Here is a 53,776-nt window from a genome sequence, read left to right on the forward strand (position 1 = left end):
CCTTCGCCATCCCCCTCATCCGCCTGCCGGCACCTTCTCCCCGCGGGGGAGAAGGGGATGGGGCGACGGTTTCCTTCTATCGGAAGGGAAATCCCGGCAGGCAGCGGACGACTCACCCCGACAAGGCCGCCTCGGCGAAGAAGGCCTCGGGTCCGTCCACCTCGATGAGCCGCCGCTTCTCGATCACCCAGAAGCGGTTGGCCACCGCCCGCACGAAGGCGCGGTCGTGCGAGACGATGAGGCAGCTCGCCTCGTTTGCCGTCAGCTCCCGCTCCAGCGCCTCCTGGCCCTCGATATCGAGATGGTTGGTCGGCTCGTCGAGCAGGTAGACGTTCGGGTTGGTCAGCCGCAGCACCAGCATGCCGAGCCGCGCCTTCTGCCCGCCGGAGAGCTGCCCCACCGGCCGCCCCTGCATCTCGATGGAAAGCCCGGCGCCGGCGAGCAGGCTGCGCGCCCGCTGGTCGCCGATGTCGAAGCGGCGGATGATCGTGCCGTGCGGCGTCTCGGCGTCCGAAAGGTCCGACAGCGCCTGGTCGCCATAGCCGAGCACCAGCGAGGGCGTCGCCTTGATACCCTCATGGCCGGCGCCCGCGATCGCGTTGCGGAGCAGCCGGACGAGGCGCGTCTTGCCGGCTCCGTTGCGGCCGAGCAGCACGATGCGGTCGCCCTGGCAGATGAATTTCCGGCCGGTGCGGAAGAGGAGGGTGCCGTCGGGCGTCCCGACGGCGGCATCCTCCAGCGTCACCAGCACCCTGGCATGGGTGCCGCGGTTGGCGAGGCGGATGGTGCCGGCCGGGCGCTCCTGATGGGCGGGCCGCGCGGCGTCCTCGATCCGCTCGGCCCGTTCCTTGAGCTGCTTGGTCTTGACCACCAGGAGGTCGCTGCCGGAATTGATGCCGATATTGTTGAGCTTGGCCGCCTGCTGGCGCAGCTGCTGGGCCGCCTTCATGTCCTTTTCGAAGCGCCGCTCCTCGGCCGCGTCCGCCGCCTCGAGCGCCGCGCGGGCGCGCGAATAGGGCAGCGCGAAGAGCTGCGAGCGCTCGGGGCGCAGGAACAGCGTGCGGTTGGTCACGGCATCGAGGAAGGCGCGGTCGTGGCTGGAGATGACGACCGGCATGTCGCGCGGCAGGCCCGCGAGCCACCCCTCCAGCCGGGCGATCTTCGAAAGGTCGAGATGGTTGGTCGGCTCGTCAAGCAGCAGCACGTCCGGCTCGCCGACGCGCACGCGGGCGACCAGCGCGATGCGCTGCCAGCCGCTGCTGAGCTGGGAAAGCGGCCGCTCGCGCAGCGCCTCAGGCACCTCCAGCTCCTCCAGCGTGACATCGGCCCGCCAGCCTTCGCTCTCCTGCTGTTCGGGGGAAAGCGCGCAGAGCACGGCCTCGCGGAAGGTCAGCGCCTCGAGGCCGGCGGGAAGGTCCTGCTCCATATGCCCGATGGTGAGGCCGCGGGCGCGAAAAATCTCGCCCGTCGTCGGCTCGAAGGCGCCGGTGATGCATTTCAGCAGGGTGGATTTCCCCCGCCCGTTGGCCGCCACGAGGCCGATCCGGTCGCCGGCGGCGACGGAGAGGTTGAGATTGGCGAAAAGCGGGGTGGAGAGGGTCACGCCGAGGGCGCGGATAGTGATGAGCGACATGGAACGATCTCTGGTCTTCGGAGCCCCGCGGTGCGGCATCGGCCGTCGATCACGCGGAATGGCTCAGGGACATGGATGCGGCTGAAACCGCATCGCCGGGAGGCAGACCAGAAGAAGAGTGTGTTCGTTCCAATCAGCCCTGCAAACGCATCTGCAGGGCAAGATCAGGACCATGCGTGCGGTTCGGCAGGAAGTCGGTCTTCACGCGCAGCCCTCTGTTACGTGTTGCGAACGGGGAAGGGGTAGCATTGGCTTGCGGGGGTTGGCAAGCGCGGGGAGCCGCCCCTCATCCGGCTGCCGCCACCTTCTCCCCGCAAGCGGGGAGAAGGGGATGCCGATTCGGTTTCCCGCAAGAGGGGCCGGTGGAAGTAAGACGGGACCTTGCCACAAATCCCTTCTCCCCGTCTGCGGGGAGAAGGTGGCGGCAGCCGGATGAGGGGCCGCGCCGCCCGCAGCGCCTACCGCCGCAAGCTCCCCAGGATGCCGCGCACCAGCGCCCGGCCGAGCGAGGAGGCGACGGTGCGGGCGACCGACTTCATCGCCGCTTCCGCCACGGTCTCGCGCTGGTAGCCGGAGCGCGCCTTCGGCTGCTTGGGGGCGGGCTGGGCGGCGGGTTCGTCGTCGCCGAAGCCGGGCAGGGTCCAGCGGCTGCCGCCGGAGGACTGGGTGCTGGCCTGCTGCTCTTCCGCCTGCTCCTGCGCGGCGGCGGCCTCGGCCGCCTTCTTGGCGCGGGCGGTCAGGATCTCGTAGGCGGATTCGCGGTCGAAATCCTCGTCATAGAGACCGGCGACGGGGCTGACATTCATGATCTCCTTGCGCTCGGCCTCCGTGACGGGGCCGAGGCGCGAGGCCGGCGGGCGGACCAGCGTGCGCTCCACCATGGAGGGCGCGCCCTTGCCCTCGAGCGTCGAGACGAGCGCCTCGCCCGTGCCGAGATTGGTGATGACCTCGGCACAATTGAAATCCGGGTTGGGGCGGAAGGTGTCGGCGGCGGTCTTCACCGCTTTCTGTTCGCGCGGCGTATAGGCGCGCAGCGCGTGCTGCACGCGGTTGCCGAGCTGGGCGAGCACGGTTTCCGGCACGTCGAGCGGGTTCTGCGTGACGAAATAGACGCCGACGCCCTTGGAGCGGATGAGGCGCACGACCTGCTCGACGCGCTCGACCAGCACCTTCGGCGCGTCGTTGAACAGAAGGTGCGCCTCGTCGAAGAAGAAGACGAGCTTCGGCTTGTCGGGATCGCCCACTTCCGGCAGCACCTCGAACAGTTCCGAGAGCATCCAGAGCAGGAACGTGCCGTAGAGGCGCGGGTTCATCATCAATTTGTCGGCGGCGAGCACCGAGATCGCGCCGCGCCCGTCATTGGTGGTGCGCATGATGTCGGAGATCTTCAGCGCCGGCTCGCCGAAGAACTGCTCGGCGCCCTGCTGTTCGAGGATCAGCAGCTCGCGCTGGATCGAGCCGACCGAGGCCTTGGAGATGAAGCCGAACTGGCTGGAGAGCGCCGAGGCGTTCTCGCCCATATAGTTGAGCAGCGCCTGGAGGTCCTTCAGGTCGAGCAGCGGCAGGCCGCCCTGGTCGGCGATCTTGAAGGCGATGTTGATGACGCCTTCCTGCGCGTCCGTCGCGTTCATCAGGCGCGAGAGCAGGAGCGGGCCCATCTCGGAAATGGTGGTGCGGACGCGGTGGCCCTTCTCGCCGTAAAGGTCCCAGAAGATCACCGGGAACTGCTGGAATTCGTAAGGCGTAAGGCCGATCTGGTCGGCGCGCTTCTGCAGGAAGTCCTTGGCCTCGCCGATGGCGCCGATGCCCGAGAGGTCGCCCTTCACGTCGGCGCAGAAGACCGGCACGCCGGCATTGGAAAAGCCCTCGGCGAGGATCTGCAGCGTCACCGTCTTGCCGGTGCCGGTGGCCCCCGTCACGAGGCCGTGGCGGTTGCCGAACTTCAATTCCAGATATTCCGGCTTGTTGTTGGTATCGTCCGGCTTGCGGCTGGTGCCGATATAGAGTTTTCCGTCCTGAAGAATGGATTCCGTCACGTTGAAACTCCTTGGCGCCGTTCTGACCCGATCGCTGCCGGCGGGCAGATCGCCGCGCCGGGCAGGTTTTCATTGAATCGTCTCAGGCAGGTTATAAGGATAGTCCGGCACGGGAACAACACGCTTTGAAGGGGTGCCTGCCCGCGTGTCGAAGGCCCGCGCAGCCGGCTTGAGTTTGCCGGACAATTCATTTACCTTGACGTTAACGTCAATTCCTTTCGGAGGGTTTTCCATGAACGAACTCGTCACCCGCGTTGCCGATGCCGTCGGCATCGACGCCGCCCTGGCGGAAAAGGCCATCGGCATGATGCTCGGCTTCCTGCAGCGCGAGGCCGCCGACGGCCCGGTCGCCCGCATGATCGAGGCCATTCCGGGCGCGTCCGAACTGGTCGCCAAGTACAATGGCGAAGGCGCGGGCGAAGGCCTGCTCGGCGGGCTGATGAGCGCGATCGGCGGCGGCGGCGTCATGGGCCTCGGCCAGCAGCTGATGAGCCAGGGCCTCGGCATGGGCGAGATCACCGGCCTTGCCAAGGAAACCATGGCAGTCGCCCGCGAGCATGCCGGCGCCGAGGTGGTCGACGAAGTCGTCGCCTCCGTACCGGGCCTCAGCCAGTTCGTCTGATCGGGCCACTGTAAGCCCCGACAAGGGTAGGGCAGGAGCGTCACCTATTGCGACACCCCCCCTCTGGCCTGCCGGCCATCTCCCCCTCAAAAGGGGGGAGATTGGCAAGACGTGCAAACCTAGCTTGATCAGCACCGTTGAAGAGAGGCGAAGCGCCGCTCCATCCGATCTCCCCCCTTGAGGGGGAGATGGCCGGCAGGCCAGAGGGGGTGTCGCAATAGGCAACCTCACCTGTGCCAGCAGATAGAGGAAACGTCCCTACCGCCGCCGCGCGATCATCAGCGCCGCGGTGAAGAGCGTCAGCCCGATGCCGACGGAGAGCGGGCCGGCCTTCGGCCCGCCGGCCTCCATGATCGCGCCCGTCAGGGCCGAGCCCGCGCCGCTGCCCGCCGCATAGGCGAGCGCGAAGGCGGCGGCGCCGGCCACCAGCATGGCGCTGCTGTAGCGCTCGCCGAGCATGGTCAGCGCGCAGGTATAGAGCGAGAAGGTGGCCGTGCCCATCAGCGCGAAGACCGAAAGGATGGCGACTTCCGACTGCATCGACGGCAGGATGAGATAGCTCGCCGCCGCGACGACGACGGCCGCGAGGGCGACGCGTTCGCGCGGCAGCTTGTCGAGCAGGAGGCCGATGAAGGGCTGGGCGATCGCCGTCGGCAGGGCGAGCACGGTCACGCTGATCGCCGCGAAGGCCTCCGTATGCCCCATCTTCACGAAATAGACCGGCATGGCCGAGATGGCCGCGATATCGGCGAAACCGAAGGCGAAGACCATGCCGACGAGCAGCGGCGCGGCCTTGAAGAAGCGGAAGACGTCGCCCGTCGAGGAGGGCTCCGGCACCGTCCTGGTCGAGAACATCAGCATGGCGGTCGCAAAGGCGACGATGGCGAGGTAGACGGCGGTCAGCGCGAAACCGAGCCCGCCCTCGCTGCCGAGGAGCGGAATGGCGAGCGGCCCGGCGGCAAAGCCGGCGCACATGCCGGCACCGTAGATGCCGGAGACCCGGCCGCGCAGCCGGTCCGGGCAGGCGGCGTTGAGCCAGGCCTCGCCGAGCATGAAGATGAGGCTGGCGAAGAAGCCGAGCAGGAAGCGGGCGAGGAACCAGACGGCGAAGGAGGACGACGCCGCGAAGGTGGCAAGGCACAGCGAGCAGCCGACGAGGCTGGCGATGATCAGCCGGTCGGCCCGCCAGCGCGCCGTCAGGCTGCCGAGCAGCAGCGTCGAGGCGGCAAGGCCGGCGGCGAAGGCGAGCGCATTGACGCCGATCAGCGCCGGGGAGAAGCCGCGCGCTTCCAGCGTCAGCGAGATCAGCGGATAGGTGAGCCCCTGCGCCACGGAAAAGGCGGTGACGCCAAGAATGACGGCGGCAATGGCCGGCCAGTCCGGCGAGACGACGGTTGAGGATGAGGACTGCATGAAGGGCTCCCGGCGCCGCGTCGGGCGCGCACCCTCCATATCGGATCGGGACCCTGTTTGGGAAGGGGCGGCTCAGGCGATGATGCGGAGCAGGGCGCGCAGGATCCTCCCCATCTGCGCATGGCCGATGCCCTTGTCGACATCCGCCGCCCGGTGCACCACGACGAGGCCGAGCGCCTCGATGACGATGATGTACTGGCCGCCCGCGCCGCTGGCATAGAAGACCGGCCAGTCCGTGGAAAGGTCGTCGCCCGGCGCATTCGCCTCCGCCGTCCACCAGAGATAGCCATAGCCGCGCCCGCCGCCGAGATCGGTCAGCGGCCGCGTGCTCTGCGCCACCCACGTTTCCGGCACGACCTGCCGGCCCTCCCAGCGGCCTCCTTCGAGGAAGAGCACGCCGACCCGCGCCAGGTCCCGGCCGGAAAGACGCATCTTGTAGACGGGATGGCGCGATTGCGGGCCGGGAACATCGAAAACGTCCTCCACCGCGAAATCCTGCATCTGAAGCGGTCCGGCGACATATTCCTGGAATGCCCCGGCAAGCGTGCGGCCGGTCTGCTGCCGGTAGATCGTGCCGAGCGCGTTGAAATCCCAGTTGTTGTAGTACCAGAACGTCCCCGGCGCATGGCTGCCGCGCGCAGGCCGTCCCGGCTCCATGCCGTAGACGCAGGGGTGGTAGACGCCGGAGCGGGATTTCAGCAGGTCCGCGACGGTCGCCTGCTTCTCCTGCGGCGTCAGCGGCGTGAGATCGTCGATGCCGAGATCGCCCAGCGTGGCGTCGAGGTCGATTTCGCCGGCCGCGACGGCGATGCCGTAAAGGATGCCGATCAGGGATTTGCGCACCGAGGCGACGCTGGAGCGGTGGGCATGGAAGCCGCGCGCATAGACCACCTCGCGGCCTCGGACGGCGAGCAGCGCCGTCGAACCGCCGGCGGCGAGCAATGTCTCGAGGTCGTCCAACAGGGCCTCCCGGCGGATGGGGAATCGAAGGCCAAGTCTGGCATGACGGCAGGAACGTGGGGAGGCTTTTGTTTGGGACCCTCCCGCGGCCCGCGCCGCAGGAGGGGCGAGGAATTGTCAGGCGGCGCGATCCCAGGCCGGGGCGAGGCCGTCGGGGCTGACGATGCGGCCGTCCGGGCGGGCAAGCCGGTGGATGCGCATCATCTCGTCCGGTGACAGCACGAAGTCGAAGACGGCGAGGTTCTCGGCGATCCGGCTTTCGGTCGCCGTCTTGGTGAGCGCCACCACGTCGGGCTGCTGGATCAGCCAGCGCAGCACGACCTGCGCCGCCGATTTCCCATGCGCCGCGCCGATCTCCTTCAGCACCGGATCGTTCGGCACCTTGCCGTCGGCCATCGCGTAATAGGCGGTGAGCGCCATGCCATAGGTCTCGGCCGCTTCCAGCACCTTCATCTGGTCGAGATAGGGATGGTATTCGACCTGGTTGGTGGCGAGCGGCGCGGTGCTGAGGCGCACGGCCTCGGCCATCAGGGCGCTGTTGAAGTTGCTGACGCCGATATTCCTCGCAAGGCCGCGCTCGCGCACGGCGTTGAGCTCGCCGATCTGCGCCTCCAGCGGCACCGTCTCGTTCGGCCAGTGCAGGAGGAGGAGGTCGACATGGTCGGTCCTCAGTTTCTTCAGGCTCTCCTCCACCGAGGCGGCGAACCTGTCCCGGCCGTAATTGTCGACCCAGACCTTGGTGGTGAGGAACAGGCTGTCGCGCGCGATGCCGGATTTCTCGATGGCCGCGCCGACGGCGGCCTCGTTGTCGTAGGCCTGGGCGGTATCGATATGGGTGAATCCCTCGGCGAGTGCCTTCGGCAGGATGGCGAGGACTTCGGGTTCCGGCATGCGGAAGGTGCCGAAGCCGAGCTGAGGGATGTGGGCGCCATTGGCGTTGACGGTTTTCATGACATTCTCCTTTCAGGTTGGGGGCCCGCCGGAGCGCAGGCAATTCCAGCAAATCTGCGTGGCGGTTTTGCGTTCGGAACTGCCGGGAATGAGGCGGTAACGCCCCGGCGGGGGCATGGGTTTCAGGCCGGCTGGCAGGCGGCGTCCGGCCGGGCGCGCTCGCGCCGGTCGAGCGCGCCGCTGAGAAGCGTCAGGCCGAGCGCGGCGGCCACGAGGACGGCGCCGACTGCGGGCGTTGCGCGAAGGCCGAGCGGCGAGGCGACGACCAGCCCGCCGATCCAGGCGCCGGCCGCGATGCCGAGGTTGAAGGCGGCGATGTTGAGCGCCGAGGCGACGTCCACGCCGGCCGGGCGATGGCGCCGCGCCATGTCGACGACATAGAGCTGGAGGCCGGGCACGTTGGCGAAGGACAGGAAGCCGAGCGCGGCGAGGGTGACGAGCGCGAAGGCCGGGGCGGGCGCCGTGAAGGTGAAGAGCACGAGCACGGCGGCCTGCAGCGCGAAGAGCACGACGAGCGCCTTCACCGGATCGCGGTCCGCCACCTTGCCGCCGACGATGTTGCCGAGGGCGATGGCCGCGCCATAGAGCACGAGCACGAGGCTGACCGTGCCCGCCGAAAGGCCGGTAACCTCCTGCAGCAGCGGCGAGAGGAAGGTGAAGGTCACGAAGGTGCCGCCATAGCCGAGCGCCGTCATGGCGAAGACGACGATGAGGCGGCCGGAGCCGAGCACGCGCACCTGCTCCACAAGGCCCGCCGGCTTTTCCCGGCGCAGGTTCGACGGCAGCAGGAGGGCGATGGCGGCGAAGGCGACAAGGCCGAGCCCGGCGACGGCCCAGAAGGTGGCGCGCCAGCCGAAGGTCTGGCCGATGACGGTGCCGAGCGGCACGCCGGTGACGATGGCGACGGTGAGGCCCATGAACATCATGGCGATGGCCGAGGCGCGCCGGTCGGGCGAAACGAGGTCGGCCGCGATGGTGGCGCCGACGGAGAAGAAGACGCCGTGCGCGAAGGCCGAGAGCACGCGGCCGGCCAGAAGCACGCCGTAGCCCGGCGCGAGCGCCGCCAGCGCATTGCCGGCGACGAAGAGCGCCATCAGGCAAAGCAGCAGCGGCTTGCGGCCGAGCCGGCCGGTGAGGGCGGTGAGCACGGGCGCGCCGAAGGTGACGCCGAGCGCGTAGACGGAAACGATGAGGCCGGCGAGCGGCAGGGTGATGGCAAGGTCTGTCGCGACGGTCGGCAGCAGGCCGACGATCACGAATTCGGTGGTGCCGATCGCATAGGCGGCGACCGTCAGGGCGAAAAGGGCAAGTGGCATGGCATATCCCGCGTCCGGCTTGAGGCGGACGGCTTGGCTGGGTTGCGTTTCTGGTTCGCCGCGGAATATGGCACCGGGCCACTTGCGTGTTAATCCGGTCAAGTGGATAAGAATATGTGAATTGAATTCAAAGGTGGTGCATGGACAACCGGGCCGGCGAAATGGACGTCTTCGTGCTGGCGGCGGAGCTGAAGAGCTTTTCGGCCGCCGGCCGCAAGCTCGGTCTGTCGCCCTCGGCGGTCAGCAAGCTCGTCACCCGCATCGAGGACCGGCTGGGCGCGCGCCTTCTCGTGCGCACCACGCGCCGGCTGGAGCTGACGCCGGAAGGGGAGGTCTATCTTGGCCGGGCGCGTCGCATCCTGGCCGAGATCGCCGAGACGGAGCGCATCGTGGCGGCGGGCGCGCGCGTCGTGCCGCGCGGGCCGCTGAGGGTCAATGCCTCCGTGGGCTTCGGCGAGCGCTACATCCTGCCGCTGGCGCCGGCCTTCCTGTCGCTCTACCCGGAGATCGAGCTGGACCTGACGCTGACCGACGGCGTGATCGACGTGATCGGCGAGCGCGCCGACGTCGCCATCCGCTCCGGTCCCTTGCGCGATTCGTCGCTGAAGGCACGCAAGCTGCTGGAAAGCCGCGAGGTCGTCATCGCAGCGCCTGCCTATCTCGCCCGCGCCGGCACGCCGCGGCACCCTGACGAGCTTGCCGCCCACAATTGCCTGCGCTTCAACTTCCGCCGCAGCATGGCGGGCTGGCCGTTCCTGTCCGGCGACGGCAAGGCGGTCGAGATGCGCGAGGTCTCCGGCAACATGCTGGTCTCCAGCGGCGCCATCCTGCGCCAGCTCTGCCTCGACGGCCTCGGCATCGGCCGCATCGGCCGCTTCCATGTCGAGGAGGACATTGCGGCCGGAACGCTGGTGCCGCTGCTGGAGGACTACAATCCCGGCGAGGTCGAGGTCGTGCATGCCGTCTTTGCCGGCCACGAGCACCTGGCGGCCCGCATCCGGGCCTTCATCGATTTCCTCGCCGGGAATATCTGAGGGGCGGGTTATTCCTGCCCGGCCTCGTCCACCGTCTTGTTGTCGCCCGTCTTGGCCCGTTCCGCCGCCGCCGCCTCGCGCTCGCTTTCGCGCACCACATGCAGGAACTCCGCGGCGATGGGCGGGGAGACCTCCACCGTCTTCTTCTCCTTGTCGTAGACGCAGAGATAGGTGATCTGGCTCTTCGATTCCGGTGAAAGTCCCTCGATCGCGGCAAGGCCGAAGGACTGCGTGCCCGTCGGCTCGACGAAGACGTTCGGCGTGCCGAGCGCTTCCGGCAGGCTCGCGAGGCAGCTCTTCTCCACATCGGCGCGGAATTCCTCCCAGGCATCGGGCGAGGAGGCATGGGCGAGCGGGGCGGCAAGCAGGAGCGGAAGGGCGCAAAGCAGGCGAAGATGCATGGACAGGCTCCGTGTCGGGGGTGTCGGACAAAATGTTTCAGATCGAATCCGGTTCCATTTGTCATTGATCCGACACGGGAAACGGGAAGGATTTTGTCGCATGTCAGGAAAAATTGGAACCCGGGCGGTTGCCTCTTCCGGTTGCCGCTCCTATGTTCCGCTCACGGATTTCATTGAAAAAATTCCGTCGCCAAGAGGAGACACCACGATGGCTTTCGAACTTCCGCCGCTTCCCTACGATTACGACGCGCTCGCGCCCTTCATGTCGCGCGAAACGCTCGAATATCACCATGACAAGCACCACAAGGCCTATGTCGACAACGGCAACAAGCTGGCCGAGGAAGCGGGCCTTCAGGACCTCTCGCTGGAAGAGATCGTCAAGAAGTTCTACGGCACCAACCAGGGCCTCTTCAACAATGCCGGCCAGCACTACAACCACATCCATTTCTGGAAGTGGATGAAGAAGGGCGGCGGCGGCAAGAGCCTGCCCGGCGCCCTGCAGAAGGCGATCGACAGCGATCTCGGCGGCTATGACAAGTTCAAGGCCGATTTCGTCGCCGCCGGCACCACGCAGTTCGGCTCCGGCTGGGCCTGGCTCTCCGTCAAGGACGGCAAGCTCGCCATCTCCAAGACCCCGAACGGCGAGAACCCGCTGGTGCACGGCGCAAGCCCGATCCTCGGCGTCGACGTCTGGGAGCACTCCTACTACATCGACTACCGCAACGCCCGCCCGAAATACCTCGAGGCCTTCGTCGACAGCCTGATCAACTGGGACTACGTCCTGGAGCGTTACGAAGCCGCCACGAAGTAAGGCGTTTTTCGCTTCCGAGTTCAGGAAACCCCGGCTGGAAACGGCCGGGGTTTTTCTTTCGTCGACAAAAGGCCATGATGATGGCATAAATGCCAACATGGATGCCGTGCTTCTCGAGCGGTCGAAAACGGTTCTGCCGGATGGCGCGATCATCGAGATCGTGCTCTGGCGGGTTCCCGAACCCGTTGCGGGAAGCAGCCATCCTTACAAATACCGCCTGTTCTATGGGCGGAACGGCCGGCGTGTCGTCGGCTTCGACAATGAGCGCGGCAAGGGCGATCATTGCCATCTCGACGGGGAGGAGCGTCCCTATGCCTTCTCCACCATTGCCGCGCTGCTCGAGGATTTTCGGGCGGAAATTGCAAAACGGAGGCCTTGAATGAAGCGCGCCCGCATTCAGATCCGCAGCGATACCGACGCTGTCCTGTCCGAAAACCTCGCGCGAGCTGCCGAAGCGGCACGGACGGGCGTGCCGTCCGATCCGGTCGCGACCTTCACCTTCAGTTCGCCCGCCCAGCTTTTCTCCGTGATCAGCCCGAAGCGCTGGGCATTGATCGAGCATCTGCAGAAGATCGGCCCGAGCAGCATCCGGGCGCTGGCGCGCGCGCTCGGCCGCGATGTGAAGCGGGTGCACGAGGATGTGACGGCACTCGCCGAATGGGGCATCATCGAGCGCACGGAGGACGGGAAGGTCGAAGTGCCCTTCGACGTCATCCACGCCGATTTCGATTTGCGCGCGGTCGCATAGGCTCCCGCTTACCCCGCATCCCGCCGGTTCTCCGCCCAGCCGGAAATCCAGAGCTGCCGCAGCCTGTCGCCCTCGCCGCGGAAATGCCCGCCCGTCGTTTCGCAGGCCTCGACCCGGTCGGCGCGGAAATTGCGGATGGCCGCGCGCAGCTCACACCAGGCGACGATGTTGGCGGTCTCGGAATAGTAGATGAGGGCGATGGGGCGGATGGTGCGCTCGCTGGCGCGGCCATATTCGTCGCGGTAGTCGATCAGCAGCGTCTCCTCGTCGCGGATCGCCCGGCGCACGGTGGCAAGGTCGATGCCCTCGGGCTGGCGCGGCGTCGTGCCCCAGGCGTGCAGGGCGCGGGCGGAGAGCGTCTGGCGCAGCGGCGGCGGCACGGCGCCGGCGATCTTGTCGCCGACCCGCCGGGCGGCGGCCTTCAGCTCCGCGTCGCCGGTGCGCTCCAGAAGCGCGAGCGCCAGCACCACGGCCTCGGTCTCCTCGATGGAGAACATCAGCGGCGGCAGGTCGAAACCGGGGCGCAGGATGTAGCCGATGCCCCGCTCGCCCTCCACCGGCACGCGCATCGCCTGCAGGGCGGCGATGTCGCGGTAGATCGAGCGCACCGTCACCTCCAGCCGCCCGGCGATCTCGGCCGCCGTTATCGGGTGGCGGGCGAGGCGCAGGATCTGGATGATCTCGAACAGCCGCGAAGCCTTGCGCATGGTCGTTCCCCTCACAACTGACACAACCCTGTCAGTTGGTCCTCGCTATAGCACGCTTCAAGCGCTTGAAACACAAGGAGGCAGCGGGCTTCCGGGCGCATATCGGCAATGGACAACTGACATGACCTACAGCGAAAACCTCTGGCTCTTCTTCCTGCTCGTCTCCGGCATCATCATCGTGCCGGGCATGGACATGATCTTCGTGCTGGCGAGTTCCCTCTCCGGCGGGCGCAAGGCGGGGCTTTCGGCGACCTTCGGCATCATGGCGGGCGGCCTCGTGCACACGCTCTATGCCGCGCTCGGCGTCGGCATGCTTCTGCATTTCGCGCCGGGCCTGTTCAACGGCCTGCTGCTCCTCGGCGCCGCCTATGTCGCCTTCATCGGCTGGCAGCTCTTCCGCTCCTCGATCGTCGTCGATGCCGTCGGCAGCCTCGACCGGCGCGGCCTTGCGACGCGCTTCCGCCAGGGCGCGCTGACGAGCCTGATGAACCCGAAGGCCTATCTCTTCATGCTCGCCGTCTTCCCGCAGTTCCTGCGCCCGGAATTCGGCCCGCTCTGGCGCCAGACGCTCGTCATGCTGGCGATGATCTGGGCGACGCAGCTTGCCGTCTATGGCGGCCTTGCGCTCGCCGCCGCCCGCAGCCGCGATGCGCTGACCGGCAGCCCCGCCGCCACGCGCCTTATCGGCCGCGCCGCCGGCGTGCTGCTCGTGGCGATCGCGGTGGTTACGGTGTGGCGCGGCTGGGGCAGCGTGTGAACGGCGCAACATTCTGGTTCTCAAAAATATTTTACTTTCCTCGACTTCCCAAAATGCAAAGATGCCCGCGCATCGTAAACCGGCGGCGCGGCGCAAGCCGCCCGCCAGCAACCGGGAGAACCCGATGAAGTTCAGGACTTTGGCGGCCGCGGCCGCGCTTGCGGTCATCGGCGCAGGGGCCGTCGTGGCGGCGGACGAGCCGCAGGTCGTCCGCCAGGAGATGATGAAGAAGGTCGGCGGGGCCATGGGCGCGCTTGCCGGCATCGCGAAGGGCGAAAAGCCCTATGACGCGGACGTCGTCAAGGCGTCGCTGACCACCATGAGCGAGGTGGGGAAGGCCTTCCCGGACCAGTTCCCGGCCGGTTCCGAGACGGGCAACGAGACCGAAGCCAGCCCGAAGATCTGGGAGGCGATGGACGACTTCAAGGCAAAGGCCGCCAAGCTCGGCACGGATGCCGACACGGTGCTCGCCAGCCTGCCGGCAGACCAGGCGGCCGTGGGTGCCGCGCTCGGCACGATCGGCCCCAATTGCGGCGGCTGTCATGAGGTCTACCGCGTCAAGAAGTGACCGCGGTAGGCCATCCCACCCGAAACGAATGCAGACCGCCCCGGCGACCGCCGGGGCGGCAATCCATGTCCGGATGCCGCGGTGGCGGGGCTCGCGCGGCTGGCGAGAGGCAATTCTCATGGCACTCAAGAAACTTCTCGGCGGGATCGTCGTGCTGGGCGCGATCGGCGCCGGCGCCTTCCTCTTCATCACCGCGCCGGAGCGGCTGCCGGCCGAGACCTGGGCCGCGGCGGGCGAGCCGGACCTGGCGAACGGCGAGCGCATCTTCCATGCCGGCGGCTGTACGAGCTGTCATGCCGCGCCGGGCGCGGCGGACGACCAGAAGCTGGTGCTGGCGGGCGGCCTTGCGCTGAAGAGCCCGTTCGGCACCTTCCACGCGCCGAACATCTCGCCCGACGAGACGGCCGGCATCGGCGCCTGGACGCTGGCGGAGTTCGGCGACGCCATGAAGCGCGGCACCGGCCGCGACGGCGAGCACCTCTACCCGTCCTTCCCCTATGCCTCCTATGCGCGCATGACGGTGAAGGACATCGCCGACCTCTACGGCTACCTGAAGACCCTGCCGAAGAGCGGCAATGTGGCGCCCGGCCACGACCTGCCGTTCCCGTTCAACATGCGTCTCGCGCTCGGCGGCTGGAAGTTCCTCTATCTCGACGAGGTGCCGCGGGTGGCGCTTGCGAGCGCCGACGAGACCGTCAGGCGCGGCCAGTATCTCGTGGAAGGGCCGGGCCATTGCGGCGAGTGCCACACGCCGCGCGACGTCCTCGGCGGGCTCAAGACGGATCTTTGGCTGGCCGGCGGGCCGAACCCGGAAGGCGAGGGGCGCGTGCCCAACATCACCCCGGCCGAGGGCGGCTTCGGCAGCTGGAGCGCGGGCGACATCGCCAGCTATCTCGAAACCGGCTTCACGCCGGAATTCGACAGCGTCGGCGGCGCCATGGTGTCGGTGCAGAAGAACATGGCGCTGCTGCCCAAGGAGGACCGCGAGGCGATCGCGGCCTATCTGAAGGCGATCCCGGCGCATTGAAGCGGGGTGCGGGGGCAATGCCCAGTTTCGCAGCGTCAGCCCATCTTACCCCACCCACTGTCGTTATCCTCGGGCTTGACCCGAGGATCCAGGCCTCACCCGGAGCGTGGATGCTCGGCTCAAGGCCGAGCATGACGGAGGAGAGGGGCCGTGACGCCTCCGCGCCCGAAGTGGAGACGTGCCGCGCACGACGGAGGAGGGGCGATCATGCCGTCACGCCGGCGCCTTGCGGTGCTCGTCGCCATACATCGCGAGATAGCCGGACAGGTCGGCGGAGCCGAGGCCGATGGCGTCGAGGATTTCCCGCGCGAAGGAGACGGGGGCCGCGCCCGAGGCGGTGATGACGGCGCGGTCGCTGACGGCCTGCGGCTGGTCGCGGTAGAGCGCGGCGCCGCGATAGCCGGGCACGATCTCAGGCAGCTGTCCGCGATAGTTGCCGGTATGCGCCCGGTCGTCGAGCAGGCCGAGGCGGCCGAGCGCCAGCGTCGCATCGCAGATGGCGGCGACCGGCTTGCCCGCCGAGACGAAGCGCGCGACCGGAGCCGAAAGGTCGGGCGCTTGGCCGGATTGCCAGATCGTGCCGCCGCACAGCACCAGCACGTCGAAATCGGCGGGCGCGGCGTCCTCCGCCCTGCCGGCGGACCTTATGGAGACGCCGCCGAGCGAGGTCACGTCCGCGCCGCCGGGCGTCAGGACCACGGTCTCGGCCCCGCAGTCGCCCCGCGCCGTCGCCATCAGCAGCCCGCATTCCCAGTCGGCGTAGCCCTCGGTCAGCACGATGGCCAGTCGCTTCGCCATGTCGATGTCCTCCTCAACGTATTGTCAGCCCAGGGACTGGACATAGCGCATCCCGGTGACCGGGCCAGCCCGGAAGTTCATCTGCTCGTAGAAGCGGTGGGCGCCGAAATTGCCGGTCGCCGCGCTCACCGAGAGGTAGCCGCAGCCGGCGATGCGGGCGTGCTCGCGGGCGCGGGAGACGAGGTGGCGACCGATGCCGTGGCCGCGATGGTCCTTGCGCACGAAGATCTGGTGCAGCTCCATGCCGCGCAGGCCTTCCAGCGCGCGGTACATCGGCACGAGAAGGGCGTAGCCGATCAGCCGGCCGCCGGCTTCGGCGACGAGCGCGGTGATCCAGGGATGGGCGCCGAAGAGATCGCGGTCGAGATCGGCGGCGGAGACCTTCGCCGTGTCGCCGTGGCATTCGGCATGCAGGGCGATCATGTCGAGGATCTGCTGCAGGTCGCCCGGGCGCGCGGCGCGGATGGTCAGCATCGGCGGGCGATCGAGGGCGGCGGGGTCGAGTTTGATGACGGTATTCTGCATTTCGGGCTCCTGGGGTTTTGTGCCATCAGGTGCCAGAAACAACAAAGCCGCCTGATGGCGGCTTGTTGACATGATCGAACAGCCGCTCCTTATCGGAACAGCCAAAAATACGTCGCGGCGATGTGCGTGTTCTTGATCATGGGCGCGATATTCTCGAAATCGCGCCGTTTGTCAATCGGGTTTCGTCGGCGTGTGCAAAAAGCGGGATGAAAGCGGGGGCGCTCAGGCCCCCGCTTCCTCCGTGCCTGCCGCGGATTGCCCTTCCGCCGTGCCTGCCTGCCGGGTGTCGTCGATGCCGAGCTGCTCCTTGATGGCGCGGCGGATGTCTTCCTCGATCGCCGAGCGTTCCTCCTCGGGAAGCTGTGCCAGGCTCTCCTCCGTGAGGCCGAGGGCTTCCAGCATTTCCTTGCGCAGCCGTTCGGCCGGCGTCATCCTGGAGAGCTCCAGGAATTCGGACGTCAGGCTGGCGCTCTCCGTCTCGGCCTTGTCGAGCTTGGCCTGGGTCAGCCACAGCGCATTGGCAAGGCCGGAGGGGATCGGCGCCGTGGGGCTGACGGTCGGGATGTTGCGCCCTGCCGTGCCGCCGCCCGTGCCGTCGTTAAGGCTTTCTCCGCTCGTCGCGCGCGGCCTGCCGTAGGTGTAGGCGGAAAGCATGCTGCCGTCGATCTTCATGGAGGGCCCCTTGAGCGTGCGTCGCGCGAACCAGTACCGTTTGCAGCTTTTGCGAGCCTTGCCGCCCTTTACACGTCGCTTTCGATGCGGCCCGCGCCGAGCCGCACGACATGGTCCTGAGGCGCGATCACGCTTCTGCGGTGGGTGACGGCAAGGATGGTCACGTCGCCGGCAAGGCCGCGGATATGCTGCATGATTCCCGCCTCCGTCGCCTCGTCCAGCGCCGAGCTCGCCTCGTCGAGGAAGAGGAACTGCGGATCGGCATAGAGCGCGCGGGCGATGGCGATGCGCTGCCGCTCGCCGCCGGAAAGCTTCATGCCCCGTTCGCCGACCCTTGTCTCGAACCCGTCCGGCAGGCCGTCGATGAAGGCAAGGATCGCCGCTTTTTCCGCCGCGCGCCGCAACCGCTCCGCGTCGAAGGCGCGGCCGAGCACGATGTTGACGGCGAGCGTGTCGTTGAGCAGCACCGCATCCTGCGGCACGATGCCGACGGCGCCGTACCAGTCGCGCTGGCAGACGCCATCGAGATCGATGCCGTCGACGGTGATGCGCCCCGCGGCGGGGCGGATGGATTTCAGCGCGAGGCGCAGCAGCGTCGACTTGCCGGAGCCCGTCTCGCCGACGAGATAGGTGATGCGCCCGCGCGTCGCGGCAAAGCCGATCTTCTCGACGCCGCGGCCGTTCTCGTGGGCATAGGAGACATCCTCGAAGGCGAGGCGGCCGGCCTTCGGCGAAAAGCCGCCCGATGTGCCCGTGTCCGGCTCCTCGGGGGCGGCCCAGATGCGCGCGAGCGGCAGCAGCGAGGCGCGGGCGCGCACTACGTTGTCGAGCGCATGGCCGATCATCTCGAAGGGCTGGTTGAGCTGCAGCAGCAGCGTGTTGAACAGCACGATGTCGCCGACGCTGAGATCGCCCGCCCGGTAGCGCGGCAACAGCAGGAGGAAGGTGACGACGAACTGCACGGCGAGCCCGGCGCCCATCAGCGACGAATAGCCGATGCGCCGGCGGCAGAAGGCCGCCCAGCTGTCACGCTCCTCGCCGGCCTTTCCGGCAAAGCGCGCCTGCATCCAGCCGTGGCTGCCGAAATGGCGCAGCGTCTCCATGGCCGTCATGGCGTTGCCGATGAACTTGGCGTTCTCCTGTCCGGCCTCGACGGCCGCGTCGAGATATTTTCGCGTGCGGTGGTTGGCGATGGCCGTCAGCGCGATGAAGCCGCCGCCATAGGCGACGACGATCAGCGCGACCTCGATGTCGATCGTCGCCCCCAGCATGGCGATCGCCAGCGTGATCTGCGTGACGCCGGGAATGAAGACGATGAGGGCGAGCTGCACCAGCGTCATCATCGCGCCCTGGCCGCGCTGGCCGGCGCTTTCGATCTCGGCCGGGTTGTGCTCGGCGAAGAAGGCGGCCTCTTTCTTCAACAGCCGCTCGAACAGGCTGGTGCTGGCGATGAAGCTCAGGTTCTCCGCGCTCATGTAGGAGAGGTACTGCACCATGTGCTGCAGGGCCGCGGCCATGCCGATGAGCAGCGCATAGACGACGAGGCCGGCCGCCAGCATCTCGGCCATCCGGTCGGCGGTCATGGCGTCGATGAGGCGCGAGAAGAGATAGGGCGCGGCGATGGAGGCGATCGCCGAGAGGAAGACGATGACCGAGACAAGCGCCAGCAGGCCGCGCGAGGACCGCCAGTAATTGGCAAGGATGATCTTCACCGGCGCGGCGATCAGCCGCCAGTCGTCTTTCATGGCGAATCTCCCGGGGAGGATTTTTGGAGGGCTGCATCATGGGAAAGGCGGGATGGGGAGGCAACCCCGCAATGATCGCCCTTTTGCCGGGCGCTATCTCCCTCCGCGCCACCCCCCTCTGCCCTGCCGGGCATCTCCCCCTCAAGGGTAGGCGAATTGCATATGACAGCACGCTGCTGCTTTCCCCTTCTCCCCCGCGGGGAGAAGGTGGCCCGAAGGGCCGGATGAGGGGGGCTTGCACACCGTCTGACGTCTGTGCCACCCCCTCATCCCGCTGCCGCGACCTTCTCCCCGTGGGGAGAAGGGGCAAGACGCGTCGCCTCATTCCATATGCAATTCGCCTGCCCTCAAGGGGGGAGATCGGCAGGTGGTGGGACCTTCGCTCATATCGAGCCGTTGGAGATGGGCGAAACCGCGCCCCATCCGATCTCCCCCCTTGAGGGGGAGATGCCCGGCAGGGCAGAGGGGGGTCGGTACGGCGCCCCGCTACGGCAGCGTATAGGCGATGACGTAGTCGCCCGGCTTGGTGCCGACCGAGCCGTGGCCGCCGGCGACGATCAGCACATATTGCTTGTCGCCGACCGTGTAGGTCATCGGCGTGGCCTGGCCGCCGGCCGGAAGGCGGGCTTCCCACAGCTGGCGGCCGCTCGTCAGGTCGTAGGCGCGCAGGTAATCGTCCACCGCCGCGCCGAGGAAGGCGACGCCGCCCTTGGTGATGATGGGGCCGCCGATGCCCGGCACGCCGACCTTGAAGGGCAGCGGCAGCGGCGTCATGTCCATGACCGTGCCGTTCTTGTGCTTGTAGGCGATCTCGCCGGTGGCAAGGTTCGCGCCGGCGACATAGCCCCATGGCGGCGCCTGGCAGGGAATGCCGAGCGGGCCGAGGAACGGGCCCATGAACACGCCGTAGGGCGCGCCCTCGTTGCGGTTGAGGCCCTGCTCGGAGCCCTTCTCGTCCTGGCCCTTCGGCGGGATCTGGTCACGCGGCACGAGGCGGGAGGTGAAGGCGAGGTAGGTCGGCATGCCGAACATCACCTGCCGCTCCGGATCGACCGCGACGGAACCCCAGTTGAACGTGCCGAAATTGCCGGGATAGACGAGCGTGCCCTGCAGCGAGGGCGGCGTATAGCGGCCCTCGTATTTCAACGACAGGAAATCGATGCGGCAGGCGAGCTGGTCGAACATCGTCACGCCCCACATGTTCTTTTCCGTCAGCGGCGGCGGCGAGAAGGTGAGGTCGGAAATCGGCTGGGTGGGCGCCGTGAAATCTTCCGGGATCGCCCCGGTCGGCGCCGGTATCTCCTCGATGGGGATGATCGGCTCGCCGGTGCGCCGGTCGAGCACGTAGATGTCGCCCTGCTTGGTCGGGCCGACGAGGGCGGGGATGGTGGCGCCGTCCTTCGTGATGTCGATCAGCGCCGGCTGGGCCGGCACGTCCATGTCCCACAGGTCGTGGTGCACCGTCTGGCGCACCCAGCGCACCGCGCCCGTTCCGATGTCGAGCGCGACGATGGAGGAGGAGTATTTCTCCACATGCTCGCTGCGGCCCATGCCGAGCTGGTCCGGCACGCGGTTGCCGAGGGGGATGTAGACGAGGCCGAGCGCGTCGTCATAGCTGAAGACGGACCAGGAATTCGGCGAGTTCACCGTATAGACCTGCCCCTCGGGCAGCGGCGTCGTGACGTCGGGATTGCCGGAATCCCAGTTCCAGACGAGGGCGCCGGTATTGACGTCGAAGGCGCGGATGACGCCCGACTGCGACTGGGTCGAGTAGTTGTCGTTCACCGCGCCGCCGATGATGATCTTTCCGTCGGTGATGACGGGCGGCGAGGTGGAATAGTAGTAGCCGGCCGGGTTGTAGGGCATGCCCTGTTCGAGCTGCAGCACGCCGTTCTCGGCAAAGCTCGTGCAGACGTCGCCGGTCGCCGCGTCGAGCGCGATCAGCCGGGCGTCCGAGGTCGGCAGGTAGACGCGGGCGGCGCAGGTGGCGCCGGCCGCCGCGGCCGGATCGGCATAGTAGGTCACGCCGCGGCAGGTCTGGTGCTGGCGGTCCGGGTTCATGCCGGAGTTGGAATCGTACTTCCATTTCTCCTTGCCGGTCGCCGCGTCGAGCGCGATCGCCCAGTTGTGCGGCGTGCACATGTAGAGCGTGTCGCCGATCTTCAGCGGCGTCACCTGGTAGGTGGTCTCGCCGACATCGTCCGGCAGCTTCACGTCGCCGGTCTGGTATTGCCAGGCGACCTTGAGCGTGCCGACATTGTCGGTGTTGATCTGGTCGAGCGGCGAGTAGCGCTGGCCGTACGGCGTGCGGCCGTACTGGTGCCATTCGCCGGCCGGCACGTTGCCGCCGAGGGCGGGTGTGGCGTTGGCGACGTCGGTCGGCAGGCTGCCGGCCACGTCGTGCGGGTCCTGTGTCATCGCAAAGCCGGCAACGCCGATGGAGACGAGGACGGCAACGGCGAGCGGCAGGGCCGAGGCCGGGTAGGGCGTGCCGGTGGGGCTGGAAAAGCCGAGCGGGCGGCGGATGGCCGGCAGCATCAGCCACAGGCCGAGGAGCACGATGACGCCGCCGCGCGGGCCGAGCTGCCACCAGTCGAAACCGACCTCCCAGATCGCCCAGCCGAGCGAACCGAGGATGACGAGGGCATAAAGCCAGAGCGCCGCGCCGGAGCGGCGCAGGAGCAGCACGGCCGTGACGAGGAAGGCAAGGCCGGTGACGAGATAATAGGGGCTGCCGCCGAGCGACAGCAGCCACCCGCCTCCGCCCGTCAGCACCAATCCGATGATGGCGATGAGGGCGGCGGTCAGCGTGAGCAACATGGGGATCTCCGTTGGTGCTGCCGGCCAAGGAGGAGGCCGACAAGACGTCCGGCTCAAGGAGGGACGACGGAGAAATTAGGGCAGAATCGTGGCGCTTCAATCCCGGGAAAAGGGGGAGGAAGAAATTATACTATTCCACTCATGTTTTTGGGGCGAGGCCCTTGCCAGGGAGCTTGCCCCTCACCCTAACCCTCTCCCCGCAAGCGGCAGGGCTACCGCATAGGGAATGCGGCATCACCGCTCTTCCCTTCTCCCCCGCGGGGAGAAGGTGGCCCGAAGGGTCGGATGAGGGGGTGGCTCGGACGGATCGTTTGCGCCTTCGCCATCCCCCTCATCCGCCTGCCGGCACCTTCTCCCCGCGGAGGAGAAGGGGATAGGGCAACGGTTTCCTTCCATAGGCGATGCCCGGCGCACAAGGCGGGAGGCGCCGGAAAAAGGGTGTAGTTTGCCCCCTCACGTCCCGCAGAAGGTCGCGGTGATCTCCTCGCCGGGCTTCGGTGGCACGGCATAGGCGGCGAAGGCCGGCTGGTCGTCGTAGGGCCGCGCCAGCACGTCGTTCAGCGCCGTAAACAGCGAGAAATCGCCATGGTCGACCGCCGCCGCCAGCGCCTCCTCGACCTTGTGGTTGCGCGGGATGAAGGCGGGATTGACGCGGCGCATCGCCGTAGCGCGCGCCTCGGCCGTCCCGGCTTCCCGCGTCAGCCGCGCGCGCCAGAGGGCAAGCCAGGGCGTGAGCGCGCCGGGCGTTTCGAGGAGGTCTTGCAGCGCGTCGTCCGCCGCCGCGCCTTCGGCCGCGTCGGCAAGGCGCCGGAAGGCGAGCGTATAGTCGGCCTTCTGCTCGTAGAGCGTCACGAGCAGGTCGCGGATCAGGCCCTGGTCGTCGTCCTCCTCGTCCGCGCCAAGGCCGATCTTCGCCCGGATCACCGCCTTCCAATGCGCCTGGAAGCGCTCCATGAAGCGGCCGACCGCCGAATTCGCCATCTCCACCGCCTTGTCCTGGTCGTCGGAAAGAAGGGCAAGCAGCGCCTCGGCGAGGCGCGCGATGTTCCACTGGCCGATCATCGGCTGGTTGCCGAAAGCATAGCGCCCGTTGCGGTCGATGGAGGAATAGACGGTGCGCGGGTCGTAGCGGTCCATGAAGGCGCAGGGGCCGAAATCGATCGTCTCGCCCGAGATCGTCATGTTGTCGGTGTTCATCACGCCGTGGATGAAGCCGACGCCGAGCCACCGGGCGATCAGCGAGGCCTGCCGGTCGGCGACGGCGTCCAGCAGCGCGAGATAGGGCTGCTCCGCGCCCTTCAGCGCCGGATAGTGCCGGTCGATGACATGGTCGGCGAGCACGCGCACATTGTCCGTGTCGCTGCGCGCGGCAAAGAACTGGAAGGTGCCGACGCGGACATGGCTGGCGGCGACGCGGGTGAAGACGGCGCCCGGCAGCACGCGGTCGCGATAGACCGGCTGGCCTGTGGCGACGGCCGCCAGCGCCCGCGTCGTCGGAATGCCGAGCGCATGCATGGCCTCGCTGACGATATATTCGCGCAGCACCGGCCCGAGCGCCGCCCGCCCGTCGCCGCGGCGCGAATAGGGCGTCTGGCCGGCGCCCTTCAGCTGGATGTCGCGCCGCCGGCCGTCGCGGTCGATCACCTCGCCGAGAAGGATCGCCCGCCCGTCGCCGAGCTGCGGCACGAACTGGCCGAACTGGTGGCCGGCATAGGCCATGGCGAGCGGCAGCGAACCGGGCAGCGCCACGTTGCCGGAGAAGTAACCCGCGCCGTGCCGCTCCAGCGCATCCGCATCAAGGCCGAGCTCCCCGGCAAGCGCCCGGTTGAACGCGACGAGCCGCGGCGCCTCCACCGGGCTCGGATCGACCGGGGCGAAGAAGACGTCCGGCAGGCGCGCATAGCTGTTGTCGAAGGCAACGGGCCTGCCGTCGTCGCCGTGCTGCGGGTTGGTGGCGTTGCTCATGGCATCCTCTTGCGGCGTTCGCGTCTCGTTTCCCTATAGGTAGCGACAAGCGGCCGGATTGAAAGGGCCGGCGGCGGGGCGCTCGCTTGCCGGCCCCTTTGCGCGGTGCTAGCGTCCGGGAAAAGCCATGCCGGTTCAACAGTCGGGGTTCTACAGATGCGTGCGCTCGCCGTCCTTTTGCTGTTCCCGTCCGTCGCCTTCGCGGAAACCTGCGGCGCCTGGAGCGCCGGCATTTCCGAGGAGGAGGAGGGGCCTGTCATGGTGGCCTCGGTCTGCGTGGGGACCGGGACGCGGGAAAGCAACCTCTTCCTGAAATGCGGCCCGGAAGACCGGCTCAGCCTGCGGTTCCTCGCCGCCGCGGCGCTGGATTTCCCGCCGGGCGACGGCGGGGACTTCTCCAGCCCGCTGCGCCTTTCCGTCGATGGCGAGGCCTTCGACCGGCCGGCGCATTTCGAGGCGATGGACGGCGCGATGGTCAGCGAATTCCCGATAACCGGCCCGCTGGTCGACCGCCTCAAGGCCGGCAGGGCGCTGACCATCGCCTATCCGGCAACGACATTCGAACCGCTCGCCTTCCCCCTCACGGGGTCGAAGGCGGCGATAGACAAGCTGGCGGCGGCCTGCGCCGGCTCCTGACGCCCGTCGCCGGCCGGCATGGAATTTCACGGCCTTCTGAATAAGCGGGCGGCACCGTCCGTCCCCTTCTTCAGGCATGCATTGGTGAGCGAATGTCCGGTTGCCGGCGAGCCGGGACCGTGTCTCGGGAGGGTATCGTGCAGCGGAATGTCCATCGGTGGGTCGCGGCGCTTGCCGCCTGTCTTCTTCTCCTCGTCGCGCCGGCCGCCGTCGCCGCCGAACGCTACGCGCTCCTCATCGGCAATGCCGAATACGAGGACGCCGAGCCGCTGGAAAATCCGCTCAACGACATCGACCTCGTGGGCGAGGCGCTGGAGCGGGTGGAGTTCGACGTGACGCGCGTCACCGATGCCGACCATCTCGGCATGCTCTCCGCGCTCAACAATTTCACGCGGCTGGCGGAGAAGGCGGAGGACCCGGTGCTCTTCGTCTATTTCTCCGGCTATGCGGTGCAGATCGACGGCGACAATTTCCTGCTGCCGGTCGATGCCTCCGGCCGCACCGTGACGGGCCTGCGCAACCGCTCGCTGCCCGTCTCCGAGATCACGAAGACGCTGCGCGGGCTCGGCAAGGGCCTCAAGGTCGTGCTCTTCGACGCGGCGCATGAAAACCCCTTCCTCACGCTGCGCGACATCCCGGACGGGCTTGCCGAGCCGAAGGACGCCGGGGACGTGCACTATGCCTATGCCGCCGCGCCCGGCACCGCCTACGACTACGAGGGAACGCCGATCAGCCCCTTCGCCTCGGCCTTCGTCGATGCGATCAGCATTCCCGGCATCGTGCTGGAGGAGGCCTTCCGCAAGGTGAGCGAGATCGTCAAGGAGCGCAGCAAGGGCCGGCAGGAGACCTGGCAGAGCGATGCCGACTACGGCAAGTTCGCCCTGAGCCCGAAGGACGACAAGGTCGACGAGGCCGAGATCGCCTTCTACGAATTCGCCGCGCTCGCCGACAACCGCGAGGCCTACGACCGCTATCTCGGCCGTTATCCCGAGGGCGTCTTCGCCTATGTCGCCAAGCGCAAGATCGACCTTCTCGCCGGCCGCTTTTCCCGCGACCACGAGGATGGCGGCGAGATGCCCTATCTGACGGTCTCCAACGACCGGCGCGATCCCTGCGGGCGCATCACCTTCGGCGATTACGCGCAGGACCGCCGGCTCTCCGACGTCTACAAGGACGGCCAGCTGGTGCTGATCGACGTGCGCTTCTGGTATCCGCCGGAAGGCTGCGACTATCTCTCCTACTTCACGACCGTCTATTCGCACGAGCGGCTGCGCAACGTCATCACCGCGGCGAGCATCCCCGAGCGGCGCATCTATGTCGGGAGCCGGGACGATCTCAGCCCCAGCGAGGAACGCGCGATCTACGACTATTTCGACGAGGATCGCCGCGGCTACGCGCAATCCCTGATGTTCCGCGCGATCAACGAGGAACGCCGTCACAGCCTCGGCGTCGCGATCAAGACGCCGGACGACAGGGCCCGCGAATATGTCGACGAGGTGGACTGCGGCGACGGGTGCCTGCGCGTGCGCGGCCTCGTGCGCCTGCGCGACAACAGCGTGCGCGCGCTGGAGGACTACGAGTTCGACTTCGTCGACGTGCGCCGCCTCGGCCTTTACGACAAGTACCGCGCCGCGCTGCGCGACTTCCCGGAGGACGAGCATGCGGGGAGCAGTGATGCCGCCCTGGGTGTGAAGGCGGACGACTATGCGGCGGCGGGCGGCGCCGTGAGCCACGAGACGAACGCCTATGGCGAAACCGCCGCCTCCGGCCATGACGACGGCTACGGCAAGGACGCCGACCCCTACCGCGCCGTGCGCACGGTCGGCGGCTGGGAGGTCGTCGCCGACTTCTCCGGCGACCGCCGCTTCCTGAACTGCCGCGCCACGCGCCGCGGCGAGGGCGGGCGCCACGCCGCCTTCCGCTGGTACGACGACGGCCACGTCACCTTCGGCTTCCAGGACACGGCCTACGACTACCGCGACGACTACACGAGCGATGCGCGATACTGGATCGACGACGGCGAGGGCTACGACATCAAGGGCAAGGCCTACGGCCACCAGGAGATCGCCTACGACCTCGGCCGCGACCGCTCGGTGATCGACGCGCTGAAGCGGGGCAACCACATCCGTATCGGCGACGTGCGGACGAGCCTGAAAGGATCCAGCGCCATGCTGAGCGATCTGCAGGCCTGTGTGGGGGCGTTCCGGTAGGGGCGTCGCCTGCTCTTGCGGTGGGCCGAGTATGTGCTATTTTCGTAGCACATACTCGGAGATGCCCTGCATGAGCAATACAGCGAAAATCCGTCGGCAAGGCGGTGCGACCGTCTTCAGCATTCCGCCTGCGCTTCTGAAGATGCTCGGTGCCGAAGTCGGCACGGAACTGACCTTGACCGTTGACAACGGCTCGCTCATCGCGACGCCTGCCCAGCCCCGCAAGCGATACACGCTGGCACAGCTTCTGGAAGGAGCTGACGAAATGGCCGACCTGAACAAGCAGGCCGCTGCCTGGCAGGGCGGTTCCCGTGTCGGCAATGAAACATTCTGATGGTCCGCAGCAACATCCCGAAGCGTGGTGATGTGTTCATCGTCGACCTGAACCCGGTCGTCGGGAACGAGATGAAGGACGAACATCGCTGCGTGGTGATCACGCCCCGCGAGATCAACGCCGTCGGCATGTGCCTCGTCGTTCCCATCACGACGGGCGGTGCATTCGCCCGTAGGGCAGGCTTGGCGGTGAACATTTCAGGCCACAGGACGACGGGCGTTGCGCTTTGCAACCAGGTACGCGGGCTGGATATCGTCGAGCGCGTGAAGAACAGGACCGCCCGCTTCGTCGAAACGCTGGACAGTTACACGACAGATGAGATCGCCGCCCGCGTGGTGAGCATGATCGACCCCGCATGAGGCATCCCGCGGGCGAGGCTTGCCCGCCCGCGGGACGGGATCACATCTTCCCCGCCACCTTGATCGCGAAGGCATATTCGAAGGCGATCTCCTCCAGGCGCTGGAAGCGGCCCGAGGCGCCGCCGTGGCCGGCGCCCATATTGGTCTTGAGGAGGATCGGTTCGGTGCCGGTCGTCTTTTCGCGCAGCCGGGCCACCCATTTGGTGGGCTCCCAGTAGGTGACGCGCGGGTCGGTGAGGCCGGAAAGCGCGAGGATGGCGGGGTAGGGCTTCGCGTCCACATTGTCGTAGGGCGAGTAGCTGGCCATCAGCTGGTAGAAATCCCTGCTCTCGATCGGGTTGCCCCATTCCGGCCATTCCGGCGGGGTCAGCGGCAGCGTATCGTCCAGCATGGTGTTGAGCACGTCGACGAAGGGCACGGCGGCGATGATGCCGCCGAACTTTTCCGGCGCCATGTTGGCGACCGCCCCCATCAGCATGCCGCCGGCCGAGCCGCCCTCGGCGACGATCTTCGCGTAGGACGTGAACTTCTCCTCGTTCAGATAATCGGCCGCGGCGATGAAGTCCTTGAAGGTATTGGTCTTCCTGTCCATCTTGCCGTTCTCGTACCAGGCAAAGCCCTTGTCCTTGCCGCCGCGGATATGGGCGATGGCATAGACGAAGCCGCGGTCGACCAGCGACAGGCAATTGGTGTTGAACCCGGCGGGGATCGTGATGCCGTAGGCGCCGTAGCCGTAGAGCAGGCACGGCGCTGAACCGTCGAGCGGCGTATCCTTGCGGTAGAGCAGGGTGACCGGCACGCTCTCGCCGTCCGGGGCCGGCGCGAAGACGCGGCGGGTGACGTAGTCCTCGATCGTGTGGCCGGAGGGCACTTCCTGCGTCTTCAGGAGCGTGCGCTCGCGCGTCGCCATGTCGTAGTCGAAGAGCTGCGAGGGCGTGGTCATCGAGGAATAGGAGAAGCGGATGACGTCGGTGTCGTATTCCGCCGCGCCGGAAAGGCCGAGCGAATAGGCCTCCTCCGCAAAGGCGATGGCGTGCTCCTCGCCGCTTTCCCGGTCGCGCACGACGATGCGCGGCAGGCCCTCGTGGCGCTCCAGCCAGACGAGGTGGCGGGCAAACGCCATGTGGTTGAGGATCAGCGTGCCCGGCCGGTGCGGCACGACCTCCGTCCAGTTCTCCCGGCCCGGCGCCGTCACCGGCGTCTGCATGATCTTGAAGTCCTTGGCGCCGTCGGCATTGGTGAGGATGTAGAAGACGTCGCCGCCCTCGGTCATCGAATATTCGAGCCCCGTCTGGCGCGGCGCGACGACGACCGGGTTGGCGAGGAGGTCCTTGGTGGAGAGCAGGCGGTATTCGCTCGTCTCGTGGTCGTGGATGTCGATATAGATGAAGTCGTCGATCAGCGAGCCGCCGACCGACATGAAAAAGCCGGCATCCTTCTCCTCGTAGACGAGGCGGTCGTTCTCCTGCCGCTCGCCGAGGATGTGGTGGAAGATCTTCGACGGGCGGTGGTTCTCGTCAAGCGCGGTGTAGAAGAAGCTCTTGGCATCCGGCGCCCAGACGCCGTCGCCGCCGGTATTGGCGAGCTCGTCGCTGCGGTCCTCGCCGGTTGCAAGGTCGCGCACCTTCAGCGTGAAATATTCCGAGCCCTTGTCGTCATAGCCCCAGATGCCGAGCGAATGGTCGGTGGAATGATGGATGCCGGACAGGCGGAAATAGTCCTTGCCCGCCGCCTCCTTGTCGCCGTCGAGCAGGATGGCCCGTTCGCCGCCCTCGCGCGGCTCGCGGAAATAGCGCGGCTGCTCGCCGCCGGTGACATAGGCGGTGCCGTAGGCGAAGGGGCCGTCCTTCACGGGCACGGAGCTGTCGTCCTCCTTGATGCGGCCGCGCATCTCGGCAAACAGCACCTTCTGCAGCGCCTCCGTATCGGCCATCGCGGCCGTCATATAGGCGTTCTCCGCCTCCAGATGCGCGCGGATCTCCGGCTGGAGGATGGAGGGGTCCTTGAACATCGCCTGCCAGTTCTCGTCGCGGAACCAGGCATAGTCGTCGGTGCGGGTGATGCCGTGGCGGGTATCGGAGACCGGCTTCTTGGCGGCGACGGGGGCGGCGGGCAGGTTTTTGAAGACGGGCAAGGGATCACTCCGGCAAATCGGTAGGCGGGACCAGAGAGATAGAGAGCCCGGCGGCCTGCATCAAGCGCTCAGCCCGCCCGGCGGGCGAAAAGCCGGTCGTGCAGCACCATGCCCGCCACCATGCAGGCGACGAAGAGGAGGGGTTCTGCCCGGCCGAGCGAAAGGGCGGCCAGCGCCGGGCCGGGGCAGAAGCCGCCAAGCCCCCAGCCGAGGCCGAACAGCGCCGAGCCGAGGATCAGTCTGCGGTCGACGGGGCGGGTGTCGGGCAGGTGGAAGCCCTCCGCGAAGGCCGGGCGTGCCAGGCGGCGCACAAGGACGAGGCCGAGCATCATGACGGCGACGGCGCCGCCGAGCACGAAGGCAAGGCTTGGATCCCAGGCGCCGGCAAGGTCGAGGAAGCCCTGCACGCGCGCGGGGTCCAGCATGCCGGAAAGGGCAAGGCCGAGGCCGAAGAGCGCGCCGCAGCCGAGCGCGGACAGGATTTGCGGGAGGGAACGGGTCACAGGCCGGAACTCCGCAGGAGCGCGACGGCGAAAACGCCGGCAACGAGGAAGCTGGCGACGGCGGCGAAGGAGCGCGGCGAAAGCCGGGCAAGGCCGACGACGCCGTGGCCGCTGGTGCAGCCGCAGCCCATGCGCGTGCCGAAGCCGACGAGGAGGCCGGCGGCGGCGATGAGCGGCAGCGGTGCGGCGATGGTGACGGCCGGCCAGCCGCCGGCAAGGCCGCGGTAGAGGACGGGGCCGAGAAGGAGGCCGGCGACGAAGGCGGCGTTGACGGCGACATTGCTCCCCTCCGCGAGCCGGCCGACAATTCCGCTGATGCCGGCGACGCGGCCGTTGAGGACGAGCAGCAGCGCGGCGGCAAGGCCGATCAGCATGCCGCCGAGAAGGGCGGGAAGATAGGCGGTCATGGGCTTTCCCCGTCCGTGCAGAAGATCGTGTAGAGCGCGCCGACGAGCCTTGCGGCCTTTTCGGCGGTGAGGCGGTAGAAGATCTGCTTGCCCTTGCGGCGCGTCTCGACGATGCCGGCCTCGCGCAGCACGTTGAGCTGCTGGGAGAGCGTCGGCTGGTGGATGCCGAGCCGCCGTTCGAGGTCGCCGACGAAGAACTCGCCCTCGACCAGGGTGCAGACCAGCATCAGCCGGGCCGGGTGGGCGAGCGTCTTCATCAGGCCTGCGACCTCCGCCGCCCGCGCCTCCATGGCCTGCGGCGGCATGGTCCCGGCGACGCCGGGCGGTCTGGTCGTGCTCACGCGGGGATCCCTTCCAGCCGTCGCCCAAAACATTATACATTTTCATATAATGTATAATGTTCATACGCAAGCGGGCTGGCGAGGGTGCGGCGGTTTGTCAGCCGGGCAGGCTGCGGCGGGCCTTGCGCTTGGCGGGGCGCAGCTCGTCGGCGATGGTCATGCCGATGATGGAGAGGGGCAGGGCGAGCATGGCGCCGGCCGCGCCCCACATCCAGGTCCAGAAGATGATGGCGGTGAAGATGATGAAGGCGTTGACCTCCAGCCGCTTGCCCATCACGGCCGGCATGACGAGGTTTTCCATGGCCAGGTGCACGAGGAAGAAGGCGAGCGCCGGCAGGAGGCCCATCACCAGCGTCTCGTGCGTGAGAAGGCCGGCGGTGGCGAGCGCGATGGTCATCAGCGTCACGCCGAGGAAGGGCACGAACGAGGAGAGGAAGGCGAAGAGCCCCCAGAGCACGGGCATGGCCAGCCCGCCGCCCCAGGTGATGAGGGCGGTGACGACGCCGAGCGCGCCATAGACCAGCGCCGCGGTGGCGAAATAATAGCCGAGCGCGCTGTCGATGGCGTTCATGACGCGGATGGCGGCGAGCCGCTGGCCGCGGCGCGGGAAGGCCATGATGAGCATCTGGCGCAGCTTCAGCCGCGCGGAGAGGAAGAGCACCAGCGCGGCGAAGAAGATCATGCCCTGCAGCAGGGCGGGGGTGAGGCTGGCCGAGAGGATGCCAAGGATGCTGCCGGTGTTCTCCAGCACCTTCTCCATCGACATCTGGCCGCTCTCGAAGGTCTGCGGGCTGATGTTCAGCCAGCCGAGGCGGGAAAAGAGCGGCGTGATGCGATCATACGCCCCGCGCACCAGGTCGGGTGCGTTGGCGGCAAGCTGGGTGATCGGATCGGCAAGCAGGCCGGCGATGAAGAAGACCCCGAAGCCGAAGGCGCCGGCCAGGAGCAGCGCGGTCGGCAGCGGGGGAATGCCGAGGTCGGTGAGCTTTTCCGCCGCCACGCCGAAGATGAGGCCCGTGACGACCGCCAGCGACAGCGGGATGAGGATCGGCGCCATGAGATAGACGACGGCCATGGCCATGATCGCGAAAATGCCGATGGCCGCCCAGGCCGCGGCAATGTCCAGCCCGTAGCGGCGGGGCGCGCCCTCCGAAAGGTCCTTTTCGATGTCGAGGCTGCCCCGCAAGAGCCGCCGTTCGGCCGGTTTTCCCGATATGTCATGCATGGCGCATCCCCCGTTTTCCGCGCCGGAAACGCGCGAGGAAAGCGGAAGTTCCACCGCCTGCGGCTTGAAACCTCTGGTGGGTTGCCAGCGTCGCGAAATCGACATATTGCCCGTTAACCCCGAATTAAGGTGTCGGAAATGACGCCACGAAGAGGAGGCCGACAGTTGAAACGGCAGGCAGGCGGGCTTTTCATCGCCCTTTGCACCCTGGCGCTCGCGCCGCTCTGTTCATCGCCCGCGCTGGCGCTCGATGCGCGCGTGCGCAGCCAGCTTCAGAAGCTGACGCCGGAAGAGCGGCTGGAACAGCGCTGCGACATCGAGGCGATGGACCAGATCAGCGACGCCAAGGGCGGCTTTCGCCCGGACAAGGTGATCGCCTATGCCTTCGGCGATCCCAAGCTCGACGGCACGACGATCAGGACGAAGGGCGCCGTCTTCCGCAGCGGCGGCGAATGGTATCGCCTTTCCTACAAATGCGAGGCGAGCGCCGACCGCCTGGAGGTCAACGCCTTCAAGTACCGCATCGGCGACGTGGTGCCGCACGAGGACTGGGCAGCGCATTATCTCTACGACTGAGGGTGCGGGGCGGCCGGGAAGGTGGTCGCGGAGCCGATCCTGTGGGGTGAGGATTTCCCCTTTGCCCTGCCGGGCATCTCCCCGTTGAGGGCAGGCGAATTGCATATGACAGCACGCTGCTGCTTTCCCCTTCTCCCCCGCGGGGAGAAGGTGGCCCGAAGGGCCGGATGAGGGGGTGGCTCGGACAAATCCTTTACGCCTTCGACCTCCCCCTCATCCGCCTGCCGGCACCTTCTCCCCGCGGGGGAGAAGGGGATGGGGCAACGGTTTCCTTCCATAGGCGATTGGACCAAGGGGGGACTGGATGGAACACCGTTTCATCGTTCTTAGCGCCGGAGTTTGAGCAAGGTCTCCTCCTTGTGGGCAGGCGAATTGCATATGGAATGAGACGACGCGTCCTGCCCCTTCTCCCCCGCGGGGAGAAGGTCGCGGCAGCGGGATGAGGGGGTGGCGCAGACGTCAGGCGGTGTGCAAGCCCCCTCATCCGGCCCTTCGGGCCACCTTCTCCCCGCGGGGGAGAAGGGGAAAGCGGCAGCGTGCTGTCCATATGCAGTTCGCCTGCCCTCAACGGGGAGATGCCCGGCAGGGCAGAGGGGGGCAACCCTTCACCGTTTCTTGGCCAGGCCTTCAGGCCGAGAGCCTGAGGCCGATGCCCCAGGGGTCGACGAGCGAGACGGTGTCGCCGCTGCGCGTCGTCGGGATCGCCAATGCGTCCAGCTTGTCCAGTGCCGTTTCCAGCCTGGCCGGTTCGTTGAAGCGGATCGTGTAGTCGGCAAGGCCGGTCATGCCGGGCCGGCGCTTCGGCTGGCCGCGCGAGTTCCACACATTGGCCGCGACATGGTGGTGGTATTTTCCGGTCGCGAAGAAGCTGGCGCCCGGATAGGTCGCCATGATGTCGAGGCCGAGCACGTCGCGGAAGAAGGCGTCCGCCTCCGGCATGTCAGAGACCTGCAGGTGGATGTGGCCGATGGCGGTGCCGTTTTCCTGGCCCGTCCAGCCGTCCTTCGGCGCCTCGTCGTAGAGCGCCTGCAGGTCGAGCCGGTGCGTCGCCATCTTCACCGTGCCGTCCGGCACATAGGTCCATTCGGAACGGTCGCGGTCGCGATAGACCTCGATGCCGTTGCCTTCCGGGTCGTCGAGATAGATCGCCTCGCTGACGAGATGGTCGGAGGCGCCGGTGAGCGGCACGTTGTTGTGCGCGGCATGGGCGAGCCAGCGGCCGAGTTCCCTGCGATCCGGCACGAGGAAGGCGGTATGGAACAGGCCCGGCGCGTTGCGCGGCGCGCGGGCGGCATTGCTGCCCGTCGTCAGCGTCAGAAGCGGCCGGCCGGCAACGCCGAGCGTTTCGCCCGAGGCCGACTTCTCGAGCACCGAAAGGCCCATGCCCTGCTGGTAGAAGGCCGAGAGCATCGGCAGGTCGATCACCGTCAGGTGCGAATGGTCGACGAAGGCCGGCATCTCGACGGCGTGGCTGGTCGTGGTGGTCGTATCGTTCATGGGGGCGGTCTCCGCGCGGCTGGGGCCGGCCCTGGTGGCGGCGATGCCCGCGGCGGCGGCGCCGAGGAATGTCCGTCTGTCGAGGTCCGTCATGGTTTGATCCCTGTCTCGGTTTCCCCTGGAAACCGTTCTGTCGGAAGGGAATATGGCGGAGCGGCGGCGTTCACGAAAGATGGTGTTTCGGCGATTTACCGTCAATGTGGTGTTGACGATCCGGGTACGGGAACTTGATTCCGATCAATGTCGTTTTTCAGGTACGATGCCATTTTCGGCGCATGATCGGAAACGAAGGGAGACCGGTATCGTGACGGACCTGGCGCAGTACAAGGACATTCTGGAGACCCGCAAGCGCGAGCTCTACCGCCGCCTCAACAAGATCGAGAAGGATCTCGACACGCTGAAGAGCGGCGACAGCGCCGACCGCGCCATCGAGCGGGAGAATGACGAGGTGCTGGAGGAATTCGGCACGACCGGCCTCAAGGAGCTGGGCGCCATCGACGCCGCGCTCGACCGCATCGCGGCCGGCACGTTCGGGCTCTGCGCCAAGTGCGGCGCGCCGATCTCCGAGGCCCGCCTCGCCGCCGTGCCCCATGCCGCGCTCTGCGAGGAATGCATCGCGCAGCAATGAGGCATCCTCTGGCTCGACCCGAGGGTTCATCTCACACGGCAAACTTTTGTGATCCGCGCACACCCTTGCCCCCTGCCTCCAAACGCGCCACCATGGCCCGACAGACAAGGCAGGGCCGGCAGTGGTGGAGATCAAGGGCGTCAAGTGGAACTATGACCGGGTCGAGGTGATCGCCGACGGCATCGTGCATGGCGTCGGCGTGGTCCTCGCGCTGATCGGCGTGACGGCGCTGATCTTCTATGCCACCGTCTGGGCGACGAGCGGGCAGCTGGCGGCCGCCTGGGTCTACGGTATCGGGCTCGTCGTCGCGCTCGCCACCTCCTTCGCCTACAATCTCTGGCCGGTCTCGAAGGTCAAGTGGCATCTGCGCCGCTTCGACCATGCGGCGATCTTCGTGCTGATCGCCGCCACCTACACGCCCTTCCTGCAGCGCGGCATCGACGATCCGCTGCTGGCCGGCATGCTTGTCGGCATCTGGCTGATGGCGGCGGCGGGTATCGCGCTGAAATTCCTCTTTCCCGGCCGCTACGACCGGCTGGCGATCCTCATCTATCTCGCCATGGGCTGGAGCGGGGTGCTCGCCGCCGGGCCGCTGACGACGCATCTTTCCACGGCCACGCTGACGCTGATCGTCGCCGGCGGCGTGCTCTATTCGGTCGGCGTCATCTTCCATGTCTGGGAGAAGCTGCGCTTCCAGAACGCCATCTGGCACGCCTTCGTCGTCGCCGCGGCCGCCGTGCATTATTCGGCGGTGCTGACCAGCGTCGTCTCGGGCGTCTGACGGCCTTTCTCGCTGCGATTGCGGCCGCAAGGCCCTGCGCTGGACTTGCTCTATTGCGCCGCTGGGGCGGCGCCCTGCGCGCTCGTGCAGCCCTCGGCCGGCCGCAGCGATTTCACCAGTCTCCCGACGAACGGCGAGATCTCCGCCTTCATCGACTGCGGGTATTCCAGCACGAAGGAGGCCGCGGCGTCGTCGCACAGCGCGATGATCCGGTGGTAGAGGATGGAATCGACGAGCGTGCCGGAAAGGCTTGCCCAGCCCGTCGTCTGCCGGTCATAGCTGAGGTCCCAGCCCTCCTGCAGATATGTGGTCCGCCGGTCGGCGACCTCTTCCCCGAACGGCCCGGTCGCCAGGTGGTTCGCCCAGATGGAGAGCCTCGCCTCGCCCTTCGCATAGGTCCGCCCGTCGCCATTGTCGGCTTCCTGCACGAGCGTGAAACCGGGCGGGATCTCCACCGCAAAGCCGAAGCGGGCATTGACATAGGGCTCCCAGCCCTGCGCGAAGGCGGCGCCGGGGAGGGCGAGGAAAAGAAGAAGGAGAAAGCGTTGCACGATCGGCTACTCGTTGATGGCGTCCCTTGGGGAACGGACAAAGGTGGGCGTTTCTTCACCCGGCAACCACTGCCGGAGTTCCCGAAGCGATTCCGTTTCAAGGAATTGCGCAGCGCTTTTAAACTGTTGCAGCACCCTTCGCGCGTCAAGTTTGCGGCGCGGCGCCGGAATGCAGGCTGGACAGCTTTCCCGCTCCTCCTGTATGGCAGGAGGCAGAACCGGGGGGAACCATGGACATCACGATACGCGACGCCGTGGAGGCGGATCTTCCCGGCATCATGGACATCTACAACGATGCCGTCGCCAACACGACGGCGATCTGGAACGAGGCCATCGTCGACCTCGACAATCGCAAGGCCTGGTTCTCCGCCCGCCGGGAGCGCGGTTTCCCGGTGCTCGTCGCCATGCGCGGCAAGCAGGTGATCGGCTATGCCTCCTATGGCGACTGGCGGGCCTTCGACGGTTATCGCCACACGGTCGAGCATTCCGTCTATGTGCGCGGCGATTGTCGCGGCACCGGCACGGGCAAGCGCCTTCTCAAGGCGCTGATCGACCGGGCAGGCTTCAACGGCATCCATGTCATGATCGCCGGCATCGAGGCGGAGAACGCCGCCTCGATCAAGCTGCACGAAAAGCTCGGCTTCCGGGTGGTCGGCCGGTTCAGCGAGGTCGGCATCAAGTTCGGCCGCTGGCTGGACCTGACCTGCATGGAACTCAAGGTTCCCAAGCGGTAGGGCCGGCCGGCCCGAGACCGCCTTTCCGCGCGCCTCAATCCGGATCGAAGCGGAGCGCCACGCCGTTCATGCAGAAGCGCAGGCCCGTCGGCGGCGGGCCGTCCGGGAAGACGTGGCCGAGATGGGCGTCGCAGTCCGAACAGCGGATCTCCGTGCGCGTCATGCCGTAGGAATAATCGGAATGGTCGCTCACCGCGCCGGGCTCGATCGGCTGGTAGAAGCTCGGCCAGCCGGTGCCGGAATTGAACTTCGCCTCCGACCGGTAAAGCGGCCTGTCGCAGCAGATGCAGCGATAGGTGCCCTTCTTGGAAAGGTCGAAATCGGGGCTGGAGAAGGCGCGTTCCGTGCCGTGCTCGCGCGTGATGCGGAACTGCTCCGGCGTCAGGATCTCCCGCCACTCGTCCTTCGTCTTGTTGACCTTCAACGTCTTCGTGTCGCTCATCGCGTCCTCCTGTCGGTGCATAGATAGGGTGCCGGTGGCGGCAAGACAATCGTCGGCTGTGTTCCATTGCGGGATTGGCAATCGTGCGGTTTGTGGCGTAGGGTAATACCCGTTTTCAACAGGGTATTACTGAGGTTTCATGAGCACGACGGTGACGAGCAAGGGGCAGGTGACGATCCCCAAGGCCGTGCGGGATTTTCTCGGCATCGGCCCCGGCAGCAGGGTCGAATTCCGCAGGGTCCGGGACGGCAGCATTGTCGTGGTGCCGCTGGACGACGCCCGACCGGAAAGCCGGTTCGCCCGCCTGCGGGGTCAGGCCGGCAAAGGGATGACGACGGACGAGATCATGGCGCTGACGCGCGGCGACGATTGACCCATGTTTCTGGTCGATACGAACGTCCTGCTCGACCTCGTGACGGAAGACCCGGTCTGGGCCGCGTGGTCGCAGGCGGAGCTGGAAGCCGCCGCGCTGCTCGGTCCTCTCGGGATCAACGATGTCGTCTATGCCGAGCTTTCGGTGCGCTACCGCGATATTGCCGATCTCGATGCGATGATCGCGCTTGCGGAACTGGACCATCTGCCCATGCCGCGGCAGGCGCTTTTTCTTGCCGGAAAGGCCTTCCAGGCCTACCGCAGGACCGGCGGCAGCCGGACGGGCGTGCTGCCGGATTTCTTCATCGGCGCCCATGCCGCGGTCGCCGGCCTGACCTTGATCACGCGCGATGCCGCGCGATACCGTACCTATTTCCCGAACCTTGCCGTGCGCACGCCCGATGCGCGTGAAGGTGGGTAAAACGTCGCAGGTTTGTCGTTCAAGGGTGGCGGTTTTCCTTCCGGCGACGTAGAACCGGCGATCTGAAAAAAAACACGGCACGACGGGCAAAGCCCGCGCATGAGGGAGAGGGGATGCTACCAGACACGATGGGCTTGACCTTCCTTGCCTTCTGTCTGCCGTTTCTCGGCGCGCTGGTCGCGCCCGCGCTCACGCGGATCCTCGGGCACAATGCCGCCTGGCCTCTGGCGCTGGTGCCGGCGGCGATCTTCCTGCATTTCCTCGGCTTCAATGCGGAGGTCGCGCGCGGCGAGATCGTCACGGGCGGCTATGCCTGGGTGCCGTCCTACAATGTCAGCTTCTCCTGGCTGATCGACGGCCTGTCGCTCGCCTTCCTGCTCTTGATCTCCGGCATCGGCACGCTGATCGTGCTCTATGCCGGCGGCTACCTGAAGGGCCACCCGCACCAGGGGCGGTTCTTCTCCTTCATCCTGATGTTCATGGGCGCGATGCTCGGCCTCGTCGCCTCCGACAGCTTCCTGATGCTCTTCGTCTTCTGGGAGCTGACCTCGATCACCTCCTTCCTGCTGATCGGCTTCGACCATGCGCGGGAGGCCGCGCGCCGCGCCGCGCTGCAGGCGCTGGTCGTCACCGGCGGCGGCGGGCTCTTCCTTCTGGCGGGGCTGCTGCTGCTGTGGAACGTCACCGACGTCACGCAGCTGTCGCTTCTGATGTCCTTCGGCGCGGAGGTGCGGGCAAGCCCGTTCTACCTGCCGCTGCTCTTCCTCATCCTCGGCGGCGCCTTCACCAAGTCGGCGCAGTTCCCGTTCCATTTCTGGCTGCCGAACGCCATGGAGGCGCCGACGCCCGTCTCGGCCTATCTCCATTCGGCCACCATGGTGAAGGCCGGCGTCTACCTCCTGATGCGGCTAAACCCCGTGATGGGCGACACGCCCGCCTGGGAGACGATCCTGCCGGCCTTCGGCGGGCTGACGCTCATCGTCGGCGCGGTGCTCGCCATCCGCCAGAGCGACCTGAAGCTGATGCTCGCCTATACGACGGTCGCCTCGCTCGGCCTTCTCGTGATGCTGACCGGCTTCGGCTCGCAGCATGCAGTGGCCGCCGCCGCGCTCTATCTCGTCGCCCACTCGCTCTTCAAGGGCGCGCTCTTCATGGTCGCCGGCCTCATCGACCACGAGACGGGCACGCGCGACATCACCCGGCTCGGCGGGCTCAGGCGGGCGATGCCCGTCACCTTCCTTGCCGCGCTGCTCGCCTCGCTCTCCATGGCCGGCCTGCCGCCCTTCTTCGGCTTCCTCGCCAAGGAGGAGATCTATGCGGCGCTTGCCGGCGGCAGCCTGCGCGCCGTCGCGTTCACCGCCGCGGCCGTCGTCGGCAACGGGCTGATGTTCGCCGTCGCCTTCGCGGTGGCGCTGAAACCGTTCCTCGGCGCGCCGGTCAAGACGCCGAAGCATGCGCATGAGGGGCCGGCCCTCCTGTGGATCGGCCCCGTGCTGCTCGCCGTCAAGGGGCTTGTCATCGGCCTCTTCTCCGCCGCCGCCCATGCCCTGCTGACGTCGCCGCTCGCCTCCGCCATTGCCGGCAAGCCGCAGACGGTCACCATTTCGGCCGTGCCGCATCTCGGCCTCGCGCTGGCGCTGTCCGTCGTCACCATTGTCTTCGGCATCGCCGTCTTCCTCTTCATCGACAAGGCGCGCGCGGCGGCGAACCGGCTGGTCGAGGATATCGGCTGGGGACCGGACCGTGGCTTCGACCAGGTGATGACGGGCCTCGTACGCGCCGCCGCGGCGATCACCCGCCTCGTCCAGCCCGGCCGCATGGAAATCTACATGACGGCGACCTTCGCGGTGATCGCGCTGGCGCTGCTCGTGCCGCCCGCCGTCTATGGCGAATGGCCGCGCCTGCCGGTCTGGCCGGCCGACATGCCGTTCCACGAACTGGCGGTCATGGCGCTCGCGGTCCTCGGCATCGGCGCGGTGCTGACGGCGCGCAATCGCCTGACGGCCATCGTCGCGCTCGGCATCCAGGGCTTCTGCGTCGCATTGCTCTTCCTGCTGTTCGGCGCGCCGGACCTCGCCTTCACGCAGTTCATGATCGAGACGCTGTCGGTCGTCATCCTCGCCCTCGTCATGACGCGGCTGAAGCTGACGCCGCGCGACCACCGCCCCTTGCGCGAGAAGATCCCGGACGCGGTCATCGCCATCGCCTGCGGCCTCGGCTTCTCGCTCTACCTCCTGAAGGTCACGCAGGGCCGGTTCGACACGGCGCTCACCGATTTCTTCAACCTCTATTCCAAGACGATCGCGCATGGCGCCAATGTCGTGAACGTCATCATCGTCGATTTCCGCGGCACGGACACGCTGGGCGAGATCGCCGTCGTCATGGTGACGGGCCTGGCGATCCTGTCGATCATCCGCATCCGCAAGGGGAGGGCGTGATGGGCAGGGTCTTTGGTCGCCGTCCTCAGAGGCAGAGCAATGCCATTACCCCCCTCTGCCCTGCCGGGCATCTCCCCCACAAGGGGGGAGATCGGCAGGAGGCCAGAACCTTGCTCGATCAGCAACGCCGCAGACGGGCGAAACTTCGCTCCATCCAATCTCCCCCCCTGTGGGGGAGATGTCCGGCAGGGCAGAGGGGGGTGTCCCCGCACGTCCCAGCGAAAGGCCGGCGCCCATGACCACGCTCATCTTCCGCACCGTCGCCCCGTTCCTTACCGCGCTCATGGTGCTGTTCTCACTCTTCGTGCTGCTGCGCGGCCACAACGAGCCGGGCGGCGGGTTCATCGGCGGGCTGATCGCCGTCTCGGCCTTCGCGATCTACGGCATCGCCAACGGCATTGCCGCCGTGCGCAGGGCGCTGTGGTTCCATCCGATGGCGATCTCGGCCTTCGGGCTCTTCATCGCGGCGATCGCCGGCCTGATGTCGATCTTTTTCGCCGTGCCCTTCATGACGGGGCTCTGGGTCTATCCGGTCATCCTCGGCGTCGAGATCCCGCTTTCCAGCGTCATGCTGTTCGATACCGGCGTCTATCTCGTGGTGGTGGGCGCGATCACCTCGATCGCCCTGGCGCTGGAAGCGGAGGAGGACGCCTGATGGAAGTACCCTTCGTCCTCCTCATCGGCCTGTTCTTTTCCGCGGCCGTCTATCTGATGCTGTCGAAGTTCCTGGTGCGCGTGCTGCTCGGCGTCGTGCTGCTCGGCAATGCGGTGAACCTCCTCATCTTCACCAATGGCCGCATCCTGCGCGAGGTGCCGCCGATCATCCCGGCCGGCCATGACGTGCCGAAGGCGCTCACCGCCAATCCGCTGCCGCAGGCGCTCATCCTGACGGCGATCGTCATTTCCTTCTCCTTCTTCGCCTTCCTGCTGGTGCTCGTCTACCGCGCCTACCAGGACCTCGGCACCGACAACGGCAACGAGATGCGCCTGGCCGAACCGGAGAACGATCCCCTTCCGCCGACCGGCTACTGACAGGAACCGACCCGCCAATGGCCGTAACGCCGACCGATCTTTCCGCAGCCCTCGTCATGACCCCGGTCGCCCCCGCCGACTGGCTGGTCGTGCTGCCGCCCGCCTGGTGCATCCTGGCCGGCGCGGTGCTCCTGATGGCCCGCAAGTCGCTGCACCTGCAGGGCTTCCTCGCGGTCCCCGCGCTGGCCGTGCTGGTGCTGCTCGATGCGCTGCTGCTTGCCCATGTTGCGGAAAACGGTCCCGTGATGATGGTCATGGGCCGCTGGCTGCCGCCCTTCGGCATCGCGTTCACGGCGGACCTGACCGGCGTGCTCTTCGCCCTTGCGGGCGCCGTCGTGGCGCTTGCCGGCGCCGTGCACGCGCTCACCGATATCGACGGCAGCGGCCGGCGCTACGGCTTCTATCCGTTCCTGCTGCTGCTGATGGCCGGCGTTTCCGGCGCCTTCCTGACGGGCGACATCTTCAACCTCTATGTCTGGTTCGAGGTGCTGCTGATCTCGTCCTTCGGCCTGATCACGCTCGGCTCGGAGCCGCGGCAGATCGACGGCGCGATCAAGTATGCCTTCCTGAACCTCATCGCCACGACGCTGTTCCTGATCACGACCGGCTATCTCTACGGCATCTTCGGCACGCTCAACATGGCCGACATCGCCACGAAGGCGGCGGCGGGCCGCGCCGAGCTGCCGCTGATGACGCTCGCCATGCTCTACCTCACCGCCTTCGGCATGAAGGCCGCGGCCTTCCCGGTGAATTTCTGGCTGCCGGCCTCCTACCACACGCCGCGCATCGTGGTGTCCGCGCTGTTCGCGGGCCTCCTCACCAAGGTCGGCATCTATGCGCTGCTGCGCACGCTGATCATGCTCTTTCCCGTCGAGCGGGAGGAACTTAGCTTCGTCATCGCGCTCACCGGCGCCGCCACCATGCTCCTCGGCGCGCTCGGCGCGCTCGGGCAGAACGACATCCGCCGGCTGCTCGGCTATCTCGTCATCTCGGGCATCGGCATCATGCTGGCCGGCCTGTCGCTCGGCAGCCCGGGCGGCACCGGCGGGGCGATCTTCTATGCGCTGCATTCCATGGTCGTGATGACGGGGCTCTACATGGCGGCGGGGCTTGCCGGGCGGCTTTCCGGCACGTTCGATCTTTCCCGCCTCGGCGGACTTTATACGCGCTCGGCGCTGTTCTCCGCGCTGTCGCTGGTGCTGTTCTTCGCCGTCTCCGGCCTGCCGCCGTTCTCCGGCTTCTGGCCGAAGGTCATGGTGGCCAAGGCGGCCATGGATATCGGCGCCTGGTGGCTGGCGGCGGTGGTCTTCCTCAGCGGCTTCCTGACGACCATCGCGGTCGGCCGGGTGTTTCTCTTGGCCTACTGGCGCCCGGCGGACGGGGCCCTTGCGGCAGAGGCCATTCCGGCAAGCGCGCTGCTGCCGCTTGCCGTGCTCACCGTGCTGACGGTGGTCTTCGGCCTCTTTCCGGATGCGCTGCTCTCGACCATCCAGCTCGCCGCGCAGGGGCTGGCCGATCCGCGGGCCTATGTCGGCTCCGTCTTTCCGGGAGGCAACTGACATGCGGCCCGCCTTCACCGTCGCCCTGTTCGCGCTCGCCTGGCTTGCCGTCTCCGGCAGCTTCACCATCCCCAACCTCTTGCTCGGCATCGTCGCGGGCGCCCTGTCGCTCGCGCTGATCCGCGATCACATCCGCCCGGACGGAAGGCGCATCCGGCCGCTGAAGGTGCTGTCGCTCCTCCTGCTGTTCATCAAGGAACTGGCGCTCTCCGCCTGGAAGGTGGCGGTGCTGGTGGCGAGCCCGAAAATGGCGCTGAAGCCCGGCATCTTCGCCTTTCCGCTGACGGTCGACCGGGATTTCGAGATTACGCTGCTCGCCAATCTCATCACGCTGACGCCGGGCACGCTCTCCGTCGACGTCTCCGCCGACCGCAAGGTGCTCTACGTGCACGCGCTCGACTGCTCCGATCCCGTCGGCGCGCGGCGGGACATCGCCGGTGGTTTTGAGAAGAAGATCCTGGAGGCTTTCCGCTGATGGATGCCGAAACCGTCATCTCCGCCGCCGCCACGATCGCGCTCTTCCTGATGTGCGCGGCCTTCTTCCTGACGGCCTACCGGGTCGTCAAGGGGCCGACGCTGCCGGACCGCATCGTCGCGCTCGACATGCTGGTGGCCATCGCCATCGGCTTCATCGCCGTCCTCGCCATCAGGACCGGCTTCAACCTCTATATCGACATCGCCATCGCGCTCGGCCTCGTCGGCTTCCTCGCCACCGTCGCCTTCGCGCGTTTCGTGCTGCGCCAGGGCATGGAGGCGGACGAACCGGCGGCAGGCGGCGAAAGCCCCGTCCGCAAGGGCGTGCGGCAGGGCAAAACGGCCAAGGCAAGGAGGCGGCGCTGATGCTGGATCTCGTTCTCGCGGTCGTCGTCGCCATCATGCTGGTCGCCGGCGGCATCTTCACCTTCCTGGCGGCCCTCGGCATCGTGCGCCTGCCGGATGTCTATACCCGCATGCACGCCGCCTCGAAGGCCGGCACGGTCGGCTCCGGCCTCATGCTCTTTGCCGCCGGCTTCCATTCGCTCGATGCGGCGATCTTCACGCGGGCGCTCGCCGGCTTCGTCTTCTTCGTGCTGACGGCGCCGATCGCCGCCCATCTCGTCGCCAGGGCGGCCCACGAGGCCGGCTATCGCCTCTCGCGCCATACTGTGCTTGACGAGATGCGCGATGCGCGCGAACGCGGCAACAAGAAGCGTTGATAAAGGGTTGAACGCCCAGTCCTCAGAAATTGTAGTATCCACTAACTTTTAGTGGCTTGCCTTTTCTATTGAAAGCTTCCGTTTTGTCTTCACAAAATAATACTGGACAATGAATTGTGGAATGGTATTTCAGACGAAGTAAAGCATCCGGGTTGAATAGGCTTGTATGCGGTTTTCCTGTTTAAGTTGAGTTCGAGCCGTATCTATGCCCATGAGGTATATGCCGGCAGGAGCTGGCGCATGACACGGCGGCCGCTATAGTGGAAGTTATATTGACGAAAATGTCTGCATTTCGACGGGCGAGCATTATTCTGCCACAGGATCACCCGACAAGGACGCTTTACGCCGAATTCATTGTCCAGGTCGATGGGTAGGGCCATCGACCTGCGTGTTGTCCGACAGGAGAAAGAAATGACCGAAACAAACCCTGCCGCCGGCTCCAATCTGCTTGTGGAATTGACCGCCGATATCGTCGCCGCCTATGTGGGCAATCACGTCGTTCCCGTCGCGGAGCTGCCGGGCCTGATCGCCGACGTGCATGCCGCGCTCAACAACACGACGCAGCCTGCCGCCGCCGTCGAGGCCCCCGTCGTCGCCGAAAAGCCGAAGCCGCCGGTGCCGGTGAAGAAATCCGTGCAGAACGACTACATCATCTGCCTGGAAGACGGCCAGAAGTTCAAGTCGCTGAAGCGCCACCTGATGACCCATTACGGCATGACCCCGGAGGAATACCGCGAGAAGTGGGACCTGCCGGCCGACTATCCGATGGTCGCGCCCGCCTATGCGGAAGCCCGCTCGCGCCTCGCCAAGGAAATGGGCCTCGGCCAGCGCCGCAAGGGCAAGTAAGCCCCGCATTCCGCTTGCATTTCGAAGGCCGGTCCCGCAAGGGGCCGGCCTTTTGCGTGCCGGCGGTTCGGGCGCATATCAGCAAGGGATTAAGGAATAAAAACCTATATGGGGATGTTCGTCATAAATTTATGAAGAAATTCAAGGAAAGGTTGCGGCGATGCGCTTCATTCGTCCCCACTCATCCTCTAGGGTGTATGAATAAATTCCTATCAACGGAGTGGCCAGTCATGCACCAGTTCATCGTTCCCCACCGGCGGTCGTCGCTCGAAACCCCGTCCTGCCCCGGTCCGGCGCCGGAAACCAAGGGGGCCGTGCCGGGTGGGGCGGCGCCGCCGGTGCCGGTCGTGCCGGCCGGCACCGCCTGCCGCATCGTGCGCCAGCTGGTGCTGGAAATGACGGCGATGGCGGGCGAGCGGCCGCTCTGGCGGCGCGACGGCCGGCGCACCACCTGCCATGTGCGCCAGATCGCCATGTATGTCTGCCATGTCGTGCTGCGCCTGTCGCAGTCCGATATCGGCGCCGCCTTCGGGCGCGACCGCACGACGGTCGGCCATGCCTGCAACGTGGTGGAGGACCGCCGCGACGATGCCGCCTTCGACGCCTTCGTCTCGGCGATCGAGCGTGTCGTGCTCTCGGTCTTCGGCCCGGCGGGGATCGGCAGCCATGGGTGAGGGCGGGGACACGACGAACGATGCGGCGCTTGCGAAGGTCCTGCGCCTCCTGCTGGCGGCCGGCGAGGCGAGGGTAGCCGGGGAGGCGGCGCTTGCGGCCGACGGGCGCCGGCAGCCGCTTGGCCCGGCGCTTCTCGCCGCGGCGCTGCGCCGCGGGCTCGTCAGGCGCGAGGGCGACCGGCTCTTTGCGACGGCGGAGGCGCGGGCCCATCTGAAGCGCAGGCTCTGCACGGCAGAGACGCCCTTCGCCGACCAGCACCGGGACCTTGCCGAGGTGACGGTGCTGCGCGACGGGGCGCGGGAGCGGGCGCTCGCCAACCGGCTGGAATCGCCGCTGGCGAGCCTGACCCGGCTGAAGGAGAAGACGGGCGAGGCCTTCCTGCCGGACACCGCCCTTGCCGCCGGCGAGCGGCTGCATGCGGATTTCACCCGCGGCGGCCTGCAGCCGCGCTTGACCATGTCCTGGGAGCCGCGCATCGCCGGCCGCCAGAAGGGCGAGGCGGGCGCGGCGCGCGAGCTTACCGACACCGCGCTTGCCGCCCGCCTGCGCGTGGCGCGGGCCATCACGGCGATCGGGCCGGAACTGTCGGGCGTCGCGCTCGATGTCTGCTGCTTCATGAAGGGGCTGGAGACGGTGGAGCGCGAGCGGCAATGGCCCGCCCGCTCGGCCAAGCTGATGCTGCGCGCTGCCCTGATGGCGCTCGCCCGCCACTATGCCCCGCCGGTCCCGGCCGGCCGGCAGGCCCATGCCTGGGGCGCGGAGGGCTATCGGCCGGAATGGGCGGGGTGAGGGGGCGAGCCTTACAGGCAGGTTGATGGCGGGAATGCGGCTTTGCCGGGGTTCGGTCTTCCTAGAGGGGCGGGACAATTGCCTATGCAGGGGCGAAGCAGCGTGTTGCATCACCCCCCTCTGGCCTGCCGGCCATCTCCCCCTCAAGGGGGGAGATTGGATGGAGCGGCGCTTCGCCTCTCTTCAACGGTGCTGATTAAGCTAGGTTTGCACGTCTTGCGGATCTCCCCCCTTGAGGGGGAGATGGCCGGCAGGCCAGAGGGGGGTGTTAATGGCCCGGTCGACAAGGGAGATCGGGAGGCAACGATGCTGAGGCCGTTCAGGCGAAACTGCCGGCCGCCTACGCCGCCACCCGCACCGCCGCCTCTTCCCGTATGCGGCGCACCATCGAGCGCAGGCCGTTGGCGCGCTGGGAGGAGAGGTGCTCGACGAGGCCGATGGCGTTGAAGGTGTCGATGGCGTCGAGGGCGGCGATCTCGGAGGCGCGCTTGCCGGAATAGATGGCGAGCACGATGGCGACGAGGCCGCGCACGATATGCGCGTCCGAATCGCCCTCGAAGGTCATTACCGGATCGGCGCCCGCGCCGGCCTTGCTGACGAGCCAGACCTGGCTGGCGCAGCCCTGTACCTTGTTGGCGGCCGTGCGCTGTTCCTCCGGCAGGTCCGGCAGCGCCTTGCCGAGCTCGATGACGTAGCGGTAGCGGTCCTCCCACTCGTCGAGGAAGGCGAAGTCGTCGATGATCTCTTGCAGCGTGGCCATGGTTCTTCCGTGTGCGGGGACTGCCTTCATATAGGCGAGGCCGGCCGGAATTTGAACCGCAAAGCGTGCGGGCAAAAAGAAACGCCGCAGGGAACGGGTCCATGCGGCGGTTGCAGGGCAACGAGTGAGGCAGGCAGAAAATCGGGGGCGGTCTCAGCCCTTGTGGTCGGGGCGGCGGGTCGGGATGGCGACGGTGCCGGTGATGACCTCGTCGTCGGCATCGATCGTGGCGACGGCCGGAAGCGGCTGGTCGAGCGCTTCCTTGGCGGCCGGATCGGCATTGGCGACGGCGGTGCCCTCTTCGGCGAACTGGGTGTCGAGGAACTGGTAGGCGATGCGGGCGCCTTCGCGGGCCCGGTGGCCGAGGGCGACGAAGGTCTCCGCGCCCTTCTCGCAGACGTCGGGCTTTTCCAGGCACATGGCGGTGACGTAATGCAGCGCTTCACTGGCGGCGGTGAACGTGTCGCCGATCTCGACCGCCGGGCCCTTCTCCAGCTTGGCGGAGGATTCCGCGTCCAGGAAGGGGAGCAGGACGAGAACCAGTGAGAACCAGAACGTTCCCTTGATCAGAAACCACATCGCTTGCCATCCTCGTTGTCGCCTCGGCTCTTTGCGGCCTTCGGCTCGTTTGGTCCTTGGCGAACCGTTGATGCGAGAATAGGGGCGGGAAGGAAATTCCCCTTTGCAGGAATCATTCGGGTTTTGCCCAGTTTTGATTAAAATGCGACCTATCGGCCCTCCGGCGGCACTTTAAACGCATTTGAGGCAGATTTTAGCGATCGCCGTTAAGGATCGTGGCGGGCCGCGCCGCGGCAAGGCGCCGGAATGCCGGGAGCGTCTCTTCCGGCCCTTTGCCCCAGAAGTTAATATGAACAGAAAAATGCCGCAAAATGAGGCGCTTACGCCCCGTTAACCACGCCGGACGAATGGCCGTTGGATTGCCCCGAAATGGGACTTTTGGGCCTTTTTGCCCCGCTTTCCGCACCCGCCGTTTATTCTTTCCTTAAGTCGCCGATGCGATTTTGGGCGCACCAAAAGAAGATAAATGGCAGGGTATCGCGTTGCGCCAATTGACCACCATCGCTGACAGAATGGCAGCCCGCCTGGGCGCCGTTGCTGGCGTTGCTGGCGCGTCCGCTGCCGATCAGCGCCCGTCCGCATCCCTGCGCGCCACCACGCTGGCGCTGCTGGCGGCCGTTCCCGGCCTGCCGCTCGTCCTTTCCGCCGTCATGCCCGCCTCCGCCGCGCTGCCGGCCGGCGTGGCGCTTGCCGGCGCCGGCGCGCTGCTGGCGGCCGCGGCCTCCTCCACCCTCGAGGCGAGGCCCGCGCCGCAGAAGACCTTCGCCGAGGAGCTGGCCGCCGCAACCCCGCCGGCCGCCTCGCCCTACGATCTCTTCGCCGGCCTCGTGACGCTGCACGATGCGCGCGGCTTCGTCACCGCCGTGCATGGCCGCGACCGCGCCGACATGCTCGCCTGGATGCGCGATCCCGCCGGCCGCGGCTATCTCGACCAGATCCATGTGTCCGACCGGCTCGGCTTCCTTGCCGCGATCGACCGCCTGCGCCAGGGCGGCACGCGCGAGACCGTGGAGATCCGCATCGACCGCCCGCGCACCGAGGCCGATGCCGAGCAGTTTACCCATATGCGCGTGGAGATGACGGCGCTTGCCGGCCCGGACGGCGCGCTTGCCGCCGTGGTCGCCCAGTCGCGCGACATGTCCGACGAGGCGAAGCTGCGCGGCGAGAGCGCGCGCAAGGCGGCCGAGGCCGAATCGGCCAACGACGCCAAGACGCGGTTCCTGGCCGCCGTCAGCCACGAGTTGCGCACGCCGCTGAACGCCATCCTCGGCTTTTCCGACATCCTCGCCGGCGAATATTTCGGCAGGCTGGAGAACGACCGGCAGCGCGAATATGTCACGCTGATCCACCAGTCGGGCTCGCATCTCCTGTCGGTCGTCAACACGATGCTCGACGTCTCGAAGATCGAGGCCGGCCGCTACGAGCTCCTGACCGAGCCGTTCCCCGTCGCCGACAGCGTCCGGGCCTGCGAGCAGATGCTCGGCCTCCAGGCGCGCGAGAAGGGCATCAAGCTGACGAGCCGCGTGCCGCGCGCCATCGGCGAGGCCATCGCCGACCAGCGGGCGATCCAGCAGGTGCTCATCAACCTCGTCGGCAATGCGATCAAGTTCACCGACCGCGGCGGCATCGTCACCATCGATGCGGCGCGCGAGGGGCGGGACCTCGTCCTGACCGTCAGCGACACCGGCATCGGCATTCCCGCCGACAAGCTGGCGCTGATCGGCCAGCCCTTCATGCAGGTGCAGAACGAATATACCCGCAAATACGAGGGCACCGGCCTCGGCCTGTCGCTGGTCAAAGGGCTCGTGGCGCTGCATGGCGGCAGCTTCGTCATCCAGAGCCGGCCGGGCGAGGGCACGGTCATCACCGTGCGCGTGCCGGCGGACGGCTCCGGCGTCACGCCGGACAGCGAGCTGCGGCCCGGCTGCGCGCCCAACGCCGCATCCACCGTCGAATTCCCGCCGCGCCTTGCGGCCATGGTCGAGACCGTTTACGAGCCGTCGCAGGATGGCAAGGACACGAACGATGAACGCGCACGTCAGAAGACAGCCTGAGCGGCGGCCCCAGGGCCAGGCCCGCAAGGGCCGGTCCGGCACCCGCGTGGAGCCGCGCCGGCCGAATATCGTGATCGCCGGGCTGATGGCGCTCGGCCGCCTTGCCGCGCGCCATCCGACCGCGCTCGGCGGCACCTGCGCCTTCGTCGTGGTCTTCTCCTTCGTCGCCGCCAATGCGCTGTGGTACCAGCCGGGCGGCCACCCGGCGCCCTTCCTGAAGATGCGCTCGGCCGACAATTCCCTCGGCTTCACCGCCACGAAGCCCGAGCCGCATGACGTGACGACCTTCGTCATCGAGCGCATGGAGGAGGGCGAGCCCCTGCCCGAGGTCACCGACGTGACGCCGGCCGAGCGGCCCTTCGACGAGGTGGCCAAGGTCATCGAGGGCAAGCCGGCCAGGACGCAGGCGACCATCGAGGAGGACCCGGTCGCCGCCGCCATCCTGCAGGCCGAGGCCGATCCGGCCGTGACCTCCGCCGTCGCGCGGCCGGTGCCGAGCGAACTGGTGATGAAGATCCAGAAGGGCCTCAGCAACATCGCCTATACGGATATCGCCGTGGACGGGCTGATCGGCGAGAAGACCCGCACGGCGATCCGCCATTTCGAAAAGCACTATCGCCTGCCGGTCACGGGCGAGCCGAACGAGCAGGTGCTCGCCAAGCTGAAGGACATCGGCGCGCTCTGAGGCGCGCCGTCCATGCGACGAAAGTCGTATGCCGCAACTGGCACATCTACCGGTTGTTTCTAAAGGATGCGTTAACCATGTCTGCCGGATGATCCTTCGATCATCTGGAGGATCGATGAACCATGTCCAACGCTGCCTTGCGTGAGACTGCGCATACCCGGGAAGAGGACGAGGGGCGGGCGCCGGCCGATGGCGCGGCGTTGCGCCGGGTCGTCGGGTCGCTGGCCGTCGAGGCGTCGGATCTCGGCCTCCATCTCGTCGACATCGCCGGCTCCATCCAGGACACGGCCGCCCAGTCGCGCGAGCACGCGGCGCTCTTCACCCGGCTGACCCGGTCGGCGACCGCGATCGCCAGCGCCAACGGCGACATCGCCCGCGCGCTCGGCGAGACGGACCAGCTGGCCGCGAGCGCCCGCCAGGTGCTCGGCGAGCAGGCGGTGCAGCTCGACGGTTCGATTGCCGCGATCGACCACATGGTGACGGCCTCCAACGAGATCGGCACGGAAATCTCGGCCTTTTCCGGGGCGCTCGCCGATGTCGGCCGGCTGGCCGACGCCATCGGCACCATCGCCCGGCAGACGAACCTCCTGGCGCTGAACGCCGCCATCGAGGCGGCGCGTGCCGGCGAGGCGGGCAAGGGCTTCGCGGTGGTGGCGGCGGAGGTGCGGGCGCTGTCGCTCGAGACCTCCAGCACGACGGCCTCCATCCAGAAGACGCTGCAGGCGCTGCGCGCCCGTATCGACCGGCTGGAGGCGGCGGGCGAGGGCGCGCGCGTCTCCGCCGAGGGCGTCAAGGCGACGGCCTCGGCGGTGCAGGGCTCGTTTGCCGGCGTCGAGCAGGTGATGTCGAAGATCCTCGACAGCGCCTCGGCGCTTGCCGCGACGACGGGCGCGGTGGACCGGGAATGCAGCGACTTCGCGCGCGCGATCGGCGCGGCCTCGGCGGAGATCATCCGCTCGAACGAGGTGCTGCAGGGCGCTTCCGGCAAGGTCGGCGAGGTGGTGGCCATTTCCGAGCGCATCATCCAGGCGACGGCGAGCGCGGGGATCGAGACGCCGGACAGCCCCTATATCCGCCTCGTGCAGCAGCTGGCCGGCGAGGTCTCAGCGCGCTTCTCGGCGGCCGTCGGCAGCGGCGAGATGGGCATGGAGGCGCTGTTCGACCGGCAGTACCGGCCGATCCCGGGCACCGATCCGGTGCAGATGACGACGCGCTTCACCGATTTCACCGACCGCGTGCTGCCGGCGATCCAGGAGCCGGTACTGGCCGCGGACGCGCGCATCGCCTTCTGCGCGGCGATCGACGACCAGGGCTACCTGCCGACGCACAACCGCAAATTCTCCGAGCCGCAGCGGCCGGGCGATCCGGCCTGGAACACCGCCAACTGCCGCAACCGCCGGATCTTCGACGACCGGGTGGGGCTGGCCGCCGGGCGCAGCACCGAACCCTTCCTCGTGCAGACCTATCGCCGGGACATGGGCGGCGGCCAGTTCGTGCTGATGAAGGACATCTCCGCCCCCATCACCGTCAACGGCCGCCACTGGGGCGGGCTGCGGCTGGCGATCCGGGTGTGAGGCGGGGGGCCTGGCCGCGGTGACGGCGGCGCCGCCCCTCATCCCGCTGCCGCGACCTTCTCCCCGCTTGCGGGGAGAAGGGGAGGATGCAGTGTTTTCCCGGGTCCATCACGGTCGTTGTTTGGGGAAACCGGTTCACCATCTTCCTTCGCCCCGCTTGCGGGGAGAAGGTCGCGGCAGCGGGATGAGGGGGTCGCCAAGCTTCGCCATTGCCCGATCGCGCCGCGCCGTGTATGCCGCCGCCATGCGCCTTCGTTCCGATATCTTCGTGTCCGCCCTGATGCGCCGCGTCTTCGCCCGCGGCGATTTTGCGGCCGTCGAGGTGAAGGGCGCGGAGGAGGCGGGGGCGGTGTTCGTGCGGCAGGTGTTCCGCGACGGGTCGGAAAGCCTCCATGCGCCGGCGCCGCAGAGTGTCTTCGAGGCGGAGGAGAGCGGGCTCAGGCGCTTCGAGACGCGGCTGGAGCGGGCAAGGGCGGAGGCGGTGGCCGATGCGCTCGCCCGGGAGCGGCGTTTCGATGGCGACCTCTGGGTGGTGTCGATCGAGACGGACGATCTTGGCGATCTCATCGACTTCGCCGCGGCCGAACCGAAGGACGACGGGTTCTTCCGGCGTTAACCCTGCCGACCGAAACCCGCAGCATCGATCCGGCCGGAACGGATTTCTGCCGGAAAGGCACCATAGCCAATCCGGCGGCAAGGCGTGGCGGCCCGCGTCGGGCGTCGCGGGGAAACAGGGATATGGGCATTCTGCCGTTCGACGTGAAGCGGAAATGCTCCGGAATGTGGCAACGTCGATGATGGACGCCGGAAAGACATGAGCAAATACGACATTCTCACGGACCGGGCATCGACGCTCGTCGCCCGCGAGGCGGACAGCCAGTGGATCGTCGCGCCCGGCATTTCCATCGCCACGACGGGCCTTGCCGTCGATGCGGGCGGGGCCATTGCCGGCCGCACGCTTGTCGTCGACGGGACGATCCGGTCTTCGGCCGGAAATGCGGTCGTGCTCGGCGCGGGCACGCTCGGCAGCAATGCGGGAACGGTCGCGATCAAGCCGGACGGGGTGATCTCCGCCGCGCTGACCGGCCTTTCCGCCAGCGGCGGCGGGCTGGTCCTCTCCAACCAGGGCACGCTTTCGGGCGATGCGGCGGCCGGCAATTTCAGCGGCGCGGGCGCCAACATCACCAACCGCGGCTCGGTGCTGTCCTCCGGCGGGACGGGGCTCAAGGTGACTGGCGGCGACGCGCTGGTGACGAACCACGGCACGGTGAAGAGCGCGGGCGATGCCGTCACGGTATCGGGCGCCAAGGCGATCATCACCAATTACGGCATGATCCAGTCGACGGCCGATGACGGCATCAGGAGCGCCGGCCGGGCGGCGATCGTGACCAACAGCGGCACGGTGGATGCGCAGCGCGACGGGCTGACCGTGACCGGTGCCGGCGCCATCGTCACCAACAACGGCAAGATCGTCTCGCGTGCCGACGAGGGCGTCGTGATCACCGGCGGCGGCGCGGTGATGGCCAACAACGGCACGATCACCGCGGCGAAGGACGGCGTGCGGCTCGACGGGGCGAAGGTCAATTTCGCCAATCACAAGACGATCACCGCGACGACCGGCGAGGCTATCGATATCGGCGGCGCCCAGGCGCAGGTGACGAACAACGGCACGCTGAAGGGGGCTGCCGGCATCCTCAGCGACGGGGCCGGCGCGACGGTGACGAACAACGGCGCCATAACGGCGACGAAGGGCATCGCGGTGGCGCTGCTCGGCAAGGGGCTCAACACCTTTTCCAACAACGGCTCGCTGAAGGCGGAGGGCCTGGCGCTGAAGGGCGGCAGCGGCAGCGAGATCGTCACCAACAACGGCACGATCCGCGGCAATGTCGATCTCGGCGCGGGCAACGACACGTTCGACACGCGCGGCGG

At 67.4% G+C, this 53,776-nt stretch carries 58 protein-coding genes (1 of these 58 cut by a window edge); 33 read left to right on the forward strand and 25 right to left on the reverse strand.

Features of this window, described 5'->3' with window-relative positions; all coding sequences use genetic code 11:
- Positions 1–112: 112 nt before the first annotated feature.
- The 3 genes from MUU56_RS24485 to MUU56_RS24495 form a co-directional block, all read right to left on the reverse strand.
- Entirely contained in the window at positions 113–1,633 is a 1,521-nt protein-coding gene (locus MUU56_RS24485) for an ABC-F family ATP-binding cassette domain-containing protein (RefSeq protein ID WP_244769892.1), read from the reverse strand.
- Positions 1,634–2,091: 458 nt separating this feature from the next.
- A complete protein-coding gene (locus tag MUU56_RS24490; RefSeq protein WP_244770097.1) occupies positions 2,092–3,657 on the reverse strand; it encodes a helicase HerA-like C-terminal domain-containing protein in 1,566 nt (521 codons plus the stop codon).
- An 81-nt stretch (positions 3,658–3,738) separates the two neighbouring features.
- Entirely contained in the window at positions 3,739–3,903 is a 165-nt protein-coding gene (locus tag MUU56_RS24495; protein ID WP_244769893.1) for a hypothetical protein, read from the reverse strand.
- Here MUU56_RS24495 and MUU56_RS24500 point away from each other — a divergent pair.
- Positions 3,902–4,291, forward strand: a complete 390-nt coding sequence (locus tag MUU56_RS24500) for a hypothetical protein (RefSeq protein ID WP_244769894.1) — start codon at positions 3,902–3,904, stop codon at positions 4,289–4,291. The genes MUU56_RS24495 and MUU56_RS24500 overlap by 2 nt on opposite strands.
- A 258-nt stretch (positions 4,292–4,549) precedes the next feature.
- Here MUU56_RS24500 and MUU56_RS24505 read toward each other — a convergent pair whose 3' ends face one another.
- The 4 genes from MUU56_RS24505 to MUU56_RS24520 form a co-directional block, all read right to left on the reverse strand.
- Positions 4,550–5,704: an MFS transporter gene (locus MUU56_RS24505; protein WP_244769895.1), complete on the reverse strand. Its 1,155-nt coding sequence runs from the start codon at positions 5,702–5,704 to the stop codon at positions 4,550–4,552.
- Between the two features lie 72 nt (positions 5,705–5,776).
- Positions 5,777–6,664, reverse strand: a complete 888-nt coding sequence (locus MUU56_RS24510) for a serine hydrolase domain-containing protein (protein ID WP_244769896.1) — start codon at positions 6,662–6,664, stop codon at positions 5,777–5,779.
- Between the two features lie 117 nt (positions 6,665–6,781).
- The gene (locus MUU56_RS24515) at positions 6,782–7,615 is read right to left on the reverse strand and encodes an aldo/keto reductase (protein ID WP_244769897.1); all 834 of its coding nucleotides are present in this window, start codon (positions 7,613–7,615) and stop codon (positions 6,782–6,784) included.
- A gap of 122 nt (positions 7,616–7,737) precedes the next feature.
- Positions 7,738–8,931, reverse strand: coding sequence for an MFS transporter (locus tag MUU56_RS24520; protein WP_244769898.1), 1,194 nt, complete (start codon positions 8,929–8,931; stop codon positions 7,738–7,740).
- A 140-nt stretch (positions 8,932–9,071) separates the two neighbouring features.
- On the opposite strand from MUU56_RS24520, the gene MUU56_RS24525 reads away from it, so the two are divergent.
- The gene (locus tag MUU56_RS24525) at positions 9,072–9,965 is read left to right on the forward strand and encodes a LysR family transcriptional regulator (protein WP_244769899.1); all 894 of its coding nucleotides are present in this window, start codon (positions 9,072–9,074) and stop codon (positions 9,963–9,965) included.
- Between the two features lie 8 nt (positions 9,966–9,973).
- Here MUU56_RS24525 and MUU56_RS24530 read toward each other — a convergent pair whose 3' ends face one another.
- A complete protein-coding gene (locus tag MUU56_RS24530) occupies positions 9,974–10,366 on the reverse strand; it encodes a hypothetical protein (protein ID WP_244769900.1) in 393 nt (130 codons plus the stop codon).
- A 208-nt stretch (positions 10,367–10,574) separates the two neighbouring features.
- On the opposite strand from MUU56_RS24530, the gene MUU56_RS24535 reads away from it, so the two are divergent.
- The 3 genes from MUU56_RS24535 to MUU56_RS24545 all read left to right on the forward strand — a co-directional run bounded on the left by MUU56_RS24535 (position 10,575) and on the right by MUU56_RS24545 (position 11,925).
- Positions 10,575–11,177: a superoxide dismutase gene (locus MUU56_RS24535; protein WP_244769901.1), complete on the forward strand. Its 603-nt coding sequence runs from the start codon at positions 10,575–10,577 to the stop codon at positions 11,175–11,177.
- A gap of 97 nt (positions 11,178–11,274) precedes the next feature.
- Positions 11,275–11,556, forward strand: coding sequence for a toxin-antitoxin system TumE family protein (locus tag MUU56_RS24540; RefSeq protein ID WP_244769902.1), 282 nt, complete (start codon positions 11,275–11,277; stop codon positions 11,554–11,556).
- The gene (locus tag MUU56_RS24545; protein ID WP_244769903.1) at positions 11,557–11,925 is read left to right on the forward strand and encodes an HVO_A0114 family putative DNA-binding protein; all 369 of its coding nucleotides are present in this window, start codon (positions 11,557–11,559) and stop codon (positions 11,923–11,925) included.
- Between the two features lie 8 nt (positions 11,926–11,933).
- Here the strand turns inward: MUU56_RS24545 and MUU56_RS24550 are convergent, their stop codons facing one another.
- Positions 11,934–12,632, reverse strand: a complete 699-nt coding sequence (locus MUU56_RS24550) for a helix-turn-helix transcriptional regulator (RefSeq protein WP_244769904.1) — start codon at positions 12,630–12,632, stop codon at positions 11,934–11,936.
- A gap of 121 nt (positions 12,633–12,753) precedes the next feature.
- On the opposite strand from MUU56_RS24550, the gene MUU56_RS24555 reads away from it, so the two are divergent.
- The 3 genes from MUU56_RS24555 (at position 12,754) to MUU56_RS24565 (ending at position 14,984) form a co-directional block, all read left to right on the forward strand.
- Positions 12,754–13,389: a LysE family translocator gene (locus tag MUU56_RS24555; RefSeq protein WP_244769905.1), complete on the forward strand. Its 636-nt coding sequence runs from the start codon at positions 12,754–12,756 to the stop codon at positions 13,387–13,389.
- Positions 13,390–13,513: 124 nt separating this feature from the next.
- The gene (locus MUU56_RS24560; RefSeq protein ID WP_244769906.1) at positions 13,514–13,957 is read left to right on the forward strand and encodes a c-type cytochrome; all 444 of its coding nucleotides are present in this window, start codon (positions 13,514–13,516) and stop codon (positions 13,955–13,957) included.
- 112 nt (positions 13,958–14,069) lie between these two features.
- A complete protein-coding gene (locus MUU56_RS24565) occupies positions 14,070–14,984 on the forward strand; it encodes a c-type cytochrome (protein ID WP_398432545.1) in 915 nt (304 codons plus the stop codon).
- A 213-nt stretch (positions 14,985–15,197) separates the two neighbouring features.
- On the opposite strand, the gene MUU56_RS24570 is transcribed toward MUU56_RS24565, so the two are convergent.
- The 6 genes from MUU56_RS24570 to MUU56_RS24595 form a co-directional block, all read right to left on the reverse strand.
- Entirely contained in the window at positions 15,198–15,782 is a 585-nt protein-coding gene (locus MUU56_RS24570) for a DJ-1/PfpI family protein (RefSeq protein ID WP_244769908.1), read from the reverse strand.
- A 24-nt stretch (positions 15,783–15,806) separates the two neighbouring features.
- Complete coding sequence (locus MUU56_RS24575) at positions 15,807–16,307, reverse strand: GNAT family N-acetyltransferase (protein WP_244769909.1); 501 nt, start codon at positions 16,305–16,307, stop codon at positions 15,807–15,809.
- 222 nt (positions 16,308–16,529) lie between these two features.
- The gene (locus tag MUU56_RS24580; RefSeq protein WP_244769910.1) at positions 16,530–16,979 is read right to left on the reverse strand and encodes a hypothetical protein; all 450 of its coding nucleotides are present in this window, start codon (positions 16,977–16,979) and stop codon (positions 16,530–16,532) included.
- 68 nt (positions 16,980–17,047) lie between these two features.
- Positions 17,048–18,724, reverse strand: coding sequence for an ABC transporter ATP-binding protein (locus tag MUU56_RS24585; RefSeq protein ID WP_244769911.1), 1,677 nt, complete (start codon positions 18,722–18,724; stop codon positions 17,048–17,050).
- A 486-nt stretch (positions 18,725–19,210) separates the two neighbouring features.
- Positions 19,211–21,544: a glucose/quinate/shikimate family membrane-bound PQQ-dependent dehydrogenase gene (locus MUU56_RS24590; RefSeq protein WP_244769912.1), complete on the reverse strand. Its 2,334-nt coding sequence runs from the start codon at positions 21,542–21,544 to the stop codon at positions 19,211–19,213.
- 453 nt (positions 21,545–21,997) lie between these two features.
- Entirely contained in the window at positions 21,998–23,509 is a 1,512-nt protein-coding gene (locus MUU56_RS24595; RefSeq protein WP_244769913.1) for a protein adenylyltransferase SelO, read from the reverse strand.
- Positions 23,510–23,665: 156 nt separating this feature from the next.
- Between MUU56_RS24595 and MUU56_RS24600 the strand changes: the two genes are divergently transcribed.
- The 4 genes from MUU56_RS24600 (at position 23,666) to mazF (ending at position 27,048) form a co-directional block, all read left to right on the forward strand.
- Positions 23,666–24,145, forward strand: coding sequence for an invasion associated locus B family protein (locus MUU56_RS24600; RefSeq protein ID WP_244769914.1), 480 nt, complete (start codon positions 23,666–23,668; stop codon positions 24,143–24,145).
- Between the two features lie 137 nt (positions 24,146–24,282).
- Positions 24,283–26,355, forward strand: coding sequence for a caspase family protein (locus tag MUU56_RS24605; protein WP_244769915.1), 2,073 nt, complete (start codon positions 24,283–24,285; stop codon positions 26,353–26,355).
- Between the two features lie 70 nt (positions 26,356–26,425).
- Complete coding sequence (gene mazE, locus MUU56_RS24610) at positions 26,426–26,689, forward strand: type II toxin-antitoxin system antitoxin MazE (RefSeq protein ID WP_244769916.1); 264 nt, start codon at positions 26,426–26,428, stop codon at positions 26,687–26,689.
- Positions 26,689–27,048, forward strand: coding sequence for a type II toxin-antitoxin system toxin MazF (mazF, locus tag MUU56_RS24615; protein WP_244769917.1), 360 nt, complete (start codon positions 26,689–26,691; stop codon positions 27,046–27,048). Before mazE ends, mazF begins: the two co-directional genes overlap by 1 nt.
- 40 nt (positions 27,049–27,088) lie before the next feature.
- Here mazF and MUU56_RS24620 read toward each other — a convergent pair whose 3' ends face one another.
- From MUU56_RS24620 to MUU56_RS24640, 5 genes are all read right to left on the reverse strand, one after another.
- Entirely contained in the window at positions 27,089–29,182 is a 2,094-nt protein-coding gene (locus MUU56_RS24620) for a S9 family peptidase (RefSeq protein ID WP_244769918.1), read from the reverse strand.
- A gap of 68 nt (positions 29,183–29,250) precedes the next feature.
- The gene (locus tag MUU56_RS24625; protein ID WP_244769919.1) at positions 29,251–29,685 is read right to left on the reverse strand and encodes a DUF6691 family protein; all 435 of its coding nucleotides are present in this window, start codon (positions 29,683–29,685) and stop codon (positions 29,251–29,253) included.
- Positions 29,682–30,092 carry a YeeE/YedE family protein gene (locus MUU56_RS24630; RefSeq protein WP_244769920.1) on the reverse strand — a complete coding sequence of 137 codons (411 nt, stop codon included), beginning with the start codon at positions 30,090–30,092 and terminating at the stop codon, positions 29,682–29,684. The genes MUU56_RS24625 and MUU56_RS24630 overlap by 4 nt, the downstream gene beginning before the upstream one ends.
- The gene (gene bigR, locus MUU56_RS24635; protein WP_244770098.1) at positions 30,089–30,397 is read right to left on the reverse strand and encodes a sulfite-sensing transcriptional repressor BigR; all 309 of its coding nucleotides are present in this window, start codon (positions 30,395–30,397) and stop codon (positions 30,089–30,091) included. The genes MUU56_RS24630 and bigR overlap by 4 nt, the downstream gene beginning before the upstream one ends.
- Positions 30,398–30,530: 133 nt before the next feature.
- Complete coding sequence (locus MUU56_RS24640) at positions 30,531–31,658, reverse strand: AI-2E family transporter (RefSeq protein ID WP_244769921.1); 1,128 nt, start codon at positions 31,656–31,658, stop codon at positions 30,531–30,533.
- A 165-nt stretch (positions 31,659–31,823) separates the two neighbouring features.
- Between MUU56_RS24640 and MUU56_RS24645 the strand changes: the two genes are divergently transcribed.
- Complete coding sequence (locus MUU56_RS24645; protein ID WP_398432500.1) at positions 31,824–32,234, forward strand: DUF930 domain-containing protein; 411 nt, start codon at positions 31,824–31,826, stop codon at positions 32,232–32,234.
- 627 nt (positions 32,235–32,861) lie between these two features.
- Here the strand turns inward: MUU56_RS24645 and MUU56_RS24650 are convergent.
- Positions 32,862–33,731: a VOC family protein gene (locus MUU56_RS24650; RefSeq protein WP_244770100.1), complete on the reverse strand. Its 870-nt coding sequence runs from the start codon at positions 33,729–33,731 to the stop codon at positions 32,862–32,864.
- Positions 33,732–34,035: 304 nt separating this feature from the next.
- On the opposite strand from MUU56_RS24650, the gene MUU56_RS24655 reads away from it, so the two are divergent.
- Both MUU56_RS24655 and trhA read left to right on the forward strand, forming a co-directional pair.
- Positions 34,036–34,359 (forward strand): TraR/DksA family transcriptional regulator, encoded by a 324-nt coding sequence (locus MUU56_RS24655; RefSeq protein ID WP_064329474.1) that lies wholly within the window; start codon positions 34,036–34,038, stop codon positions 34,357–34,359.
- Positions 34,360–34,480: 121 nt separating this feature from the next.
- Positions 34,481–35,140, forward strand: coding sequence for a PAQR family membrane homeostasis protein TrhA (gene trhA / locus MUU56_RS24660; protein WP_244769923.1), 660 nt, complete (start codon positions 34,481–34,483; stop codon positions 35,138–35,140).
- 50 nt (positions 35,141–35,190) lie between these two features.
- On the opposite strand, the gene MUU56_RS24665 is transcribed toward trhA, so the two are convergent.
- Positions 35,191–35,691 (reverse strand): hypothetical protein, encoded by a 501-nt coding sequence (locus MUU56_RS24665; protein ID WP_244769924.1) that lies wholly within the window; start codon positions 35,689–35,691, stop codon positions 35,191–35,193.
- 230 nt (positions 35,692–35,921) lie between these two features.
- Here MUU56_RS24665 and MUU56_RS24670 point away from each other — a divergent pair, with 230 nt between their 5' ends.
- Positions 35,922–36,425 (forward strand): GNAT family N-acetyltransferase, encoded by a 504-nt coding sequence (locus MUU56_RS24670; RefSeq protein ID WP_244769925.1) that lies wholly within the window; start codon positions 35,922–35,924, stop codon positions 36,423–36,425.
- Positions 36,426–36,459: 34 nt separating this feature from the next.
- Here MUU56_RS24670 and msrB read toward each other — a convergent pair whose 3' ends face one another.
- Positions 36,460–36,867, reverse strand: coding sequence for a peptide-methionine (R)-S-oxide reductase MsrB (gene msrB / locus MUU56_RS24675; RefSeq protein ID WP_244769926.1), 408 nt, complete (start codon positions 36,865–36,867; stop codon positions 36,460–36,462).
- Positions 36,868–37,006: 139 nt separating this feature from the next.
- Between msrB and MUU56_RS24680 the strand changes: the two genes are divergently transcribed.
- The 12 genes from MUU56_RS24680 (at position 37,007) to MUU56_RS24735 (ending at position 46,195) form a co-directional block, all read left to right on the forward strand.
- Entirely contained in the window at positions 37,007–37,240 is a 234-nt protein-coding gene (locus MUU56_RS24680; RefSeq protein WP_244769927.1) for an AbrB/MazE/SpoVT family DNA-binding domain-containing protein, read from the forward strand.
- Between the two features lie 3 nt (positions 37,241–37,243).
- A complete protein-coding gene (locus MUU56_RS24685; protein ID WP_244769928.1) occupies positions 37,244–37,660 on the forward strand; it encodes a type II toxin-antitoxin system VapC family toxin in 417 nt (138 codons plus the stop codon).
- A 113-nt stretch (positions 37,661–37,773) separates the two neighbouring features.
- Entirely contained in the window at positions 37,774–40,098 is a 2,325-nt protein-coding gene (locus MUU56_RS24690) for a putative monovalent cation/H+ antiporter subunit A (RefSeq protein WP_244769929.1), read from the forward strand.
- 235 nt (positions 40,099–40,333) lie between these two features.
- Positions 40,334–40,753, forward strand: a complete 420-nt coding sequence (locus MUU56_RS24695) for a Na(+)/H(+) antiporter subunit B (RefSeq protein ID WP_244769930.1) — start codon at positions 40,334–40,336, stop codon at positions 40,751–40,753.
- A complete protein-coding gene (locus tag MUU56_RS24700) occupies positions 40,753–41,130 on the forward strand; it encodes a Na+/H+ antiporter subunit C (protein WP_244769931.1) in 378 nt (125 codons plus the stop codon). The genes MUU56_RS24695 and MUU56_RS24700 overlap by 1 nt, the downstream gene beginning before the upstream one ends.
- 17 nt (positions 41,131–41,147) lie before the next feature.
- Complete coding sequence (locus MUU56_RS24705; RefSeq protein ID WP_244769932.1) at positions 41,148–42,689, forward strand: Na+/H+ antiporter subunit D; 1,542 nt, start codon at positions 41,148–41,150, stop codon at positions 42,687–42,689.
- A gap of 1 nt (position 42,690) precedes the next feature.
- The gene (locus tag MUU56_RS24710) at positions 42,691–43,164 is read left to right on the forward strand and encodes a Na+/H+ antiporter subunit E (RefSeq protein WP_244769933.1); all 474 of its coding nucleotides are present in this window, start codon (positions 42,691–42,693) and stop codon (positions 43,162–43,164) included.
- Entirely contained in the window at positions 43,164–43,529 is a 366-nt protein-coding gene (locus MUU56_RS24715) for a cation:proton antiporter (protein WP_244769934.1), read from the forward strand. The genes MUU56_RS24710 and MUU56_RS24715 overlap by 1 nt, the downstream gene beginning before the upstream one ends.
- Positions 43,529–43,885: a monovalent cation/H(+) antiporter subunit G gene (gene mnhG, locus MUU56_RS24720; RefSeq protein WP_244769935.1), complete on the forward strand. Its 357-nt coding sequence runs from the start codon at positions 43,529–43,531 to the stop codon at positions 43,883–43,885. Before MUU56_RS24715 ends, mnhG begins: the two co-directional genes overlap by 1 nt.
- 411 nt (positions 43,886–44,296) lie before the next feature.
- A complete protein-coding gene (locus tag MUU56_RS24725; protein ID WP_244769936.1) occupies positions 44,297–44,731 on the forward strand; it encodes a Ros/MucR family transcriptional regulator in 435 nt (144 codons plus the stop codon).
- A 230-nt stretch (positions 44,732–44,961) separates the two neighbouring features.
- On the forward strand, positions 44,962–45,405 hold the full coding sequence (locus tag MUU56_RS24730) for a helix-turn-helix domain-containing protein (RefSeq protein WP_244769937.1): 444 nt from the start codon (positions 44,962–44,964) through the stop codon (positions 45,403–45,405).
- A complete protein-coding gene (locus MUU56_RS24735; RefSeq protein WP_244769938.1) occupies positions 45,398–46,195 on the forward strand; it encodes a DUF6456 domain-containing protein in 798 nt (265 codons plus the stop codon). Before MUU56_RS24730 ends, MUU56_RS24735 begins: the two co-directional genes overlap by 8 nt.
- A gap of 340 nt (positions 46,196–46,535) precedes the next feature.
- Here MUU56_RS24735 and MUU56_RS24740 read toward each other — a convergent pair whose 3' ends face one another.
- Positions 46,536–46,955, reverse strand: coding sequence for a SufE family protein (locus tag MUU56_RS24740; protein WP_244769939.1), 420 nt, complete (start codon positions 46,953–46,955; stop codon positions 46,536–46,538).
- A 153-nt stretch (positions 46,956–47,108) separates the two neighbouring features.
- Positions 47,109–47,534, reverse strand: a complete 426-nt coding sequence (locus tag MUU56_RS24745) for a DUF5330 domain-containing protein (protein WP_244769940.1) — start codon at positions 47,532–47,534, stop codon at positions 47,109–47,111.
- A 512-nt stretch (positions 47,535–48,046) separates the two neighbouring features.
- Between MUU56_RS24745 and MUU56_RS24750 the strand changes: the two genes are divergently transcribed.
- From MUU56_RS24750 to MUU56_RS24770, 5 genes are all read left to right on the forward strand, one after another.
- Positions 48,047–49,588 (forward strand): sensor histidine kinase, encoded by a 1,542-nt coding sequence (locus MUU56_RS24750; protein ID WP_244769941.1) that lies wholly within the window; start codon positions 48,047–48,049, stop codon positions 49,586–49,588.
- Complete coding sequence (locus MUU56_RS24755) at positions 49,560–50,273, forward strand: peptidoglycan-binding domain-containing protein (RefSeq protein ID WP_244769942.1); 714 nt, start codon at positions 49,560–49,562, stop codon at positions 50,271–50,273. Before MUU56_RS24750 ends, MUU56_RS24755 begins: the two co-directional genes overlap by 29 nt.
- Before the next feature lie 122 nt (positions 50,274–50,395).
- The gene (locus MUU56_RS24760) at positions 50,396–51,847 is read left to right on the forward strand and encodes a methyl-accepting chemotaxis protein (RefSeq protein WP_244769943.1); all 1,452 of its coding nucleotides are present in this window, start codon (positions 50,396–50,398) and stop codon (positions 51,845–51,847) included.
- A gap of 244 nt (positions 51,848–52,091) precedes the next feature.
- A complete protein-coding gene (locus MUU56_RS24765; RefSeq protein ID WP_244769944.1) occupies positions 52,092–52,463 on the forward strand; it encodes a DUF1491 family protein in 372 nt (123 codons plus the stop codon).
- A gap of 198 nt (positions 52,464–52,661) precedes the next feature.
- Positions 52,662–53,776, forward strand: the 5' portion of a protein-coding gene (locus MUU56_RS24770; protein ID WP_244769945.1) for a beta strand repeat-containing protein. Its footprint extends 538 nt past the window's final position; the window shows 1,115 of its 1,653 coding nt (coding positions 1–1,115); its start codon is at positions 52,662–52,664; the stop codon falls past the right edge of the window.

Origin of the sequence: Shinella yambaruensis, assembly GCF_022899355.1 — a bacterium.
GTDB classification, from domain to species: Bacteria; Pseudomonadota; Alphaproteobacteria; order Rhizobiales; family Rhizobiaceae; genus Shinella; species Shinella yambaruensis.

Excerpts from the sequence above, each read along its gene's own strand:
- MUU56_RS24485 (WP_244769892.1), bottom strand. The coding sequence starts at position 1,633 with ATGTCGCTCATCACTATCCGCGCCCTCGGCGTGACCCTCTCCACCCCG.
- MUU56_RS24500 (WP_244769894.1), top strand. The coding sequence starts at position 3,902 with ATGAACGAACTCGTCACCCGCGTTGCCGATGCCGTCGGCATCGACGCC.
- MUU56_RS24495 (WP_244769893.1), bottom strand. The coding sequence starts at position 3,903 with ATGGAAAACCCTCCGAAAGGAATTGACGTTAACGTCAAGGTAAATGAA.
- MUU56_RS24505 (WP_244769895.1), bottom strand. The coding sequence starts at position 5,704 with ATGCAGTCCTCATCCTCAACCGTCGTCTCGCCGGACTGGCCGGCCATT.
- MUU56_RS24515 (WP_244769897.1), bottom strand. The coding sequence starts at position 7,615 with ATGAAAACCGTCAACGCCAATGGCGCCCACATCCCTCAGCTCGGCTTC.
- MUU56_RS24520 (WP_244769898.1), bottom strand. The coding sequence starts at position 8,931 with ATGCCACTTGCCCTTTTCGCCCTGACGGTCGCCGCCTATGCGATCGGC.
- MUU56_RS24525 (WP_244769899.1), top strand. The coding sequence starts at position 9,072 with ATGGACAACCGGGCCGGCGAAATGGACGTCTTCGTGCTGGCGGCGGAG.
- MUU56_RS24530 (WP_244769900.1), bottom strand. The coding sequence starts at position 10,366 with ATGCATCTTCGCCTGCTTTGCGCCCTTCCGCTCCTGCTTGCCGCCCCG.
- MUU56_RS24535 (WP_244769901.1), top strand. The coding sequence starts at position 10,575 with ATGGCTTTCGAACTTCCGCCGCTTCCCTACGATTACGACGCGCTCGCG.
- MUU56_RS24540 (WP_244769902.1), top strand. The coding sequence starts at position 11,275 with ATGGATGCCGTGCTTCTCGAGCGGTCGAAAACGGTTCTGCCGGATGGC.
- MUU56_RS24545 (WP_244769903.1), top strand. The coding sequence starts at position 11,557 with ATGAAGCGCGCCCGCATTCAGATCCGCAGCGATACCGACGCTGTCCTG.
- MUU56_RS24550 (WP_244769904.1), bottom strand. The coding sequence starts at position 12,632 with ATGCGCAAGGCTTCGCGGCTGTTCGAGATCATCCAGATCCTGCGCCTC.
- MUU56_RS24555 (WP_244769905.1), top strand. The coding sequence starts at position 12,754 with ATGACCTACAGCGAAAACCTCTGGCTCTTCTTCCTGCTCGTCTCCGGC.
- MUU56_RS24560 (WP_244769906.1), top strand. The coding sequence starts at position 13,514 with ATGAAGTTCAGGACTTTGGCGGCCGCGGCCGCGCTTGCGGTCATCGGC.
- MUU56_RS24570 (WP_244769908.1), bottom strand. The coding sequence starts at position 15,782 with ATGGCGAAGCGACTGGCCATCGTGCTGACCGAGGGCTACGCCGACTGG.
- MUU56_RS24575 (WP_244769909.1), bottom strand. The coding sequence starts at position 16,307 with ATGCAGAATACCGTCATCAAACTCGACCCCGCCGCCCTCGATCGCCCG.
- MUU56_RS24580 (WP_244769910.1), bottom strand. The coding sequence starts at position 16,979 with ATGAAGATCGACGGCAGCATGCTTTCCGCCTACACCTACGGCAGGCCG.
- MUU56_RS24585 (WP_244769911.1), bottom strand. The coding sequence starts at position 18,724 with ATGAAAGACGACTGGCGGCTGATCGCCGCGCCGGTGAAGATCATCCTT.
- MUU56_RS24590 (WP_244769912.1), bottom strand. The coding sequence starts at position 21,544 with ATGTTGCTCACGCTGACCGCCGCCCTCATCGCCATCATCGGATTGGTG.
- MUU56_RS24595 (WP_244769913.1), bottom strand. The coding sequence starts at position 23,509 with ATGAGCAACGCCACCAACCCGCAGCACGGCGACGACGGCAGGCCCGTT.
- MUU56_RS24600 (WP_244769914.1), top strand. The coding sequence starts at position 23,666 with ATGCGTGCGCTCGCCGTCCTTTTGCTGTTCCCGTCCGTCGCCTTCGCG.
- mazE (WP_244769916.1), top strand. The coding sequence starts at position 26,426 with ATGAGCAATACAGCGAAAATCCGTCGGCAAGGCGGTGCGACCGTCTTC.
- mazF (WP_244769917.1), top strand. The coding sequence starts at position 26,689 with ATGGTCCGCAGCAACATCCCGAAGCGTGGTGATGTGTTCATCGTCGAC.
- MUU56_RS24630 (WP_244769920.1), bottom strand. The coding sequence starts at position 30,092 with ATGACCGCCTATCTTCCCGCCCTTCTCGGCGGCATGCTGATCGGCCTT.
- bigR (WP_244770098.1), bottom strand. The coding sequence starts at position 30,397 with ATGCCGCCGCAGGCCATGGAGGCGCGGGCGGCGGAGGTCGCAGGCCTG.
- MUU56_RS24640 (WP_244769921.1), bottom strand. The coding sequence starts at position 31,658 with ATGCATGACATATCGGGAAAACCGGCCGAACGGCGGCTCTTGCGGGGC.
- MUU56_RS24650 (WP_244770100.1), bottom strand. The coding sequence starts at position 33,731 with ATGAACGATACGACCACCACGACCAGCCACGCCGTCGAGATGCCGGCC.
- MUU56_RS24670 (WP_244769925.1), top strand. The coding sequence starts at position 35,922 with ATGGACATCACGATACGCGACGCCGTGGAGGCGGATCTTCCCGGCATC.
- msrB (WP_244769926.1), bottom strand. The coding sequence starts at position 36,867 with ATGAGCGACACGAAGACGTTGAAGGTCAACAAGACGAAGGACGAGTGG.
- MUU56_RS24680 (WP_244769927.1), top strand. The coding sequence starts at position 37,007 with ATGAGCACGACGGTGACGAGCAAGGGGCAGGTGACGATCCCCAAGGCC.
- MUU56_RS24685 (WP_244769928.1), top strand. The coding sequence starts at position 37,244 with ATGTTTCTGGTCGATACGAACGTCCTGCTCGACCTCGTGACGGAAGAC.
- MUU56_RS24690 (WP_244769929.1), top strand. The coding sequence starts at position 37,774 with ATGCTACCAGACACGATGGGCTTGACCTTCCTTGCCTTCTGTCTGCCG.
- MUU56_RS24695 (WP_244769930.1), top strand. The coding sequence starts at position 40,334 with ATGACCACGCTCATCTTCCGCACCGTCGCCCCGTTCCTTACCGCGCTC.
- MUU56_RS24700 (WP_244769931.1), top strand. The coding sequence starts at position 40,753 with ATGGAAGTACCCTTCGTCCTCCTCATCGGCCTGTTCTTTTCCGCGGCC.
- MUU56_RS24705 (WP_244769932.1), top strand. The coding sequence starts at position 41,148 with ATGGCCGTAACGCCGACCGATCTTTCCGCAGCCCTCGTCATGACCCCG.
- MUU56_RS24710 (WP_244769933.1), top strand. The coding sequence starts at position 42,691 with ATGCGGCCCGCCTTCACCGTCGCCCTGTTCGCGCTCGCCTGGCTTGCC.
- MUU56_RS24715 (WP_244769934.1), top strand. The coding sequence starts at position 43,164 with ATGGATGCCGAAACCGTCATCTCCGCCGCCGCCACGATCGCGCTCTTC.
- mnhG (WP_244769935.1), top strand. The coding sequence starts at position 43,529 with ATGCTGGATCTCGTTCTCGCGGTCGTCGTCGCCATCATGCTGGTCGCC.
- MUU56_RS24725 (WP_244769936.1), top strand. The coding sequence starts at position 44,297 with ATGACCGAAACAAACCCTGCCGCCGGCTCCAATCTGCTTGTGGAATTG.
- MUU56_RS24730 (WP_244769937.1), top strand. The coding sequence starts at position 44,962 with ATGCACCAGTTCATCGTTCCCCACCGGCGGTCGTCGCTCGAAACCCCG.
- MUU56_RS24735 (WP_244769938.1), top strand. The coding sequence starts at position 45,398 with ATGGGTGAGGGCGGGGACACGACGAACGATGCGGCGCTTGCGAAGGTC.
- MUU56_RS24740 (WP_244769939.1), bottom strand. The coding sequence starts at position 46,955 with ATGGCCACGCTGCAAGAGATCATCGACGACTTCGCCTTCCTCGACGAG.
- MUU56_RS24745 (WP_244769940.1), bottom strand. The coding sequence starts at position 47,534 with ATGTGGTTTCTGATCAAGGGAACGTTCTGGTTCTCACTGGTTCTCGTC.
- MUU56_RS24750 (WP_244769941.1), top strand. The coding sequence starts at position 48,047 with ATGGCAGCCCGCCTGGGCGCCGTTGCTGGCGTTGCTGGCGCGTCCGCT.
- MUU56_RS24755 (WP_244769942.1), top strand. The coding sequence starts at position 49,560 with ATGAACGCGCACGTCAGAAGACAGCCTGAGCGGCGGCCCCAGGGCCAG.
- MUU56_RS24760 (WP_244769943.1), top strand. The coding sequence starts at position 50,396 with ATGTCCAACGCTGCCTTGCGTGAGACTGCGCATACCCGGGAAGAGGAC.
- MUU56_RS24765 (WP_244769944.1), top strand. The coding sequence starts at position 52,092 with ATGCGCCTTCGTTCCGATATCTTCGTGTCCGCCCTGATGCGCCGCGTC.